The organism is Paraburkholderia sp. RL17-380-BIE-A (genome assembly GCF_046028085.1).
Taxonomy (GTDB): domain Bacteria; phylum Pseudomonadota; class Gammaproteobacteria; order Burkholderiales; family Burkholderiaceae; genus Paraburkholderia.
Map to the genome: position 1 here is coordinate 1 of NZ_JARESQ010000027.1, position 56,963 is coordinate 56,963.

Consider the following 56,963-nt stretch of genomic DNA (forward strand, 5'->3'; position numbering starts at 1 on the left):
GTTCGAGACCGGCCAGTTCTTTCATCACGAACAGCATGTCCTTGATGGGTGCCGTATAGCTCATTTTCGTCTCCTCCCGCCGTTGATATAAAAAAAGGGCGCCGGACTTGATCGGTCCCGCGCCCTTCGCGTGTTGCCAGACGCCTTTTACAAGGCGCTTCGGCGCTTAGCCCAGCTCGCTAACGAGTTCCGGCACGACCGTGAACAGATCACCCACCAGACCGTAATCGGCGACGCTGAAAATCGGCGCTTCCGGGTCTTTGTTGATCGCGACGATCACTTTGCTGTCTTTCATGCCGGCCAGGTGCTGGATCGCTCCCGAGATGCCGACCGCGACATACAGTTGCGGCGCGACGATCTTGCCGGTTTGTCCCACCTGGTAGTCGTTCGGCACAAAGCCCGCATCCACTGCTGCACGCGATGCACCCAGCGCTGCGTTCAGCTTGTCTGCCAGCGGTTCGAGAACCTTCGTGTAGTTCTCGCCGTTGCCCAAACCGCGGCCGCCCGAAACGATGATCTTCGCCGACGTCAGTTCCGGACGGTCCAGCTTCGTCACTTCACGGCTCACGAAGGACGAAATGCCGCTGTCTGCTGCCGCTTCGATCTTCTCGACCGTTGCGCTGCCGCCTTCCGCTGCCACAGCGTCGAAACCGGTCGAACGAACTGTGATGACCTTGATCGGGTCAGCCGATTGCACCGTTGCGATTGCGTTGCCTGCGTAGATCGGGCGCTCGAACGTATCGGCGCTGTCCACCGCCGTAATGTCGCTGATCTGCGCGACATCGAGCTTCGCGGCGATACGCGGCGCGATGTTCTTGCCGTATGCCGTTGCCGGCGCGAGGATGTGCGTGTAGTCCTTCGCGATGTTCAGCACCGTTGCTTCGACGTTTTCTGCCAGACCCGCTTCGAGTTGCGGCGCGTCGGCGAGCAGGACCTTCGAAACACCTGCAATCTTCGCTGCCGCATCCGCTGCGGCCTGCGCGTTGTGGCCCGCGACCAGCACGTGAATATCACCACCAATCTTCTGCGCCGCTGCGATCGTGTTCAGCGTCGCGGCCTTGATCGACGCGTTGTCGTGTTCTGCAATTACCAGATTTGTCATTTGCTCTGTCTCCCTCACAGCACCTTGGCTTCGGTCTTCAGCTTCTCGACCAGCGTCTTCACATCCGGCACCTTCACACCGGCGGAGCGCTTCGGCGGCTCGACAACCTTCAGCGTCTTCAGGCGCGGCGTGACGTCGACACCCAGGTCTTCCGGCTTGATCGTTTCCAGCGGCTTCTTCTTCGCCTTCATGATGTTCGGCAGCGTCACGTAGCGCGGCTCGTTCAGGCGCAGGTCCGTCGTGATGACAGCCGGCAGCGTCAGCGACAGCGTTTCAGCGCCACCGTCCACTTCACGCGACACCGTAGCCTTTCCGTCAGCGACGACAACCTTCGAGGCGAACGTCGCTTGCGGCAACCCGGCCAAAGCAGCCAGCATCTGGCCGGTCTGGTTCGAATCGTCGTCGATAGCCTGCTTGCCGAGAATGACAAGCTGCGGCTGTTCCTTATCGACCAGCGCCTTCAACAGCTTGGCCACGGCCAGCGGCTGCAGCTCTTCCGAAGATTCGATCAGGATCGCGCGATCCGCGCCGATCGCCAACGCCGTGCGCAGCGTTTCCTGCGACTGCGTCACACCCGCCGACACGGCGATCACTTCGGTCGCCACGCCCGCTTCACGCAGACGCACCGCTTCTTCAACCGCGATTTCGTCGAACGGATTCATCGACATCTTCACGTTCGCGATGTCGACGCCCGTGCCGTCCGATTTGACTCGAACTTTCACGTTGTAATCGACCACTCTCTTGACTGGCACCAGGATTTTCATGCACACGCTCCAAAGTTACGAATACGTCAACCCAACGAACATTATAACGACTGCCCTCGCGGCAGCCCTGTCGCGGGCGCTTTAGCAGGAGGATATCGCTCCTCAGCGGCGTGACGGCAATATCGAACGGTCGTTCTATTTTAATCTCGAAAAAACCCGGGCGACAACCCCGGGTTCCGACTTACGACTCTAATTTTGCATTGCCGTCGTATCTTGCTTGCTCTGCAGGCCGCCGGCTCACCAGGCGGTGATCACGGCCCCGCCGAATTTGCTTTCAACAAACTGCTTCACTTCCGGCGAATGATACGCCGCGACCAGCTTGGCGACCCACGGCTTATTCTTGTCCGCCTCGCGGATCGCGATGATGTTCACGTAAGGCCCCTTCGGATCTTCAATCGCGATGGCATCCTGCTTGGGCTTCAGACCCGCTTCCATCGCGAAGTTCGTGTTGATCGCGGCCGCGTCCACGTCGTTCAGCGAACGCGGAATTTGCGCGGCGTCGAGTTCCACGATCTTCAGCTTCTTCGGGTTCTCGACGATATCGAGCGGCGTCGCCTTCAGGCCCGCGTCGGCACGCAGCTTCAGCAAGCCCTGCTTTTGCAGCAACAGCAGCGCGCGGCCGCCGTTGGTCGGATCGTTCGGCACAGCGATCTTCGCGCCCGGCTGCAGTTCGGCCAGCGTCTTCACTTTCTTCGAATAGATGCCCATCGGGTACGTCACCGTATCGGCGATGCGGATCAGCTTGTAGCCGCGATCCTTCACCTGCGCCTCCAGATACGGGTCGTGCTGGTAGCTGTTCGCGTCCAGATCGCCGCCTGCGAGCGCGGCGTTCGGCTGCACGTAATCCGAGAATTCGACGATCTTGATGTTCAGACCGTTCTTCGCCGCGACCGTCTTCACGACTTCCATGATCTGCGCGTGCGGGCCGCCGGTGACGCCGACCTTGATCGAATCTTCAGCGCGAGCCGCGCCGGCAGCGAACAGGGACGTGGCGCCGAGCACGGCAGCCAGTTTGAGAATGAAACGACGTTGCATGATGGACCTTTCCAAACCTATTCGAAATTGTTGTTTTACTTATGGCTCAAACGACGCACGAGCCAATCCCCGAACGACTGCACCAACTGCACGAAGACGATCAGAATCACCACGACCGTCAACATCACTTCCGGCAGGAAACGCTGATACCCGTAGCGAATGCCGAGATCGCCGAGACCGCCGCCGCCGATCGCGCCGGCCATCGCCGAATAGCCGACCAGCGAGACGAAAGTGATCGTCAAGCCGGCAACCACGCCCGGCAGCGATTCCGGCAACAACACTTTGAAGACGATCTGGCTGGTGGTCGCGCCCATCGCCTGCGCGGCTTCGATCAGCCCGCGATCCACTTCGCGCAACGCAGTCTCCACCAGACGCGCGATGAACGGCGCGGCGGCGATCGTCAGCGGCACGACGGCGGCCGCCGTGCCGATCGACGAACCCACCACGAGGCGCGTGAACGGAATCACGGCGACGAGCAGGATGATGAACGGCGTCGAGCGAACCGCATTCACGATCACGCCCATCACGCGATTTACCGCGATGTTCTGCAGCACGCCCTGGCGATCCGTCAGATACAGCAGCACGCCGAGCGGCAAGCCCACCAAAGCGCCGACCAGTCCGGAAATGCCCACCATGACGAGCGTTTCCCAGAACGACTGGACGAACATGTCCAACATTTCACTCAACATACGACAGCTCCTCCACCACCACACCCTGTTCACGCAGATATGTCAGCGCCTGCGCCACTTTCGCCGGTTCACCGCCCGCGAGCACCGCGAGCGAGCCGAACGCCTGCCCCTGGATCTCGTCGATCTGGCCGTGCAGGATGTTGAAGTCGAGTTCGTAACGGCGAATGGTTTCCGACAGGATCGGCTGATCGACGCCGGAGCCGGTGAACGCGAGTCGCAACAAGTGACCGCTGCCTGTCTTGAGACGCTCGGCGACACGCGCCTTCATGGCGGGCGGCAATTCCTGCGCGATCACGTCGCCGATCAATGCGCGCGTGACTTCGTGATGCGGTTGCAGGAACACGTCGATGACCTTGCCTTCTTCAACCACGCGGCCCGCATCCAGCACGGCGACGCGGTCGCAAACCTGCTTGATCACGTCCATCTGGTGGGTGATCAGTACGATCGTCAGGTTCAGTTCGCGGTTGATGCGCTTGAGCAGGTCGAGAATCGCGCGCGTGGTTTCGGGATCGAGCGCGGAAGTCGCCTCGTCGGAGAGCAGCACTTTCGGCTTGCTCGCCAGCGCCCGCGCGATGCCGACGCGCTGCTTCTGACCACCACTGATCTGCGCCGGATAACGATCCTTCTGCGCCGACAGGCCGACCAGGTCGAGTAGCGGCAACACGTTCGCTTCGATTTCATCGCGTTTCATGCCGGCGAGTTCGAGCGGCAGCGCGACGTTTTCGTACACGGTGCGCGACGACAGCAAATTGAAGTGCTGGAAGATCATGCCGATCTCGCGGCGCGCCTCGCGCAATTGCGCGGCGGGCAGCGTCGTCAGATCGCGGCCGTTGACGACGATATTGCCCTCGCTCGGGCGTGTCAGCAGGTTGAGCGTGCGCACGAGCGTACTCTTGCCCGCGCCGCTACGGCCGATGATGCCGAACACCTCACCCGCCGGAATCGACAGATTGACGTTGTGCAGCGCCTCGACCCAGCCCCGGGGCCCGGCGAACCGCTGGGAGATATTGCGTATTTCGATCATGGAAAAACGAAACGGCGGAGGTTGTCAGCGAGCGTGATGCGCTCCCGACAAGCGGCCGCCGTTGCTTTTATTGGGATTTGAGCCCGCAATTCTACCGCAGCGCTGACATTCCCTTTAATAATCAATTACGATCTTTTCATAACCTGTTGGAATTAGAGGCCCGCCCGGTGCGAGGTGCTCGCGTGCGCACGGCCGCTGCGACTATGATCGGGCGAAACAAAATCAGGATAAGCGGTAGCCATGGAAACATCTCCAAGCAACACGGTGCGGCCCATCGCGGGCAAACGGAACAGCGGCGAGCCGCTACGCTCGTCGGTCACGACGGGGGACGGCGTGGAACTACCGCTGTACCGCTGGCCGGCCGCCACGCCGACGCGCGCGACCGTGGTGCTGCTCCACGGGCTGGCCGAGCACGCCGGTCGTTACGCGGCGCTGGCCGCGCGCCTGAACGCAGCCGGCGTCGAACTGGTGGCGATCGATCTGCGTGGCCACGGCCACGCACCCGGCAAGCGGGCTTACGTGAAGCGCTTCGACGACTATCTGCTGGACGCGCAAGCTTTGCTCGACGCCGCCGCGCAAAGCTGCGCCCCGCTCTTCCTGATGGGCCACAGCATGGGCGGCGCCGTGGCTGCGCTCTACGCGATCGAGCGCCTCGAAGCGAGCGGCCGGCGCCTGAACGGGCTGATCCTGTCGAGCCCGGCGCTGGCGCCGGGCCGCGACGTGCCGCGCTGGATGCTCAAGCTGAGCCAGGTGATCAGCCGTCTCTATCCGAGCTTCCCGGCGATGAAGATCGACGCCGCGTTGTTATCCCGCCTTCAACCCGTGGTGAACGCCAATCGCAACGATCCGCTCGTGCATCACGGCGCGATTCCCGCGCGCACCGGCGCGGAGCTGTTACTGGCGATGGCGCGCATCGAACGCGGCCGGGCGGGCTTGCGAGTGCCGCTGCTGGTCTATCACGGCACCGCCGACAAGCTCACCGAACCCGAAGGCAGCCGCGAATTCGGTGAGCACGCGGGCTCGCCGGACAAGACGCTCACTCTGCACGAAGGCAGCTATCACGAGACGATGAACGACATCGACCGCGACCGGGTGATCGGGGCGTTGATCGAGTGGATCGAAAAACGGCTGGTGGCGAGAGCCTGATCGACGCGGCTAGCCCGCGTCACGCTTCCAGTCGGGCGGGCGTTTGTCGATGAACGCCTGCACGCCTTCCAGCGCCGACTCATCCATCATATTGCAGGCCATCGTCTGGCCGGCAAGCTGGTAAGCCGCTTCGATTCCCATTTCCAACTGGCGATAGAAGAGGCCTTTGCCGGCGCTCACGGCTTCGACGGGTTTCGCACAGATGCTGGTGGCAAGCCGTGCGATTTCCGCGTCCAGCGCATCCGCAGGGACGACGCGGTTCACGAGCCCTTCCCGCTTCGCGCCCACGGCGTCGATGAAATCGCCGGTGAGCAGCAATTCGAGCGCGGCCTTGCGCGACAGGTTGCGCGACAGCGGCACGGCAGGCGTCGCGCAGAAGAGCCCGAGGTTCACGCCCGAAACCGCAAAGCGGGCCGTGTCGGCGGCAACGGCCAGATCGCACATCGCGACGAGCTGGCAACCGGCCGCAGTCGCAATGCCTTGCACCCGCGCGATCACCGGTTGCGGCAAGCGCTGGATCGTCATCATGAGCTTCGTGCAGCGGGCGAACAGCGCCTGGTAGTACGCCAGCGAAGGCGCGGCGCGCATTTCCTTCAGATCGTGTCCCGCGCAGAACGCCCGGCCCGCGCCGGCGATCACGACCACGCGCGCGTCCGAGCGGCCGATCTCGCTCAATGCCGTCTGCAGGTCGTCGAGCAAGGCTTCGGAGAGCGCGTTAAAGGCATCGGGCCGGTTCATCGTCACACGCACCACGCCCGGCACGCCGTACGCGCCGTGTTCGATCTCGACCAGTGACGCGTCGCGCGCATCGGCGTTCATGGCTCGCTCCTCATAGAGTGGATGGCGCTGCGCGCCGCGCGACGGCTCAGATCCCGGCCAGCGAGCGCACGTGGGCGACCACGCTGCGACCCAGCGCGGACAGGTTGTAGCCGCCTTCGAGACAGCTCACGATGCGCCCGCGCGAATAGCGCTTCGCGATTTCGCGCATCTGATCGGTGATCCACGCGTAATCGTCTTCGACAAGGCCCATGTTGCCGAGGTCGTCCTCGCGATGCGCGTCGAAGCCAGCCGAGATGAACACCATCTCCGGTTTGAACTCGTGCAGGCGCGGCAGCCACAGCATGTCCACCGCCTCGCGCACCGCCATGCCTTTCGAGCGCGCCGGCATCGGCACGTTGCACATGTTGGGCGCCTGGTTGTCGGCGCCGGTGAACGGATAAAACGGATGCTGGAAGAAGCTGCACATCAGCACGCGCGAGTCGCCCGAAAAGGCCGCCTCGGTGCCGTTGCCGTGATGCACGTCGAAGTCGATGATCGCGACGCGCGAGAGGCCGTGCACTTCGAGCGCATGACGCGCGGCGATCGCGATATTGTTGAAGAAGCAGAAGCCCATGGCGCGCGCCGGTTCGGCGTGGTGGCCGGGCGGCCGGATGCTGCAGAAGGCATTGTCGTAGCGGCCTTCGATCACCGCGTCGGTCGCGGCTACCGCTGCGCCCGCCGCACGCAGCGCGGCTTTCAACGTGTGCGGGTTCATCGTCGTATCGGGATCGATTTCGGCGGTGCCTTCAGCGGGTGAGCGGCTGCGGATGTAATCGACGTGGGCTTGCGTATGCACGCGCAGCAGCGCGGCTTCGTCGGCAAGCGGCGCCATCTCGCGCTCGATCAGCGAATCGATGCGGCTTCCGATCAATTGGTCTTCAATTGCCTGCAGGCGCGCGGGGCATTCGGGATGCCATTGCCCCATATCGTGCAGCAGACAGTCGTGGTGGGAATAAAAGCCAGTTGCCATGATTCTTTTCTGCGGCGACGCGTTTCGAACGCGTGCGGCATGTCTCCATCCAGGGGCGCGCGCCCTCGGCGCGCCAACAGTCATCAAGTTACCACACGATGCGGCTGTGACGCGTCAGGCACAGTTTTGCGGGGAGGCGTCGGGTATACTGCCCCGATCGATTTTTCCCGTCTTCCCTCGTCTCCCGCGCACCGCGCCTTAGCTCACTATGACCGTCAAGCTTGCTCTGTCTGCACGAAACCGGCTACGCATCACGTCCATGGCCGCCGCACTGTCCGTCGCATCGTGCATGATCATGGCAACCAGTCCCGCGATCGCGCAAAGTGCCGGCAAGAAACCATCGGTGCTGCTCGCGCAAGGCCAGCCGCAACCCGCTGTACCTCAAGGGCAAACGTTTGAAGAAGAGATCATCCCGCAGCGCTACGCGAACAACCCCAATGTCGACGCGTTCATCAACGACATGGTCGCGCGCTACGACTTCGACGAGTCCGCGCTGCACGCACTCTTTGCCGGCGTGAGCTATTCGGCGACCGCGGTCAAGCTCGTGACGCCGTCGCCTTCGCCCGCGGTCAAGAACTGGCGCGTGTACCAGGCGCGCTTTCTCGACCAGGTCCGCATCAATGCCGGCGTGCGCTTCTGGCGCGCGAATCAGGCCACGCTGCAACGCGCCTATGAAGAGTTCGGGGTGCCGCCGGAAGTGATCGTCGGCATCATCGGCGTGGAGACGATTTATGGGCGCTTCATGGGCAACTTCCGCGTGCTCGACGCGCTGACCACGCTCAGCTTCGACTATCCGGGCACCGCTAATCGCGCGGACCGCCAGGCGACCTTCCGCAAGAATCTCGAAGACTACCTGGTATGGACGCGCGACTCGCAGATCGATCCGACCACGGTGCTGGGTTCCTACACCGGCGCGATCGGCATTCCGCAGTTCCTGCCGAGCAGCATCGTGCAATACGCGGTGAGCTACGACGGCAACAAGCAGATCGACTTGCGCACGAGTCAGGCGGATGCGATCGGCAGCGTGGCGAATTACCTGCGCCAGAACGGTTGGGAAAACGGCCGGCCAGTAGTGTGGAAGATCGGCTCGGACGCCGGCAGCCTGGGCGTCGCGCAAGCGGCCGCCGACGGCCAGCCGGAGCCGCACTGGCCGCTCGACCAATTGCTGCGCGCCGGCTTGCTGCTGAACGAACCGGGCGTGGACATCGCGTCGGAAGCCGGCACGCCGGTCACGGTGGTGGATCTGCCCTCGCCCGGACGCGGCACCGAGTTCATGCTGGGCTTGAAAAATTTCTACGTGCTGACGCGCTATAACCGCAGCTTCTTCTACGCGCTCGCGGTGTATCAGTTGGGCCAGCGGGTCAAGGCGCAGATGGAAGCAAGCGACGCGACCAACGCCGTCAACAACGCCGCGCCGCCGGTTGCGGCCTCGCAATAGCTGGCGGTGCGGGCGCCGGGTGCGTCCCGCAATGCCACAAGACGAAAAAAAGCGCCGGTCTTCTGAACCGGCGCTTTTTCATTGCGCGAGCGGCTTCAAGCTACGCGCTCACGCGGGAAACACACCCGTCGACAGATAGCGGTCGCCGCGGTCGCAAACAATGAACACGATCGTCGCGTTCTCGACCTGCCGTGCGACGCGCAGCGCCACTTCGCACGCGCCGCCCGACGAGATGCCGGCAAAGATGCCTTCCACCGACGCCATACGGCGCGCCATGGCTTCAGCCGCGGCCTGGCTCACATTCTCCACGCGGTCCACCCGGCTGCGATCGAAAATCTTCGGCAAATAGGCTTCCGGCCATTTGCGAATGCCCGGAATGCGCGAACCCTCTTCGGGTTGCGCACCGATGATCTCGATAGCCTGATTCTGCTCTTTCAGATAGGTGGACACGCCCATGATCGTGCCGGTCGTACCCATGGACGACACGAAGTGCGTAATGCGCCCTTCGGTGTCGCGCCAGATTTCCGGGCCGGTGCCTTCGACGTGCGCGGCCGGATTGTCCGGATTGGCGAACTGGTCGAGGATGATGCCCTTGCCTTCGCGCTGCATCTGCTCGGCCAGATCGCGTGCGTACTCCATGCCGCCCGTGACCGGCGTGAGAACGATCTGCGCGCCATACGCGGCCATGCTCTGACGGCGCTCCACCGACAGATCTTCCGGCATGATCAGGACCATTTTGTAGCCACGGATCGCGGCCGCCATGGCAAGCGCGATACCGGTGTTGCCGCTGGTCGATTCGATCAGCGTGTCGCCTGGCTTGATACGCCCGCGTGCTTCCGCTTTCGCGATCATCGACAACGCCGGACGGTCCTTCACCGACCCCGCGGGGTTGTTGCCCTCGAGCTTCGCAAGGATCACGTTATTGCGGCTGCGGATCTCGTCGTCGGGGAGCCGGACGAGTTGTACGAGCGGCGTATTGCCGATCGTGTCTTCAATCGTTTTGTAAGCCATATTGGTTCTGGTGCTGTCGCCGCGCAAAGTCTCAATCCATCGATTCTAAACCACCGTGCACACGACTGCCGTGCGGCCCTTCTGAGCGCATGGATGCAGGCTCCCCTGAGTGAGGGGACGCAGCACAAAAAGCCCGCGGCTGAGAACCGCGGGAGCCAGTCATCTGCATGACAGCTGAAGGAGCGTTCTTGACGACTCCGACCATGAAGGGAAAATCAGGGCGACGCAGCCGCCGCACGACCCAGCAGGCCCGCGCGCCAGCTGCGCGTGAGACTATTTCTTCACCGCCACCGTGGCGTTGTTCTTCGGCGTGTTGGCCGCAGCGGCCGCGCCTTTGGTCTGTGCAGACGCCGCAGCCTGCGGGTTAGCAGCCGCGCCAGCCGGACCGATAGCGAGACCCTCCGCCTGCAGGCGCTCGACGGTATGCCCGCCCATGCCTTTGACGCGCTTGCCGAGATCGGCCGGGTCCTTGAACGGACCATGCGCTGCACGCTCGTCGAGAATGGCTTTCGCTTTGGCAGGACCGATGCCCTTGATGCCGCGCAGCGCATCCTCATTAGCCGTGTTGACGTCGACCGCCGCATAAGCGTGGCCAAAAGCGGCGAGCATGGCCGCGGTAACCAGAATTTTTCGAAACATATGGAATCTCCCTCGTACAACCGGTTGGCGACCATCACCAACCGGGAGATTCCAGTTTAAAGAGGGATCCGAATTATTTACACCTGGCCGAACAGCCAACGTACGTAACGGTCGACACCTTCCTGCACGCTCAGGAACGGCGCGTCGTAGCCGGCCGCGCGCAGCTTCGATTGATCCGCTTGCGTGAAGCACTGGTACTTGCCGCGCAAGGCGTCTGGGAACGGAATGTATTCGATCAGCCCGCGCTGCACCTGATCCGCGAGCGACAGCGCCGGTTCGTTGTTGAGCGAGCGCAGCGTGTTGACCACCGTGCTGGCAATGTCGTTGAACGGTTGCGCACGGCCGCTGCCGAGATTGAAGATGCCCGACTTGTCCGGATTGTCGAAGAAGAACAGGTTGACCTTCACCACGTCTTCAACCGAAACGAAGTCGCGCGTCTGTTCGCCCGCGGCATAGCCGTTGTATTCGCCGAACAGCTTGACCTTGCCCTCGGCGCGGAACTGGTTGAAGTTGTGGAACGCCACCGACGCCATGCGCGCCTTATGCGTTTCGCGCGGCCCGTAGACGTTGAAATAACGGAAGCCGGCAATCTGGCTCTTCGCGGTGGGCAGCACGCGGCGGATCACCTGATCGAACAGGAACTTCGAGTAGCCGTATACGTTCAGCGGCTGTTCGACTTCGCGCTCTTCGACGAAGCGGCTCGAGCCGCCATACGTTGCCGCCGACGACGCATACAGGAACTGGATGTTCTGCGCGAGGCAGACGTCGAGCACGTCGCGGCTGTAGCGGAAGTTGTTGTCCATCATGTAGCGGCCGTCGGTTTCCATCGTGTCCGAGCAGGCGCCTTCGTGGAAAATCGCGCGCACCTTGCCGAAGTCGCCGCGCTTGAAGCGTTCGACGAACTCAGTCTTGTCGAGGTAGTCGTCGATCTCGCAGTCGACGAGGTTCTTGAACTTGTCCGCGCGCGTCAGATTGTCGACCGCGATGATGCGTTGTTCACCGCGCTCGTTGAGCGCCTTCACGAGATTGCTGCCGATAAAACCGGCCGCGCCGGTGACGATGAGGGTCATGATTGATGATCCTGCGATAGTGAGCTTGGCATGGGATCGGAGTCAGCGCCTGGCGCTCGCTCCGATCGACAGGTTCAGTCGACGCCGCGCGGGTTCCTGTTACACGCCGTTGATAAAAGCACGGCGAGGGACCCGGCGGGCCGCATCAATGAAAAAGTTCGTCGTAGTCGACGGTGGCGGTGCCGAGTTTGCCGACCACGATGCCGGCCGCGCGATTCGCGAGCCCGACCGCCTCGACCAGCGTGAGACCCGCGCCGAGCATCGCGGCAAGCGTGGCGATCACGGTGTCGCCCGCGCCCGAGACATCATACACTTCGCGTGCGACAGCCGATGCGTGCAGGACGCCGTCGTCCGAGAAGAGCGTCATGCCCTCTTCCGAGCGCGTCAGCAGCAACGCCTTGAACTGGAGATCGGTGCGCAGTTTCGTCACGCGCGCGAGCAGATCTTCTTCCGATTTCCACTGGCCAATCACCTCGCGCAATTCGGCGCGGTTCGGCGTGATCAGCGTCGCGCCACGATAGCGTTCCCAGTCGTCGCCCTTCGGATCGACCAGCACCGGCTTGCCCGCCGCATGCGCCTTCGCGATCATCTGCGTGACGTGGGTCAGGCCGCCCTTCGCGTAGTCGGACATCAGGATCACGTCGTGCGACGGCAGCAGTTCGTCGAATCGTGCGAGACCGGCGAGCAGCACTTCGTGCGCCGGCGAGTTTTCGAAGTCGACGCGCAGCAGCTGTTGCTGGCGCGACAGCACACGCAGCTTGATCGTGGTGAGAAGCGCCGGGTCACGCTCGAGATAGGGCTTCACGCCGCTTTCGTTCAGCAACTGCACGATGCGCTCGCCAGGTTCGTCATGGCCGACCACGCATAGCAAGCCTGCTTGAGCGCCGAGCGCAACCGCGTTGCGCGCGACGTTCGCCGCGCCGCCCAAGCGGTCTTCCTGACGCTGCACGTGCACGACCGGCACCGGCGCTTCCGGCGAAATGCGATTCACGTCGCCGAACCAGTAGCGATCGAGCATGACGTCGCCCACCACCAGCACGCGCGCCGCGGCGAGCTGTTCGCGCGGCACGACGGTGAGCTGCGGCGCGGGCGTGGACGGGATGGCGCCGGGCACGGTCTCAGGCATTGGCCGGAAGTTCAGAGGGTTGGGCATAAGGGCGTCCAATCGAGTGATAGTCGATGCCGAGTTCGGTCATCGCGTCCGGTTCGTACAGGTTGCGTCCGTCGAAAATCAGCGGCGACTTCAGCACCGATTTCAGATGCACGAAATCCGGGCTCTTGAATTCTTTCCATTCGGTCACGATCACGAGCGCGTCGGCGTCCGTCAACGTTTCGTCCTGCGTGCCCGCGAAGGTGAGTCGCGCGAACTGGTCCGGCACGTCATGCAGATCCATCGCGAACACGCGGCGCGCTTCGGTCACCGCAACCGGATCGTACGCCCGCACGTGGGCGCCGCGCGCGAGCAGTTCCGCGATCAGGCGACGGCTCGGCGCCTCGCGCATGTCGTCGGTATTAGGCTTGAACGCGAGCCCCCACACGGCGAACGTACGGCCGCTCAGATCGTCGCCGAGCTTGGCCGTGATCTTATGCACCAGCACGTCTTTCTGCTTGTCGTTCACTTCCTCGACCGCTTCGAGGATGCGCAGATTGTGGCCGCTCTCGCTAGCCGTGCGGATCAGCGCCTGGACGTCTTTCGGGAAACACGAGCCGCCGTAGCCGCAACCGGCATACAGGAAGTGATAGCCGATGCGCGGATCGGAGCCGATGCCGCGGCGCACCGCTTCGATATCCGCGCCGACGCGGTCCGCCAGATTCGACATTTCGTTCATGAACGAGATGCGCGTGGCGAGCATCGCATTGGCGGCGTATTTGGTGAATTCGGCCGAGCGCACGTCCATGTAGAGCGTGCGTTCGTGATTGCGGTTGAACGGCGCGTACAGACGCTTCATCAGTTCGCGCGCGCGCAGGCCGGCTTCGTCTTCATCCAGGCCGATCACGATGCGGTCGGGGCGCATGAAGTCGTCGACCGCCGCGCCTTCCTTCAGGAATTCGGGATTGGACACCACCGAGAAGCGATGTTGCGCGCTGCCCGCGAGTCCGCGTTTGGCCAGTTCTTCTTCGACCACCGCGCGTACACGCTGCGCGGTGCCGACCGGTACCGTCGATTTGTCGACGATCACCTTGAAGCCGTTCATCGTGCGGCCGATGTTGCGGGCCGCTTCGAGCACGTATTGCAGATCGGCCGAACCGTCTTCGTCCGGGGGCGTGCCGACGGCGATGAACTGCACGTCGCCGTGCGCGACGCTGGCTTCGACATCCGTGGAAAACGTGATGCGGCGCGCCGCGCGCGTGCGGGCGATCATCTCCTGCAAGCCGGGCTCGTGAATCGGCACGCCGCCGTTGTTGAGGATTTCGATCTTGCGCGGATCGACGTCCAGACAGAAAACGTCGTGGCCGATCTCGGCGAGGCACGCGCCGGTGACGAGACCCACATAGCCCGTGCCGATAATGGTGATTTTCATACGCTTTCCGGTAGAAGGTTCCGGTGATGATTCCCGACGATAAAGCCGGTCATGAACAGGTTGCGAGATCCGCCCGAGCGAGGACGCTTGCCACGCGCGGATTCGCGGCGCGAGCGCGTGGCTGGACCCGGCGTGACCACCCGCGTGTCAGTTCGACGCGGTGATCGGCTCGACCCGGCGCGGCGCATAGGTTTCCCAACCGCTGCAACCCGGGCACTGCCAGTAAAAAAGCCGCGCCCTGAAACCGCAATTCTGGCACGTATACCGTGGCAGATTTTTGGTGCGCTGGCGAATCAGCGTGCGCATCAGTTCGAGTTCGCTGCGGCGCGGTTCTTCCGCGACGGCTTCCTGCGCCTCGAGCAGCCGCGTCATGCCCGCCAGATTCGGCGACTTCTGCATTTGTGAGCGCGCCAGCGCATGCGCGGCCTCGGGTCCGCGCAGCGATGCGACGTGCTGGTAAGCCACGTCCAGCAGATCGTTGGTCGGATAGCGGTCCACCCACGTGGTGAGCAGATCGGCGCCATCTTGCGGACGGCCGAGCGCCTCGTAAGCCTTCATCAGCTTTTCCGCGACCAGCGGCAGATAAGCCGGATTCTGCTCCTCCACCCGCCGCCATTGGGCGATCGCCGCTTCCGGCGCGCCGCCGGCCGCGTCGACGTCGCCGAACAGGATCGTGGCGCGCACATTGGTCGGGTTCGCCTTCAACGCGAAACCGAGCTGACGGCGGGCCTCGTCGGGCTTCTTCTGTTGCAGCGCTTCCTGCGCGAGTTCGCAGTGGAACTGCGCGATTTCCTTGTCGAGCGACTCCGCACCCATCGTTTCCAGATGACGGGCCGTGTCGATCGACTTGACCCAGTCCTTCTCGATTTCGTAGATGGTGAGAAGCGCGCGCTGCGCGCCCAGCGCGTAGTCGCCGGTTTCGAGCGAGCGGAAGGTTTCTTCGGCGCGATCGAGCAAGCCCGCTTTCAGGAAATCCTGCCCCAACTCATAGAGCGCATGATCGCGCTCGCTGACCGGCAGGTCGGCACGGCTCAACAGATTCTGATGCACGCGAATCGCGCGATCCGTTTCACCGCGGCGACGGAACAGGTTGCCCAGCGCGAAGTGCAGTTCGACCGTTTCAGGATCGAGCTTGACCACTTCGATGAACGCGTCGATCGCCTGGTCCGGCTGCTCGTTGAGCAGGAAATTCAGGCCGCGAAAATACGAGCGCGGCAGGTTGGCGCTTTCAGACAGCAGCGTCTTGAGGTCGTAGCGCGCAGCCATCCAGCCAAACGCGAAAGCGACGGGTATGACAAGCAGCCACCAGAAGTCTAGATCCATGCGATAAATGCAAATGTGCGGGAAAGCGAAGACGGAAAGCCGCGCTCATGCGCGCGGCGAAGGGAATTCAGATCAGCGGCGGCATGGGCGGTTGCTCGACCACGACCGGGGTTTCGCGCGCCACGCGCAACTCGCGTTTGAGCCGGCCGTTTTCCATGCGCAAACGCACCATGGCCGGCATCGACGACACCAGCCCGGCCAGCAGCCCTACCACGAAGAAGGCGAGGCCGATCAGGATCAACGGCGCCGACCATGCGTAGCCGGCGAGGAAATTCAGCGTAGCAGGTTGTGTGTTGGAGAGCGCCAGCACCAGCAGCAGCACGAACACCAGCACACGGATCAGCCAGACGATAAATTTCATGTATAGGTCTCTTGACGGCAGTTGCGGGGTGACGCCGGCTTGATGACGCGTCGCGCCACGGTGTTGCCCGCGCCGAAGTGACCCGTATTGTAATTGAAGCCCTCGCGGCTGGGCAGGAACTGGCGGATTAGGGGCTTACGGGGCTTTATCGTGCTACATCTTGCCGCAAACGGCTACGCGCGCGGGCGAGTCGGTGATTGGGTGATTGGGTGATTGGGTGATTGGGTGATTGGGTGATTGGGTGATTGGGTGGTCAGGCGGTCACGCGGGTAGACGGCTCGGCGGGAGGCGCTACCAGCCAATCGCACGTCGATCCAAGTGAATGCGCACGCGCAAAACGTACAGACGAAAAAAAGCGCCCGAAGGCGCTTTTTCTGGTCTTTTGCCGACTGGCTTTGGCCGCTGACGCTACCCATGCCACGCTGCAAATAACACAGCGAAGCATTTACAGGTCGTCATCCGGCTCTTCGGCCTTCAGCGGCTCGCCCGCGCGACGATCTACCCGCTCGCGCAATTCCTTGCCCGGCTTGAAGTGCGGTACGTACTTCTCAGGTACCAACACCTTCTCGCCCGACTTCGGATTACGCCCGACGCGGGAGGGACGGCGGTTAAGGCCGAAGCTGCCGAAGCCACGAATTTCGATGCGATGACCGTTGGCAAGTGCCTCCGACATCGCATCAAGCATCGTCTTCACCGCGAAATCCGCATCTTTAAGAACAAGTTGCGGAAATCGCGTAGCCAGCTGGGCGACCAATTCCGATTTGGTCATACTGCAGCAGACCTCTCAGGCTTACTGGTTCTGGCCGTCGAGCTTGGCCTTCAGCAGCGCGCCGAGGTTCGTCGTGCCGGTAGCAGCCGAGCTCGAGTCCGACGAAGCCAGGCCGCGGATCGCTTCCTGTTGCTCAGCCGAATCCTTGGCCTTGATCGACAGGTTGATGCCACGCGACTTGCGATCGATGTTGATGATCATCGCGTTGACCTTGTCGCCGTCCTTCAGCACGTTGCGAGCATCTTCCACGCGGTCTTGTGCGATTTCCGAAGCGCGCAGGTAGCCTTCGACTTCAGCCGACAGCTGAACCACGGCACCCTTCGCGTCCACCGACTTGACCACGCCGTCGACGATCGAACCCTTGTCGTTCATGGCAACGAAGTTGCTGAACGGGTCGCCTTCGAGCTGCTTGATACCCAGCGAAATGCGTTCCTTCTCGACGTCGATGCCGAGAACGATCGCTTCCACTTCGTCGCCCTTCTTGTACTTGCGAACTGCTTCTTCGCCCGTTTCCGACCACGACAGGTCCGACAGGTGAACCAGACCGTCGATGCCGCCCGGCAGACCGATGAAGACGCCGAAGTCGGTGATCGACTTGATCGCGCCTTGCAGCTTGTCGCCCTTCTTGAAGTTGCGGCTGAAGTCGTCCCACGGGTTCGGCTTGCATTGCTTCATGCCGAGGCTGATACGGCGGCGGTCTTCGTCGATTTCGAGAACCATGACTTCGACTTCGTCGCCCAGTTGCACAACCTTCGACGGTGCAACGTTCTTGTTCGTCCAGTCCATTTCCGACACGTGAACCAGGCCTTCGATGCCCGATTCGACTTCGACGAATGCGCCGTAGTCGGTGATGTTGGTGACCTTACCGAACAGGCGCGTGCCCGACGGGTAGCGGCGCGAGATACCTTCCCACGGATCGTCGCCCAGTTGCTTGATGCCCAGCGAAACGCGGTTCTTCTCTTGGTCGAACTTGAGGATCTTCGCGGTGACTTCCTGGCCAACCGACAGCACTTCGCTCGGGTGACGCACACGACGCCATGCGATGTCGGTGATGTGCAGCAGGCCGTCGATGCCGCCGAGGTCCACGAACGCGCCGTAATCGGTGATGTTCTTCACCACGCCTTCCACGATCGCGCCTTCCTTCAGCGTTTCGAGCAGCTTTGCGCGCTCTTCGCCTTGGGTCGCTTCGATCACGGCACGACGCGACAGCACGACGTTGTTACGCTTGCGGTCGAGCTTGATGACGCGGAATTCCAGCGTCTTGCCTTCGTACGGGGTCGTGTCCTTGACCGGACGCGTGTCAACCAGCGAACCCGGCAGGAACGCGCGGATGCCGTTGACCATGACGGTCATGCCGCCCTTGACCTTGCCCGTGATCGTGCCGGTCACGAGTTCGTTGTTGTCGAGAGCCTTTTCCAGCGACAGCCACGAAGCCAGGCGCTTCGCCTTGTCGCGCGACAGGATCGTGTCGCCATAGCCGTTTTCCAGCGCGTCGATCGCGACGGAAACGAAGTCGCCCGCCTGCACTTCTACCTCGCCCGCGTCGTTCAGGAACTCTTCGAGCGGGATGTAGGCTTCGGACTTGAGACCAGCGTTGACGACCACGAAGTTGTGGTCAACACGCACGACTTCGGCGGAGATCACTTCGCCGGCGCGCATGTCTTGCTTGGTCAGCGACTCTTCGAACAGAGCCGCAAAAGATTCGGTATTCGGGGTAGAGGTTTGCAGGTCGGACATAAAAATCAAAATTTGCATGGTTCTCGCGGTGCCCGGCTGGCCGGATGGTCAGCAATAACGGCTAGTGTGCGAATGCCACGCGGGGTTAAAGGGTTAATACAAGCTTCGCGACGATCGCGAAACACCTACTGACAACGGACTTCTACTGCGCCCACACCCGAAGCACAACTCGTACTTTCATCAAGCATGCGGGACTAAAGCTTCATACCATTGCACCACCTGCTCGACCGCCTGGTCGACCGACAATGCGGAGGTATCAAGCAGCTTTGCATCCGCTGCAGGCTTGAGTGGCGCGGCTACGCGCTGACTGTCACGCTCGTCGCGCTCACGCAAATCCCGGAGCAAGTCATCTATATTAGCAGAAAATCCTTTTTGGATCAATTGCTTATGCCGGCGCGCCGCGCGGGCCTCCACGCTGGCGGTCATGAACACCTTCAGCACGGCGTCCTGGAAGATCACGGTGCCCATGTCGCGGCCGTCGGCAACCAGCCCCGGTTCCTTACGAAAAGCCCGCTGGCGCGCCACCAGCGCGGTACGCACCGGCGCGTGCACAGCGATCGCGGAGGCGCGGCTGCCGACTTCCTCGGCGCGAATCTCTGCCGATACATCGACACCGTCGAGCTGCGCCAGCCCTTCGCGAAAAGTGATATGCAGATCGTCAATCAGCTTCGTCAGCGCATCGGCATCGTGCGCCGCAATGTTGTAGCGCAGGCTGGCGAGCGCGGCGAGACGGTACAGCGCGCCGCTGTCCAGCAAGTGGAAGCCGAGGCTCGCGGCAACCAGCGCGGCCACGGTGCCTTTGCCGGAGGCACTCGGGCCGTCGATCGTAATGACGGGCGTCTGGTGAAAGGGACGGGTCGGTTTCATCGAAAAAGTCGCACGTCGGTCGATTTGGGGTCGAATCAGGGTTGAGCAAGCGCAATGAAGCGCTCGAAATAATCGGGAAAGGTCTTGCCGACGCAGTTCGGATCGTTGATCCGCACCGGCACGCCGCCGAGACTCACCAGCGAAAAGCACATGGCCATGCGGTGGTCGTCGTAGGTATCGATGGCGGCGTTCGGAATCAGCTTTTCAGGCGGTTCGATGACGATGAAGTCCTCGCCCTCCTGCACCTTGGCGCCGACCTTGCGCAGTTCTGTCGCCATCGCGGCGAGCCGGTCGGTTTCCTTCACGCGCCAGCTGGCGATATTGCGCAGAGTGGTTGCGCCGTCGGCGAACAGGGCCGCGACGGCGATCGTCATGGCAGCGTCGGGAATCAGATTGCAGTCCATGTCGATCGGCTCGAGCTTGCCGTTGTCGTGACCGACGCCGCGCACTTCGATCCAGTCGTCGCCCATCTGCAGGTTCGCGCCCATCTTGATCAGCGCATCGGCAAAGCCGACGTCGCCCTGAATGCTCGCGCGGCCAACGCCCTCCACTCTCAACGGCCCGCCGCCGAGGGCGCCGGCCGCGAGAAAGTACGAAGCGGACGACGCATCGCCCTCCACCATGATCGTGCCCGGCGACTGATACCGCTGCCCCGCCGGCACGATGAACTGATGCCAGCCGTTGCGCTCGACCTTGATGCCGAAGCGCTCCATCAGCTTGATGGTGATCTCGATGTACGGCTTCGAGATCAGTTCGCCGTCCACCTGCACGGTGCTCACGCCGCTTTCGGTGCGCAGCAGCGGCAGCGTCATGAGAAGCGAGGTCAGGAACTGGCTCGACACGTCGCCACGCACGGTGATCGGCGCGTCGGCGTTGATCTGCCCGGGGCGAATCCGCAGCGGCGGATAGCCTTCGTTCTCTTCGTAATCGATCTTCGCGCCGAGCTGGCGCAGGCCGTCGACCAGATCGCCGATCGGCCGTTCGTGCATGCGCGGCACGCCGTGAATTCGATAGTCGCCACCATTGACCGCCAGCGCCGCCGTCAGCGGACGCACTGCCGTGCCGGCGTTGCCGAGAAACAGGTCGGCCGTGCGCGCCGTGAATGCGCCGCGCGTGCCCGCCACGACGCAGGTGTCGCCGTCGCGCTTCAGACGCACGCCGAGTTTTTCGAGCGCGTCGAGCATCACGCGGGTGTCGTCGGAGTCGAGCAGGTTCGTGATCGTCGTTTCGCCTTCGGCGAGCGCCGCGAGCAGCAGCACCCGGTTCGAGATGCTCTTCGAACCTGGCAGACGAATCGTGCCGGACGCGCGGGAGAACGGTCCGAGATCGAGGAATTCCATGATTGAGTCCAGTTTCCGGTTATTTCGACGCGTCGCTATTGGCGACGCCGGCAGCGCGCTGTTCCTGCCATTCGGTACGCGCCACGCGCGAGCGCGCGAACACGGTTTCGAGGGCGGCGCCGTCAGCGGCTTCGATCGCCGCGCGCAGGCGCGCGAGCACGGCCGTATAGGCGTCGAGTTCGTCGAGCAGCGCAACGCGATTGGCCACGCACACGTCGCGCCACATTTCCGGGCTCGACGCGGCAATCCGCGTGAAGTCGCGGAAACCGCCCGCCGCGAACGAGAATTTCAGCGCGGCATCGGGCGAATTGAGAATCTGCTCGACCAGCGCGAACGAGAGCACGTGCGGCAAATGGCTGACCGACGCGAACACGCGGTCGTGCTGCTCAGGTGTCATATTGCGCACCAGCGCGCCGGTGGCCCGCCACATGGCCGCGACGCGCTCCACGTCTGCCGACGCATTCTCAGGCAGCGGGCACAACACGACATTGCGGCCCACATACAAGTCAGGCAACGCGGCATCCACGCCGCTTGCCTCGCGGCCGGCAATCGGATGCCCCGGCACGAACTGGCCGATACGCGCGCCGAGCGCAGCACGGGCAGCAGCGACCACGTCCGACTTGGTGCTGCCGGCGTCGGTGATGATCGTGGCCGCATCGAGAAACGGGGCGATGCGTTCGAGCAGCGGCTGCGTTTGCGCGACCGGCGCGGCCAGCAGCACGAAGTCGGCGCCGGACAACGCTTCTCGCAGTGAAGTGTCGTCATTTAGCGCCGCCGAGCCGTCGATCACGCCCAGTTCCAGCGCACGCTCGGTCGACGCAGACGAACGTCCGACGCCAATCACCTTGCGCGCGCCCTCGGTCTCGCGCCGCTCGCGCAACGCGCGCGCGAGCGATCCGCCGATCAGGCCGACACCGAAAATTACCAGCTTGTTAAAAGAAAACGCGGCCACGTCGGTCACAAATTGAGCGCGCCTTTCATGCCGACGAGGCGCGCGGGTCAAGGGTTACCGCTTACGCGGTGGCGAGCGTTTTTTCGAGCGCCGCGATGAATGCTTCGTTCTCTTCCGGCAGGCCGATCGTGATGCGCAGCCATTGCGGCAAACCGTAGTTGCCGACCGGACGCACGATCACACCCTGCTTCAGCAACGCCAGGTTGACGCGATTGCCGGCTGCGTCGTCGTTGCCGACACGCACCAGCACGAAGTTGCCATCCGACGGCACATATTCCAGACCGAGCTTGTCGAACGCTTCGGTCAGACGGCGATAGCCTTGCGCGTTCAACGCGGCGCTCTTTTCCAGAAACGCCTTGTCATTCAATGCAGCGATCGCCGCGGCTTGCGCCAGCGTGTTCACATTGAACGGCTGACGCAGACGATTCAGCAGGTCGGTCAACTCGGGCTGTGCGATCGCGAAACCCACGCGCAAACCCGCCAGGCCGAACGCCTTCGAAAACGTGCGCGACACCAGCAGATTCGGATAGCGGCGCACCCACGCGATCGAGTCGTAGCGCTTCTCTTCCGGCAGATACTCCGTGTACGCCTCGTCGAGCACCACGACCACGTTGCGCGGCACCTTGTCGAGAAACGCCTCGAGCTTCGCGCCTTCGATGAACGTGCCGGTCGGGTTGTTCGGGTTGGCGACGAAGATCAGGCGCGTGTCGTCGGTGATCGCGGCGAGCATCGCGTCGAGATCGTGACCGTATTTGACGGCCGGCACGACGATCGCACGAGCACCCAGGCCCTGTGTCGCCAACGCGTAAACCGCGAACGAGTACTGTGCATAGACGATCGACTGGCCCTTTTCCACAAAGGCATGCGCCGCGATTTCGAGGATGTCGTTACTGCCGTTGCCAAGCGTGATCCAGTCGGCCGGCACGCCGTAGCGCTCGCTCAGCGCAGTTTTCAGCTCGAACGCATTGGCATCCGGGTAGCGGCCCAGTTCGCTGGCGGCCTGCGCCATGGCACGCTGCGCCGACTCCGGCATGCCGAGCGGATTCTCGTTCGACGCGAGTTTCACGATGGTCGCTTCGTCCAGACCGAACTCGCGGGCCACTTCCGAAATCGGTTTGCCCGCAATGTAAGGCGCAATAGCGCGAACGTAGGAAGGACCGAAAGACGCTGTCATGAGACTCTCCGAACGACTATGAGTAATTGAATGTGCGGCTGGCGCGCCCGGATGCTGCGGACCGCCGCTTGAGTAGCTTCAGCGGGCGCGCGGATACGAGCCCAGAATTTTCAGGAATGCAGCCTTCTCGCCGAGTTCGGCGAGCGCGGCAGCAACCGCCGGATCGTCGCGATGACCTTCGACGTCGATATAGAAGTAGTACTCCCACGTGCCGACGCGCGCCGGTCGCGATTCGAAGCGCGTCATCGATACGCTGTGACGCGCCAGCGGCTCCAGCAGCTTGAACACGGCGCCGGGCTCGTTCTGCACGGAAACGATCAGCGAAGTCTGGTCGTGTCCGCTCGGGCCAGCGGGCTGCTTGCCGATCATCACGAAACGCGTGCGGTTGTGCGGATCGTCCTGGATCAGCGCATACGCTACCTGCAGGCCGTAGTGAGTCGCAGCGCGATCGCCGGCGATCGCCGCCACGGTCGGATCTTCAGCGGCCATGCGTGCCGCTTCCGCGTTGCTCGACACCGCCTTGCGCTCCAGATGCGGCGCGTTGGTCGACAGCCAACGCTGGCATTGGGCGAGCGCCTGCGCGTGCGCGCAAACACGCGTCACGCCGGTGAGGTCGCCGTTTAGCGTCAACAAATTATGATGAATCGGCAAAGCCAGTTCGCCGCCGATCGTGAGTTGCGTTTGCAGCAGCAGATCGAGCGTGCGCGACACCGCGCCTTCGGTCGAATTCTCGACCGGCACGACGCCGAATTCCGCGGCGCCCGCTTCGACCGAGCGAAACACTTCGTCGATCGACGGACACGGCAAGCCTTCGATCGACTGACCGAAGTACTCGTGCATCGCCTGCTCGCTGTAGGTGCCGACCGGGCCGAGGTAGGCGGCCTTGATGGTCTTCTCGAGCGCGCGGCTCGCGGCCATGATCTCGCGCCAGATCGCACTGATATGCTCGCTCGCGAGTGGCCCTTCGCTCATGTCCTGCAGACGCGCGATCACCTGCTGTTCGCGCTCCGGCCTGAACACCGGCGCGTTGAAATGCTTCTTGACTTCGCCCACCTCGAGCGCCACCGCGGCGCGTTGATTGAGGAGCGCGATCAACTGCGCGTCGAGGGCGTCGATGCGTTCGCGAAGAGGCTTGAGTCGGGTATTGAGTTCGTCGTCCATGCGTGAAAACGGCCCTGCCGGTAGCTGCTGCACAAATGCGTGCTGGAAAGGATGCGCGCGCCCTGATGACTCAGGCGCTGCGCTGTTCGAATTCCTTCATGTATTCGACAAGCGCTTTGACGCCCTCGAGCGGGACGGCGTTATAAATCGACGCCCGCATGCCGCCGACGGACTTGTGGCCCTTTAGCTGCACCATTCCCCGCGCTTTCGCGCCGGCCAGGAAATCTTCGTTGCGGGACTCGTCGGCGAGGAAGAACGGGACGTTCATCCGCGAGCGCGAGCCGTGTTCGACCTTGTTCAGATAGAAGCTGCTCGAGTCGATCGCGTCGTACAGCAGCTTCGACTTTTCGAGATTACGTGCTTCCATCGCGGCAAGGCCGCCCTGCTTCTTCAACCACTTGAACACCAGCCCGGCGATGTAGATCGCGTAAGTGGGCGGTGTGTTGTACATCGAATTGTTCTCGGCGACGGTCTTCCATTCGAACGCCGACGGGCAGATCGGCAGCGCACGATCCAGCATGTCTTCGCGCACGACCACCACCGTCACGCCGGCCATACCGATGTTCTTCTGCGCGCCGCCAAACAGCACGCCGTATTTGGCGATGTCCATGGGACGCGACAGGATATGCGACGAGGCGTCCGCCACCAGCGGAATATCGCCGAGATCGGGAATCTCGAACGTCTCGACGCCGTGGATCGTCTCGTTCGTGCATAGATGCACGTAAGCCGGGTCGTCCGACAGTTGCCATTCGGAGCGCGCGGGTGCGCGGGTAAAACCCTCAGCCGTCTGGCCGCTCGCCGCCAGATGCACGGTGCCGTACTTCTGCGCTTCCTTGAACGACTTCTGCGACCAGGAACCCGTCACGACGAAATCCGCGCGCGGCTTCGCGCCCATCAGATTCATCGGCACGATTGCGTTCTCGCCGAGACCGCCGCCTTGCAGGAACAGAATGCGATGGCTCGCCGGCACCTCGAGCAGGTCGCGCAGATCGACGAGCGCTTCCTCGTGGATCGACATGAACTCTTTCCCGCGATGGCTCATTTCCATCACGCTCATGCCGCTGCCTTGCCAATCGAGCATTTCGTCGGCGGCTTGACGCAGCACTTCTTCGGGCATGGCCGCAGGGCCGGCGGAGAAATTAAAGACGCGCATCGTGAGATCCTGGAAGCAGGCGCGAAAAACGAAGATCGCGCAAAAATCGGCGACGTTGGCAGCCGGGCCGGCAATGACCGTCAACTGACAACGTGATTTTGCCGGCGCAATTTTCTGACGCGGGTTTCAGGCCGCGGGTTGCAGACCGCGGGCTTCAGACCATTTCGCGCCAAAAAAGAAAATGGCCGTCTGCGCGTGTGCGCAAACGGCCATTATCGCATTGTCACAGCCAAGCCGCCAAACCCCATGCGCCATCCAGCCTATGAGGCGGCCCCACCGGGAGGCGGCTGGCGCGATATCAGCGCAGCCTTTCGACCTTGAGCTTACTTGGCCGGCTTGACCGACGCGACTTCCTTGTCGGCCTGGTCACGCGTTGCCTTGATCGATTGCGGCATGTACTTTTGCATCAAGCCGTTCACGACGTCGCGGCCAACCTGGTCTTGCACCTGGATGAACTTGCGGCCGGTCGGGCTCTTGTAGAACGTCGTCAGATCCTTGATTTCCGACGTGCTGTAGTACTTCGCGTACGCGTCGTACTGAGCTTGCATGGCGTCCTGACGGAACGAGTCCGTTGCGAACACCTGGCCTGCGCCGTCAACCAGCTTCGGCACTGCGTTCTTTTGCAGCGTCGGGACGGAAGCCTGCTTCTGCTTGTCCGTCATCGTCTTGTTTTCGCTCAGTGCGTCCGACAGGATTGCCGGAACCAGCTGCTTGGCTTGCATCTGGGCGCTGTTGCCGATCGCGCCGACGAGCTTTTGCGCGTCGATGGCGTCCAACAGGTCCTTGATTGCAGCCTGCTTGGCCGGATCAACCGGTGCCGCGGCAGCAGCCGGAGCCGCCGGAGCCGGGCTCTGAAGCGCTTGAGCCATAGCGAAGGTCGGCACGAGGGCAGCCAGCAACATCAGTTGTTTGAATCGTTTTTGCATCATTACTCCCTAATAGAAATGAACTTGAACAGCAAGCTGCGCAGGACACGTATCAGCCCGACACGCCATTATTCCCGGCGCAGCTTTCAACCAATCACTGAGACTGTAAGACGCAGACACGAATCAGGCAGCACCGCCCGGTTCGCCGCCGTTGTCACCCGCGCTGTCACCTTCGGCGGGACCTTCGACGTCGCCTTCCGCATCACCCTCTGCTTCCGCCTCAGCAACCTGTTGCAGACCTGAAAGCTTGGTCCCTTCGTCAAGGCTGATGAGTGTAACACCTTGGGTTGCACGTCCCATTTCCCGAATTTCCGACACTCGCGTACGGATTAGCACCCCGGTATTGGTGATCAGCATGATCTGCGCTTCCTGATCCACCAGCGTGGCGGCGACGACCTTGCCGTTGCGCTCCGAGGTCTGGATCGCGATCATGCCCTTCGTACCGCGGCCATGACGGGTGTATTCGATGATCGGCGTACGCTTGCCGAAACCGTTTTCCGTAGCGGTAAGCACCGACTGCTGCTCGTCGCCCGCCACCAGCAACGCGATCACGCTCTGACCGTCTTCGAGCTGCATGCCGCGCACGCCGCGCGCTTCGCGGCCCATCGGACGCACGTCGTTCTCGTCGAAGCGAACTGCCTTGCCCGAATCCGAGAACAGCATGACATCGTGCTGGCCGTCGGTAATGGCGGCGCCGATCAGGTAATCGCCGTCATCCAGACCGACCGCAATAATACCTTTGCGCAACACACGCCCAAAGGCTTCCAGCGGCGTCTTTTTTACCGTTCCTAACGCGGTGCCCATGAAGACGAATTTGTCAGCCGAGAATTCCTTGACCGGCAAGACAACCGTAATCTTTTCGCCTTCCTGAAGCGGGAAGATATTGATAATCGGACGGCCCCGCGAGTTCCGCGAACCTTGCGGCACTTCGTAGACCTTCACGCTGTAGACGCGACCGCGATTCGAGAAGCACAGAATGTGATCGTGCGTGTTCGCGATGAACAGCGTGTCGATCCAGTCGTCTTCTTTCATCGCCGTGGCCTGTTTGCCGCGACCACCGCGTTTCTGCGCGCTGTATTCGGACAACGGCTGCGATTTCACGTAGCCGGCGTGCGACATGGTCACGACCATTTCTTGCGGCGTGATCAGATCTTCCGTATTCAGTTCGGTTGCGTTCAGCTCGATCTTCGAGCGGCGCGCGTCGCCGAATTCGGCTTTGATCGACGTGAGTTCGTCGACGATGATGGCCGTAATGCGTTCCGGACGAGCCAGAATGTCCAGCAGGTCGGCGATTTGCGCCATGACTTCGCGGTACTCGCCGATGATCTTGTCCTGCTCCAGGCCGGTCAGGCGCTGCAGACGCATCTGCAGAATTTCCTGAGCCTGAGTGTCGGACAGACGGTAGAGGCCGTCGGATTGCATGCCGAACGACGGATTCAAACCGTCAGGACGGTAGGCTTCGCGACCACCCGCCGTCGCATTTTCCGTTTCGGCGCGGGACAACATTTCGCGCACCAGCGAGGAATCCCACGGACGCGCCATCAATTCCTGCTTGGCGATCGGCGGAGTCGGCGCGGCTTTGATGATCGCGATGAACTCGTCGATGTTGGCGAGTGCAACCGCCAGACCTTCGAGCACGTGGCCGCGTTCACGCGCCTTGCGCAGTTCGTATACAGTGCGCCGCGTCAGCACTTCCCGGCGATGCGACAGGAAGCACGACAGCATTTCCTTCAGGTTCAGCAGCTTCGGCTGGCCGTCGACCAGCGCGACCATGTTCATGCCGAAGGTGTCCTGAAGCTGGGTCGCCTTGTACAGATTGTTCAGAACGACTTCCGGCACTTCGCCGCGCTTGAGTTCGATCACGACGCGCATGCCGCTCTTGTCGGACTCGTCGCGAATGTCGGAAATGCCCTCGAGCTTTTTCTCGTTGACCAGTTCGGCGATGCGCTCCAGAAGTGAGCGCTTGTTCACCTGATACGGCAATTCGTCGACGATGATCGACATGCGCTGACCGCGGTCGATTTCCTCGAAGTGCGTGAGCGCGCGCATCACCACGCGGCCGCGGCCGGTGCGATAGCCGTCGCGCACGCCGGCCACACCGTAGATGATGCCGGCGGTCGGGAAGTCGGGCGCCGGAATGATCTCGATCAGCTCGTCGATCGTGGATTCCGGGTTCTTGAGCAGATGCTGGCACGCGTCGACAACCTCATTGAGGTTGTGCGGCGGGATGTTGGTCGCCATGCCGACCGCGATGCCGGACGAACCATTGATCAGCAGATTGGGAATACGCGCCGGCAGGATGGCCGGTTCGTTTTCGCTGCCGTCGTAGTTCGGCGTGAAGTCGACCGTTTCCTTGTCGATGTCGGCCAGCAGTTCGTGGCCGATCTTCGCCATGCGGATTTCGGTGTACCGCATGGCCGCGGCATTGTCGCCGTCGACCGAACCGAAGTTGCCCTGGCCGTCGACCAGCATGTAGCGCAGGGAGAAGTCCTGCGCCATCCGGACGATGGTGTCGTATACAGCCGTGTCGCCGTGCGGGTGATATTTACCGATAACGTCGCCGACGATACGCGCGGACTTCTTGTAAGCCCGGTTCCAGTCGTTGTTCAGTTCGTGCATCGCGTACAGCACGCGCCGGTGCACCGGCTTCAGGCCATCGCGAACATCGGGAAGCGCACGCCCTACGATCACGCTCATCGCGTAATCGAGATACGAACGGCGCATTTCCTCCTCTAGGGAGATTGGCAGAGTCTCTTTGGCGAATTGATCCATTATCCGTATCTTTTACGTGCCAAGACGACGGCTTAACTGCAATTCGCCGCGTCTTCGCGTAAGCATTGCAGACGCAACGCATCACGCGATTCTAACATGCCGCGAATCCGCTCCCGACGAAGGTACGTATACCTATTAGGCAGTGAATGCGAAGCCCTCCTCGGCGCTCCATTTTTCAGAGAGAGCAGGCTCGATTCGTGCGTGGGGCAATTCGCCGCTGAGCCATGACTGGCGGCCCCTCCGGGCGATTGCTTCTGTTGCGCATGCACCACAATTGGAGGGTGATTTGATGGGGGGCAGATTTTTTTATCGTTGGAAGGGAACGATATGGCAAAATGCCAACGCACAAAGAGTTAGACACTGCTCGAAGTCTACACAGCACGTTTTTTGTTCTACACCGATGTTATACTTCGAGCAATGTATGACTTGTCTTCGTCAACAGGCTCGCAGTAAACCTGCGGTAATCTCAATTTCGAGAGGAGAAATATGAATAAACTTTCAAAGCTCGCGTTCATTGCAGCTACCGCAGTTATGGCTGCATCCGCCATGGCGCAATCGGTGCCGGCGTCGCGACAAGCCACGAACGACAACTGGGTGAATGGTACCGGCGAATACGTGTGGATGAACGGCACGAACGAGCTTTGCTGGCGCGATGCATTCTGGACGCCGGCAACGGCCAACGCAAAGTGCGATGGCGCCCTGGTTGCCCAGGCTCCGACCCCGCCGGCTCCGGTCGCACCTGCACCGGCTATCACGAGCCAAAAGATTACGTATCAAGCTGACGCTCTGTTCGACTTCGACAAGGCAATCCTGAAGCCGGCCGGCAAGGAAAAGCTGGACGATCTGGCATCGAAGATCGGCGCGCTGAACCTGGAAGTCGTCGTCGCAACGGGTTACACGGACCGCATCGGTTCGGACAAGTACAACGACCGTCTGTCGCTGCGCCGCGCTCAAGCTGTGAAGGCATACCTGGTCAGCAAGGGCATCGAATCCAACCGTATCTATACGGAAGGCAAGGGCAAGCGCAACCCGGTCACGACCGGTTGCAACCAGAAGAACCACAAGCAACTCATCGCCTGCCTCGCACCGGATCGTCGCGTGGAAGTCGAAGTTGTCGGTACTTCGAAGCAATAAGCTGCGCGTTACCGCAGTATCAAAGCCCCGCTTCGGCGGGGCTTTTTTTATGTCCGGCCGCCTGCTCGCCTCCGTCTGCGCGCACCCGGCCGAACCTCGACGGGGCGGCATTTTGCCGCCTCGTCCCTCGACCTATATACTCCGGGTTTATCCTCGAGCGCCCGCTCACCGCTTTCTTCGAGGCAGCTTCCGCCATGACCAACGCCGATCCCCACGAACTGCAGAAATTTAGCGACCTTGCACATCGTTGGTGGGACCCCAATGCCGAATTCAAGCCGCTGCACGAGCTCAATCCGATCCGCCTGAACTGGATCGATGCGCACGCGCATCTTGCCGGCAAAACCGTACTCGATATCGGCTGTGGCGGCGGCATTTTGTCCGAGTCGATGGCCGGCCTGGGCGCGCACGTCAAGGGAATCGACCTGTCGACCCAGGCGTTGGGCGTGGCAGACCTTCACAGCCTTGAAAGCGGTGTAACCGTCGATTACGAAGAAATCGCCGCTGAGGCGCTCGCCGCCCGCGAACCGGGCAAGTACGACGTCGTCACCTGCATGGAAATGCTGGAGCACGTGCCTCAGCCCGCCGCCATCGTCGAAGCGTGCAAGACGCTAGTGAAACCGGGCGGCTGGGTGTTCTTTTCCACACTGAACCGCAACGTGAAGTCATACCTGTTCGCCGTGATCGGCGCCGAGTACATCGCGCGCATGCTGCCCAAGGGCACGCACGACTACGCGCGCTTCATTCGCCCTTCGGAGTTGGCGAGCTTCGTGCGCGCTGCCAACCTGCGCACGGCCGATATCAAAGGCATCGTCTATAACCCGCTCAGCAAGCATTTCACGCTGTCCGCCGACACGAGTGTGAACTACATGCTCGCCTGCCGGCGCGACGTCTGATCCGCCCCGACCTGCCGGACCTACGAATCAATGAGCGATCCCACACCCCTGCCCCAACGCGAAGACAACGAAGACGCACTTGGTCTTTGCATGGCTGTGCTGTTCGACCTCGACGGCACGCTAGCCGACACGGCGCCCGACCTCGCGGCTGCCGTCAACAAGATGCGCCACGATCGCGGGCTCGAGATGGTACCGCTCGAAGATCTGCGCCCACTGGCGTCTGCGGGCGCGCGCGGGCTGATCGGTGGGGCGTTCGGGATCGGCCCCGAACATCATGAGTTCGCGTCGCTGCGCGAGGAATTCCTCGCCAACTACGAAGCGGACCTGTGTATCGAGACCACGCTGTTTCCGGGCATTCCGGAAATTCTCGACGAACTCGACGCCCGTGGCGTGCTCTGGGGCATCGTCACCAACAAGGTTGCGAGGCTCACCGAACCGCTGATCGCGCAACTGGGACTGGAAGAGCGCGCCGGCTGCATCGTCAGCGGCGACACGACTCCCCATTCGAAACCGCACCCGGCGCCTTTGCTGCACGCTGCGCGGGAACTGGACGTGGTGCCCGAACGCGTCGTCTACGTTGGCGACGATCTGCGCGACGTGCAGGCGGGTTTCGCCGCCGGCATGAGGACCATCGCGGCGGCGTACGGCTACTGTGGCAACGATATTCCGCCGACACAATGGCACGCGCAGCACGTTGTCCAATCGCCGGCTGAATTGCAGAGACTATTGCGTGACCTCGGCTGAAGCATGGCCTCCCGGCCCGATCAAGCCCGGCCGCCATCGCGCCCGCCACGTCAATGAGTCAGGACGTGGCCGTCAATCTATTGTAAAATCTACGCTGGCTCATATATTTTGAGCAACGAACCGCGGGGGCGACCTGGTTTCGACAGGGGTTGCGAAGCGGCTAGGGCATGTCGAGGACCCGTCACCTCGTTAATCAATGGGAAAAACGTAACTGCAAACGACGATACGTTCGCACTGGCAGCCTAAGGGCCGCCGTCCTCTGCCTAGTTTACTGACGGGCTAGAGTCGCAAGACCGGTAGCAATACCGACAGAGGTCATATACGTCAGTTAAGCCTTGGTGGTGTCACGACATCCGGGTCGAAAATCTAGTGAATCGCCGTAGTGCAGCGTGTTCGTCCGCGTCGCTGCGGTTAAATCAAATGACAGAACTAAACATGTAGAACTGGTCGTAGAGTGCTTCTGGACGCGGGTTCGATTCCCGCCGCCTCCACCAGAACACGTTTCAGGCAGTACATTCAAGTCTCACCGAAAACCCGTAAGCGGCCTGCTGCTTGCGGGTTTTTTGTTGCCTGCCGCGTCCGTCCTGCTCGACTGGTTCGCCCCCCCTTGCCGCTCCCGCTCCCCATGCGAAGAAACGTTTGGAATAAACGCATCGGCTCGATCGTTTATTCCTCACGCGCGCGCACGCCGCGTTTCGCGCGAAACCAACACCAAGATCAGGAGCCGACATCATGCGCAAAACCCTTTTCTGCCTCACCCTCCTCGCACTGCAACAAAGCGCTTTCGCCGAAGCGCCAAAAGTCGTCGACGGGCGTTTCGTCACGGCGGACGGCATGACGCTCTACACCTTCGACAAAGACACCACGCCCGGCGTGAGCACCTGCACTGGCGGCTGCCTGAACAATTGGCCGGCAGCCACGGCCAGCGCGTCGGACAAACCGTCCGGCGAGTGGACGCTAATTGCCGCCGCCGACGGCAAACACCAATGGGCGTACAAAGGCCACCCGCTCTATCGCTTCGCGGCGGACAAGCAGGCGGGAGATATGAAGGGAGACGGCTTCAAGGACATGTGGCACACGGCCAAACCCTGAACATCCGCCACAGGGTGAAGGCAAAGGCAACGGCAACCGCAACGCCGGGCTAAACCTGAACCTGGAGACCCATCGAAAGACGCCGGCAGAACGCCGGCGTTGCATAACCAACGGACTCGCGTATCCGCTTATTCGTCTTTAGGACACTGCAGATTGCAGCCATTCGGATCACCCATATCGCCGCGCTTGCGCATCGCCGATTTTTTACTGCTCTGATATTTGTCCGAGGGCGCCGACGCGGCAAACGGCATTTGCGGATGCTCGGCAAGACGAAACTGGTCTTGCAGGATACCGCCTGGAACACCCGGCGAATTCTGCGCAACAGCAACCGAAGCGGTGGCGAGCAGCGCACCAGCCGTTGCCACGGCAGCACATGCGTGAAAAATAACTTTCATAGAGATCGGCGCGACATAACGCGCGGTTAAGGCGGAAGCGGAAGCTTAAAGAGTATCCCAAACGGACGCCATACGCAGCGCCGAACACAGCCCGATGTTTACGGCGGCTTACGCCACGGCTTCGCCGAGACCCTCTTCCAGTTCCACCACCCTGCCGCAGTCTTGCGGGTCATAGCCTTCGAGCTGATCGACGCTATGACGAAACGCGCTGCCGCGCAGCAGACCGATCACGGTCGCAAGCGGCGCACGCTCGAGGCGCGCGCGGTCGCAGGCAAAGTAATAGTCTTCGTCGACGACCGGGATGAAGTCGAGGCCGAAGTGATGCGCTGCGGGCTCCACGCCAAAGCCCACATCCGCCATGCCGCTCGCAACGAACGCCGCAATCGCCGAATGCGTGAGTTCGGCCGACGCATAACCATTCACCCGATCCGGATCCACCCCGACGTTGCGTAGTGCGAGATCCAGCAGCATGCGCGTGCCGGAGCCGGGCTGCCGGTTGACGAAGCGAATGTCGTCGCGCGCCAGATCGCCCAGGCCCGTGATTGCGCGCGGATTGCCCTTGCTCAAAAAGAGCCCCTGCTTGCGTCGCGTGAGATGCACGAGCACGTGACGCTGCGGATCGAGCCAGCGCCGGTACGCATCGGCACATGCCGCGCGAAACTCACCGCGCGGCACATGGAAGCCGGCCAGATCGCATTCGCCGCGCGCAAGCGCGCTCACCGCATCCGCGCTGTCGCGATACTTGATGTCGACCGGAAGATCGTTCGCGACCAGCGCCGTGACGAGTGCGGCCACGGCATAACCATGCGACGCGAAGATGCGCACGTCGTCGGCGGGCGGCGCGAGCCAGCGGTTCAGATCGCTCGCCACTTCGCTCGCGAGCGCCTGCATGTTGCTATCGAGCCTTTCGCCGCACAGACGCTGCGCACGCAATACGGCTTGCCCGAGTTCGGATAGCACCGAGCCGCGGCCGCGCTCCTTGGCGATCAGCGGACCGCCCAAACGCTCCTCGATGCTGCGCAGCAAACCCCACGCATGACGGTAGGACAAACCCTTAAGCGTCGCCGCCTGCGCGATGCTGCCGGACTCATCCACCAGCGCGAGCAACGGCACGACGTCCGACAGGCTTGCCTCGCGGCCATCCGGGCCCTTCACCACCAACTGCGCCTGGCACTCGATTCTGATCATATATGTTCAACTCTTTCCTATTGCGCCAGCCGAATCAGCCGCCTATTGTTCGGCTATCCCATATCGAATATACGAAGCATAAGTGCACGCATTATGAATGACAAGTGCATATATGCCTTTGGAGGAGCCACCACTTGGACGATTCCATCGCCATCGCGCCGGATCAGCTCGTGCAGCGTCACGCGCAGTCGGGCAGATCGCTGCTAGCCGTCTTGCACGCGATTCAGGACGAACTCGGTTATGTGCCGCCCGCGGCGGTCGCGCCGCTCGCGCTCGCCATGAACCTGTCGCGTGCGGAAGTGCACGGCGTCATCACCTACTACCACCATTTCCGCACGCAGCCGGCCGCACAGGTTACGGTGCAACTGTGCCGCGCGGAAGCCTGCCGCAGCATGGGCACCGAAGCGCTGGCCCGGCATATCGAATCGCACACCGGCTGCCGCTTCGACGCCGAACATGAGCACGGCGCGACGGTGGAGCTGGAATCGGTGTACTGCCTCGGGCAATGCGCACTGTCGCCGGCACTCATGCTCAACGGCACCTTGCACGCCAAGGTCACGCCGCAAAAGTTCGACGCGATATTCGCGGCCGCCAACAAGTGCGTGGAGGTGACGGCATGACGCGCATCTACGTTCCCCGTGATTCGTCGGCACTGGCGCTCGGCGCCGACGTGCTCGCTCAGGCGATCGAAGCCGAAGCCGCGCGCCGCGGCGTCGAAGTCGAAATGGTTCGCAACGGTTCGCGCGGCCTGCTGTGGCTCGAACCGCTCGTCGAAGTTCAAACACCGGAAGGCCGCATCGGCTACGCGAATGTCGAAGCAGGCGACGTCGCCGCGCTGTTCGATGCAGGCTTGCTCGATGGCGGAGCGCACGCAAAGCAAGTCGGCGTGGTCGACGAGATTCCGTATCTGAAGAAGCAGCAGCGCCTGACGTTCGCGCGCATCGGCATCACCGACCCGCTTTCCATCGACGACTACGTCGCCCACGGCGGCCTCGAAGGCTTGCGCCAGGCGCTGCAGACCGACGGCGACGCCGCCTGCGAAGCATTGATCGAATCCGGCCTGCGCGGCCGCGGCGGTGCAGCCTTCCCGGCCGGCATCAAATGGCGCACGGTGCGCGGCGCGAAAGCGGCGCAGAAGTACATCGTCTGCAATGCGGACGAAGGCGATTCCGGCACCTTCTCCGATCGCCTCGTGATGGAAAGCGATCCGTACGTGCTGATCGAAGGGATGATCATCGCCGGTGTCGTGACGGGCGCGACGGTGGGCCATATTTACGTGCGCAGCGAGTATCCGCATTCGATCGCGACGCTCGAAGCCGCTATCGCCAAAGCACGCGCCGCCGGCTGGCTCGGCGATAGCGTGCTCGGCTCGACGGCGCATCGCTTCGAGCTGTTCGTCGCGAAAGGCGCCGGCGCATACGTATGCGGCGAGGAAACGGCGCTGCTCGAATCGCTCGAAGGCAAGCGCGGCATCGTGCGCGCCAAGCCGCCAGTGCCGGCGCTCGTCGGCCTTTTCGGCCAACCGACCGTGATCAACAACGTGATCACGCTCGCCACGGTGCCGATCATCTTCGCGCGCGGCGCGGCGTTCTACAAAGACTTCGGCATGGGCCGTTCGCGCGGCACGCTGCCGTTCCAGCTCGCGGGCAACGTCAAGCAAGGCGGCCTCGTCGAACTCGCGTTCGGCGTGACGCTGCGCGAATTGCTCTATGACTTCGGCGGCGGCACGGCGAGCGGCCGGCCCGCTCGCGCGGTGCAGGTGGGCGGCCCGCTCGGCACGTATCTGCCGGAAAGCCAGTGGGACATTCCCATGGACTACGAAGCGTATGCGGCAGTCGGCGCGGTCGTGGGCCACGGCGGCCTCGTCGTGCATGACGACACGTCGAATCTGGCCGAACTCGCGCAGTACGCCATGCACTTCTGCGCCCTCGAATCATGCGGCAAATGCACACCGTGCCGGATCGGCTCGACGCGCGGCGTCGAAGTCATAGGCCGGATTCGCAACGGCGATACGTCCACCCGGCAAGTGCAGTTGCTGCGCGATCTGTGCGACACGATGGTGTCCGGTTCGCTCTGCGCGATGGGCGGCATGACGCCGTTCCCGGTGCTGTCCGCGCTCGATCATTTCCCCGAAGACTTCGGTCTCGCCAACGTGTCTGAACACGCGCCGAAAGCGGCCTGACCCAGGAGCCAAACCATGTCCGACGTGCTCAACTCTCCCACTGGCGGCTGCGGCTCAGGCAACTGCGCGTGTAAATCGCAAGCCCTGCAGCAGCGTGCGCCCCGTTCGTTCTTCGACGACACCGATTTCGGCACGCCCGAGCGGCACGCCGACATCGACGTCACGCTGGAAATCGACGGCCAGTCCGTCACCGTTCCCGCCGGCACCTCTGTGATGCGCGCCGCCGTCGAAGCGGGAGTCAACGTGCCGAAGCTCTGCGCGACCGATTCGCTGGAGCCGTTCGGCTCGTGCCGTTTGTGTCTCGTGGAAATCGAAGGCAAGCGCGGTTATCCCGCTTCATGCACGACGCCGGTCGAAGCCGGCATGAAGGTCCGCACGCAAACCGATCGTTTGCAGTCGCTGCGCCGCAACGTGATGGAGTTGTACATCTCCGATCACCCGCTCGACTGCCTCACCTGCCCCGCCAACGGCGACTGCGAACTGCAGGACATGGCGGGCGTCACGGGCCTGCGCGAAGTGCGCTACGGCTTCGACGGCGCGAATCACCTGAAGGACAAGAAAGACGAGTCGAACCCCTACTTCACCTACGACCCGTCGAAATGCATCGTCTGTAATCGCTGCGTGCGCGCGTGCGAAGAAACGCAAGGCACGTTCGCGCTGACCATCGCCGGACGCGGTTTCGAGTCGCGCGTGGCCGCCAGCGAAGACGTGCCGTTCATGGAATCGGAATGCGTGTCGTGCGGCGCGTGCGTGGCCGCGTGCCCGACCGCGACCTTGCAGGAAAAGACCGTGATCATGCTGGGCCAGGCCGAACACTCGGTCGTCACCACGTGCGCGTATTGCGGCGTCGGCTGCTCGTTCAAGGCCGAGATGAAGGGCAACCAGGTCGTGCGGATGGTGCCGCACAAGAACGGCCAGGCCAACGAAGGCCACGCTTGCGTGAAGGGCCGTTTCGCGTGGGGCTACGCTACGCACAAGGACCGCATCACCAAGCCGATGATCCGCGCGAAGATCACCGATCCGTGGCGCGAAGTGAGTTGGGAAGAAGCGCTTACGTATGCGGCGTCGGAATTCCGCCGCATTCAGGCGAAGCACGGCCGCGATTCGATCGGCGGCATTACGTCGTCGCGTTGCACGAACGAAGAAACGTATCTGGTGCAAAAGCTCGTGCGCGCCGCGTTCGGCAACAACAACGTCGACACCTGCGCGCGGGTGTGTCATTCGCCGACTGGCTACGGGCTGAAAGCCACGCTCGGTGAATCGGCGGGCACGCAGACTTTTGCCTCCGTCGATAAAGCCGACGTGATCATGGTGATCGGCGCGAATCCGACCGACGGCCATCCGGTGTTCGGCTCGCGTCTGAAGCGCCGTGTGCGCGAAGGCGCGAAGCTGATCGTGGTGGACCCGCGCCGCATCGATATCGTTGACACGGCGCACGTGAAGGCGTCGCATCATCTGCAATTGCGGCCCGGCACCAACGTGGCCATCGTGAATGCGCTGGCGCATGTGATCGTCACCGAAGGCCTGCTCAACGATGCATTCGTTGCCGAGCGTTGTGAGACGCGCGCGTTCGAGCAATGGCGCGATTTCGTCGCGCTGCCGGAAAACGCGCCGGAAGCGACCGAAGCGGTGACCGGCGTACCGGCCCAATCCGTGCGCGAAGCCGCCCGCATCTATGCGACCGGCGGCAACGCCGCGATCTATTACGGCTTGGGTGTCACCGAACACGCGCAAGGCTCGACGATGGTGATGGGCATCGCCAACCTCGCCATGGCAACGGGCAACATCGGCCGCGAAGGTGTGGGCGTGAACCCGCTGCGCGGCCAGAACAACGTGCAGGGTTCCTGCGACATGGGTTCGTTCCCGCACGAACTGCCGGGCTATCGCCATATCAGCGACACGGTCACGCGCACGCTGTTCGAAGAGGCCTGGAACGTCACGCTGCAACCGGAACCCGGCCTGCGCATTCCGAACATGTTCGACGCTGCCGTGCACGGCAGCTTCAAGGGTCTGTATTGCCAGGGTGAAGACATCGTCCAGTCGGACCCGAATACGCATCACGTATCCGCAGCGCTGACGGCGATGGAATGCATCGTCGTGCAGGACATCTTCCTGAACGAGACCGCCAAGTATGCGCACGTGCTGCTGCCCGGTTCGTCGTTCCTCGAAAAGGATGGCACGTTCACCAACGCGGAGCGGCGCATCTCGCGCGTGCGCAAGGTCATGCCGCCGGTGCCGGGTTACGCCGACTGGGAAGTCACGGTCATGCTCGCGCGCGCGCTCGGCTATGAAATGGACTACGCGCATCCGTCGCAGATCATGGACGAGATCGCGCGTCTCACGCCGACTTTCCACGGCGTGTCGTACAAAAAGCTCGACGAACTCGGCAGCATTCAGTGGCCGTGCAACGAGAATGCGCCGGACGGTACGCCGACCATGCACATCGACACCTTCGTGCGCGGCAAGGGCAAGTTCGTGATTACGAAGTTCATCGCGACGCCCGAGAAAGTCACGCGCAAATTCCCGCTGCTGCTCACTACGGGCCGCATCCTGTCGCAGTACAACGTTGGCGCGCAAACGCGCCGCACCGAGAACTCGCGCTGGCACGACGAGGACCGACTGGAACTGCATCCGCACGACGCGGAAGAGCGCGGCATCAAAACCGGCGACTGGGTGGGCATCGAATCGCGCGCGGGGCAAACCGTGCTGCGCGCGAAGATAACCGAGCGCATGCAGCCGGGCGTCGTGTATACGACGTTCCACTTCCCCGAATCAGGCGCGAACGTGATCACCACCGATAGCTCGGACTGGGCGACCAACTGTCCGGAATACAAGGTGACCGCGGTGCAGGTGATGCCGGTCGAACAGCCGTCGCAATGGCAGAAAGACTACTCGCGCTTCAACACCGAACAGCTCGATCTGCTGAAGCAGCGTGAGTTGGCCAACGCGACATCGGGCAAGTGAGGACGGCCATGGACAATCAGAACCTGATCGACATGGCCAACCGGATCGGCGACTTTTTCGATTCGATGCCGGACCGCGAGGAAGCGCTCGCCGGCATCGCCGACCATATTCGCCGTTTCTGGGAGCCGCGCATGCGCCGCGCACTACTCGCGGAGCTCGATGAACCGGATGCGAGCGGTATCCCGATGTCGGGCATCGTCAGGGAAGCGCTCGTCAAACATCGCGCGCAACTGACGCCCGCCGCACCCGCGACGGTGTAAGCCGCGCCGCGCTCGCGGCGCTCAACGTCCGTGCGAGTCGCGCGACTCAGGCGGCCCGGCTCACAGGGCCGCCTGCTCCGGTATTTCCCCGCTCACCGCGAACCAGGCTTCGCAATGCCGCAGCAAACCGTGCAGATCGGAACCGGTGCGCCCGCGCGCGCTGATGTAGCCGTCCGGCCGCACCAGATAGAACGACGGCCGCGTTCGGCCATACGATTCGGACAGCGACGGGCCGCCGTCGCCAGTGGTATCCGTGATGCGCCAGATGCGCACTCCGCCCGGCAGCAATCTCTCGACTTCCGCCGCCACGCGCTCCAGTTCCGGGTCGGGCGGCGGCGCATGCTTCGCCGCGGGATCGAGCGGTTTTTCGTCGACGGGCAACGGCGGCACCAGCAGAAACAGCGAGAAGAACGCCGGATCGTGCAGATCGAAAATGCAGCCCACGCCGGGCGCACGCCCCAGCGGTCCATCCACCACATGCACCAGCGCGTCCGGTGCGCGCTCGCCGGCACGTGGTCCACCGTCGAGCACACGTTCGAGCGTCAGCGGACTGCGCCGGTACTGGATCGACAACTCGCTGATGGTGAGGCGCGCGGCGTCGCGCAGCGGACCTAGCGCGGCAAGGACCGGCATCACCCGTTCGCGCAGCAGCTTCAGCGGTCCGTGATCGGCCTCCGCCATCTGAGTGATGAAACCGGTTTGCCGCAGCACGTCACGTTCGATCGGGTGACGTTCGAGGTGATAGGTATTGAGCAGGCGGTCCGGCGCCGCGCCTTTCAATACGCGCGCAAGTTTCCAGCCGAGGTTGAACGCTTCCTGAATGCCGGTGTTCATGCCCTGCGCGCCGGCCGGGCTATGCACGTGCGCGGCGTCGCCCGCGAGGAAGATGCGGCCGACGCGCAGCCGATCCACCATGCGGCTATTCACATGGAAATACGAAGACCACGCCAGATCCGACACGTCGACCCGCTCGCGCACGCGCCGGGCGATCAACGCCTTGCATGCTGCGAGCGACGGCGACGGCACGCTGTTCAGCGGCGGCTCGCCCAACACCGCGGGCGTCTCGGTCGGGGCGACGGCGGCAGGCTCGATCGCATGATCCGCGATCAGACGATGCCGGCCGTGGCCCATCGGAAACAGCGCGACCAGGCCTTCGCCTGACGCGAAGATATGAAACTCGTCTTCGGGCCAATCGGTTTCGGCGTGCAGGTCGGCGAGCAGGAAAGTCTGCTCCAGCGTCTTGCCCTCGAAACTCAAACCCAGCCGGTGACGGATCGCGCTATGCGCGCCGTCGGCGGCGATCATGTACGACGGGCGCATCGTCTCCGTGTGACCGTCCGCGCGGCGCAATGTCGCCTGAAGGCTGGCGGCGCCCTGCGCGAACATCGTCAGTTCGACGCCGCGCTCGACCGTCACGCCGAATGTGGCGAGATGCTCAGTCAGCAGACGCTCGGTCACGGACTGATCGAGAAACAGCAGATACGGATAACGTGTATGCAGCGGATCGAAATCGAGCTGCGCGAGACGCATGCCGTTCGAAAACAGATTGGCGATGCGCGCGCGATGGCCGAGCTCGAGAAACGGCTCGACCAGCCGATGCTGCTCGAGCAATTCGAGCGTGCGCGCCTGAATGCCGATGGCCCGCGAATACGGGTTCGGTTGCATGGCCTTGTCGATCACACGCACGGGGATGTGGGCACGCGCCAGACTCATCGCTGCGGCGAGTCCAGTCGGACCCGCCCCGACGATCAGCACTGGCGACGCATCGTTTGCGGCAGCGTCCATGCGGAACTCCGGAGACAACAATGCGTTCTAGTGTACGCCGCCAAGAAGTCCGCTAGGGGCGCGACGATCGCCTGCTCAACGACGGTTGCAGTGCATCAGGCGCGCAGCGAGCATGGGTTCGGCGTGGCTGCTTCTTGCTTTCAGCGCTCTGCCCGTGCCGTGACCTCGCAACGCGTTCCTGTCCGCCTCAATGCGCGTGCGGCGCATGATCCATCGCGCAGCGATGCTGCGTCGTACCAAGATCCACTTGCAGCGTCGCATGGTGCATCGAAAAACGTTCGCGCAGCGTGAGAACGATGCCGTCGAGCGATTCGTCGCCCGGATGGCCCGCCGGCATCACCAAGTGCGCGCTGAGCGCGTTGCCGGTCGTGGACAGCGCCCACACGTGCAGATCGTGAACGTCGACGACGCCCGGCTGCCCCGCCAGATAGTCGCGGATGCCTTGCAGATCGACGCCGGGCGGCACGGCGTCGAGCGCAAGGCGCACCGAATCGCGCAGCAGGCTCCAGGTGCCGGCCACCACGACCGCCACCACTAGCAGGCTCATCACCGGGTCGAGCCACGTCCAGTTGGTATAGAGAATCACGAGGCCGCTCACCGCGACCGCCGCCGAGATACCGGCATCCGCCGCCATGTGCAGGAACGCGCCGCGGATGTTCAGGTCATCCTGCTGCCCGCGCATGAAAAGCCACGCGGATATTCCGTTGATGACCACGCCGCCCATCGCCACGACGAACACGGCGAGCCCCGCCACCGGCGCCGGATTGATCAGACGCCCGATGGCTTCCGCGACGATCAAGCCGCACGCGAACAGCAGCAGCCCGGCGTTGACGAGCGAGGCCAGGATCGACGAGCTGCCATAACCGAACGTGTAGCGCGCCGACGGCCTGCGCGTAGCGAGCCAGGCGGCGCCCCACGCGAGCAGCAGGCCGAGGACATCGGAGAGGTTGTGGCCGGCGTCGGCGAGCAGCGCGGTGGAATGGGCGAGCACGCCATAGACCGTCTGGGCCACCACGATCGCGATGTTGAGCACGACCGCCAGGGCGAACGCGCGGCCGTGACCGGCAACCGGAGCGTGAGCGTGGTGGTGGCCGGCGTGGCCGTGACTGTGGGAATGGCTGGCGGGACCGTGGTTGCCGTGGTTGCCGTGGTTGCCGTGGTTGCCGTGGTTGCCGTGGCTATCGTGGCTATCGTGGCTACCGTGCTCGCCACGCTCATGCGCTTCGCTCCCTTGCCCGCTTCCCGCCCAGTCAAGTTCTGACCTGGTGTGCGCGGCGCGCGGCGCTCCGCCATCAGACTGAACGCCCTTGCTGTCGCTCACATCGAGCGGCGTGGACGCGTGCGCGTCCTCTTGATCCGCCGCAGTTCCGTTCGGGGTTTCGGGTTTCTTCATGACTGATCCAGAGAATCATTGCCGGCCGGTTCGGCCACGTGTTCGAGCATCCCGGCCAGCATCGCGCTGATATGGCGATCGGCGGCGAGGTAGAAGACCTGCTTACCCTGCCGCTGCGCACGCACGATTCGCGCCGCACGCAGCAACCGCAAATGATGGCTCACCAGCGAAGACGACAAACCCAGCGCCTCGGCGATCGCCCCGACGGCGCGCCGCTCGTCGAGACACGCCAGCACGATGCGCAACCGCGTGGGGTCGCCGAGCAGGCGAAACAGGTCGGCCAGCGGCACGATGGTATCGGCCGGGCGATCGTCGATGGCGGTAAGCGAAGTGGATGCAGCGAGGGAAGAAGCCATGATGGACGGCGGCTCGGCAGCACATATGAACATGTGCTCACACATTATAGATATCGGGACAACCGGTCAAATCGGAGCGCGCTCTGGCGAGTGTGGGAAAATGCGGCCTCTGCCTCACCCGAATGCCATCCCCCGTCATGCAACCTGTATTTGACCGCGCTTTCGCGGCGCATCGTGACGGCCGCCTCGAAGACGCCGAACGCGGCTACCGCGCGACGCTCGACGGCAACCCCGCGCACGTCGATGCGTTGCACCTGCTGGGCGTTCTACGCCACCAGCAGGGTCAGCACGCCGAAGCCGCCGAGCTCGTCCGGCGCGCCGTGAACCTGCGCCCGGAAGACGCCGCGCTGCAGTTGAACCTCGGCAACGCGCTAAAGGCGCTCGGCCAGATCGACGACGCGATCGAACAGTTCCGCAACGCGCTGACGCTCGCGCCGTCGTTCCCCATGGCGCACTACAACCTGGGCAACGCCTACGCCGCGGCGGGCCGTCACGAAGACGCCGCCGACGCGTTCGAAAAATCGTTGCGCCTGCAACCGAACGACGCCTCGTCGCACAACAACCTCGGCAACGCGCTGCACGCGCTCGGGCGTCACACGGAAGCCATCGCCGCGTTCAGGCGCACGCTGGAGCTGCGTCCTGGCCACGCCGGCGCGCTCAACAACATGGGCATGTCGCTGAACGCGCTCGGACGCGCGGCAGAGGCGATCCCGTGTTTCCAGACGGCGCTGACGGCCGAGCCGCGCTTCGTCGCCGCGCACTTCAACCTCGCCAATACGTTCGACGCCACCGGCCGCCATGCGGAAGCGGTCGAATCGTTCCGCGCGGCGCTGACCTTGCAGCCGAACCTGCCGCCGGCCATTTTCGGCATGGGCAATGCGCTCGCGGCATTGGGACGCCATGCGCAGGCGCTGCCCTATCTCGAGCGCGCGGTCGGTCTCGATCCGCAATTCGCGCTAGCGTGGCTGAGTCTCGGCACCGCGCACCAGGCGCTGGGCGCGCATGGTCCCGCCGTGCGCGCTTTCGATCAGGCGCTGCGCCTGCGCCCCGACCTCGCCTCCGCGCACATGAACCGCGCGCTCGCATGGCTCGCGATGCGCGATTTCGCGCGCGGACTGCCGGAATACGAGTGGCGTCTGCAAACCATGGCGCAGCCGGATATCCAGACGCTGCCGCGCTGGCACGGCGAGCCGATCGCGCAGCATACGTTGCTGGTCCATGCCGAGCAGGGGTTCGGCGACACGCTGCAATTCGTGCGCTTCGTCCCGCTCGCCACGCAGCGCGCGGCGCGCGTCGTACTAGAAGTGCAACCGCAACTGCTGCCGTTGCTGGCGCCTGCCGCGCAAGCCTGGCGCGTGACGCTGATCGCTCAAGGCACGCCACGACCCGCCGCCGATCTGCAATGTCCGCTGCTGAGCCTGCCGCTCGCACTCGGCACCACCTACGATTCTATTCCCGCCCGCACGCCTTACCTCAGCGTGCCGCCCGCCTACAGCCGCAAATGGCGCGGCTCGCTCGGCGGTCAGGCAAAACGCAAGATCGGCATCGTGTGGTCGGGCCGCATCCAGCAGAATGAAACACGTTCGATGCCGCTCGCCGCGCTCGATCCGCTGTTCGCGCTCGAAGGCATCGACTGGATCGTGCTGCAACCGGAGTTGAGCGCCGACGAGCGCGTGGCGCTCGACGCGCATCCGCGAGCGGCGTCGATTCATCGCTTCGACAAGCGTATCGGCGACTTCGCGGATACCGCTGCGATCATCGAACGGCTCGACGCGGTGGTGTCGATCGATACCTCTATCGCGCATCTGGCCGGTGCGCTGCGCAAGCCGCTCTGGTTGATGCTGCCGTTCGCGGCAGACTGGCGCTGGTTCGCCGGCGAGGCGCGCAGCCCCTGGTATCCCGGCGCGACACTGGTGCGTCAGCCGCAACCTGGTGCGTGGAGCGAAGTTGTCGAAACCGTGGCGAACGAATTGCGCAAGCAGTAACGGGACGCCGTGCGGTGAACACGGCGTAGCCGCTGTGCCAAAAACAAAAACCCCGCGTTCTCACGAACGCGGGGTTTTTTTTGACCCATGAACGGTGACCGCCGAAGCTCAGGCCGTCCGATACTGATCGCGCGATTCCGGCGTGCGGTACAGCACCAGCGTCGCAATCAAGCCGCAAATCGCCGCCAGACCCAGGAACAGTCCCGGCGCAGCCTTGTTGCCGGTGGTGTGAATCAGCAGCGTCGAGATAGCCGGCGTGAAGCCGCCGATCGTCGTGGCGAGGCTGTAGGCGAGCGAGAAACCGGCCGTCCGCACTTCGACCGGCATCACTTCGGTCAGCGCCACGACCATCGCGCCGTTGTAGCTGCCGTACAGGAACGACAGCCACAATTCGACCGCCAGCAAACGCGCGAACGAAGGATCCGCCACCAGCCATTGCAGCGCCGGATACGCGGTAATGATGGTCAGAATCGTGAAGGCCAGCAGCACCGGACGGCGGCCGATACGGTCCGACAGCGCACCCGCGAGCGGCAGCCAGATCAGATTCGACAGACCGATACAGACCGTGACGATCAGCGTGTCGATCGAGGACAGTTTCAGCACTTCCTTGCCGAAAGTCGGCGTGTACGCCGTGATCATGTAGAACGACACGGTGGTCATGATCACCATGCCCATGCCGCCCAACACGATGCCCCAGTTCGCGGCCATCGTCTTCATGATCTCGCCCATCTTCGGGTGATGCTTGCGTGCCTTGAATTCCTCGGTTTCCTGCAGCGAACGGCGGATCAGGAACAGGAACGGCACGATCAGGCAGCCGATCAGGAACGGCACGCGCCATCCCCAGGCGCTCATCTGGTCGGCCGGCAGCATCTTGTTCAGGAACACGCCAATCAGCGCGGCGAACACCACGGCAACCTGCTGGCTGCCCGACTGCCACGCGCAATAGAAGCCCTTGTTGCCCTTGGTGGCGATCTCCGACAGATACACGGACACGCCGCCGAGTTCGACCCCGGCGGAAAAGCCTTGCAACAGTCGGCCTAACAGAACGAGCACCGGCGCCAGCACGCCGATCGTCGCGTAACCTGGAATCGACGCCACCGTGAGCGTGCCGAGCGCCATCAGGCCGAGCGTGAGGATCAGGCCTTTGCGCCGGCCGTGATGGTCGATGTAGGCGCCGAGGACGATCGCACCGAGCGGCCGCATCAGGAAGCCCGCGCCGAACACCGACAGCGACAGCATCAACGAGGCGAATTCGTTGCCGCTCGGGAAATAGGTCTTGGCGATCGCCGAAGCGTAATAGCCGTAGACCATGAAATCGTACATCTCAAGAAAGTTACCGCTGACCACGCGGAATACTGTCTTGACTTTGGATTCTTCCGATGAGGAAGTAGCGTGTGACGCAGTAGACATGACATTCTCTGATGAGCCTGCTGCCACGAAAGAGACAGTGGCGGCCAGGCAGTTGAAACGATCCACTTCGCTCGGCAAGCGGATGCCGCGCACGGATAGAAAGAACGCGCCGGGGGCGCTGCATTTTCATGCGGGACGGATTCCCATGGTATCCGGGTAAACGTTGTGAATCATGCAGCGCTCGCTCCACGTAATGTTACCGTTGATAAAGCTGTCGCGTAATGCATACAGTTTCATTACACATGGTGTCACCTGTGGTCGCGGTAACATTTTTGCAGTCAGGCATTTCCGTTGAGCACTACCGATGCGAACCACCCCCGCTCTTTCACTGCGCCCCGCGACGCTCGCGGATGCCGCGCTCATTGCTTCGATCCACAGCAGCAGTTGGCAGGCCACTTATCGCGGCCTGCTGCCCGAAGCCTTTCTCGACGGCGAAGTCACGCAGGAGCGCGCCGCGTACTGGGAGGCTCGTCTCAGCGCGCCCGGCGGCGAACGGCGCATCGTGCTGATCGCCGAACTCGCTGGCGAGGCGGCCGGGTTTGTGTGCGTTGAACGTCAACCGGAGTCCAGTTGGGGCGTGCTGCTCGATAACCTGCACGCGCGGCCGGCCTACCAGGGTATCGGAGTCGGCAAGCTGCTGATGCGAGCCGCCGAAGACTGGGCTCGCGCGCAAGGCGAGGCGCAACTCTATCTGTACGTGCTTCAGGGGAATACGCCGGCGATCGGTTTCTACGAACGGCAAGGCTGGCAATTTGCCGGCGCCGAACCGGATCATATGGGCGGCGTGGACATTACCGCGTTGCGCTACATATACAGACTCGACCGCAGACTCGACCGGTAGAGGCGCTGCGGCGCACTTGTTCGTTATCCCAGGTTTTCCCGATCATGGAGGTACCGGCACCTCATTTCGGAACCGTCCGATCGCCAGGTCGGCTGCTTCCTGGCATCATCCTCCGCACTCCGATGGCTTCATAGCGACACGTCCCTGTGCCCCGTTTGCTCGTCGCGAGCACGGCGCCGGCGCCTCGCGTCGACGCACGCCGTGCCGTGTAGGGATGGCGTTCACGCGCATCGCACCGAGGCCCGAGTCCCCGCAGACCACGGGATCGCCGATCGGCGCTCCCCTTACGAGGCGCAGGAAAGATCGATGTCCACCATTCCGTTCACCCCGATCGAAGGCTATCTGGCGCTACCGCGCGTTCGCCCGCTGGTTCATGTGCCAGCGCCGTTCGGCCGGGACTGGGCGCTGCTTCCGCCGGGCTACAGTCTGCGGGCTGAACTCAAGGCGCTCTACGCGGCCATGCTGCGCACGTTCTGCCTGAGCGATCAGGCTATTCGTTCGCTTTGCCGATGGTCGCCGCTGGGTGAACAACGCGTGATCGCACCTGCGCATGAGCCTCGGTCTGCCGCGATAGCGGCACAGGCACCGAGCTTTGACGCATCGCCCGAGACAGCCATGCACGCGGCCGATGCAACGCCCGCCGTCGCGTCCATTGTCGGGCCCGCGTATGGAACCAGGGCGCGTGGGTATGGCAACCCTTGGGGCGCTTTAGCGGGCGGCGCCTGCGTGATCGGCGGCGCTGCGGTGCTGGCGTGGGTCGGGTTCGATCATCTCGCGCATCGTCAAATGGCCCCTCCTGTCGCCGACAGGGCATCGGGTCATCGGGACTCGCAGTCAGCAGACCTTCAGACGCCCGCCACGGTTACTGGTCGCGCGGTCGATACCGGTGCGTTGCGCGCACCTGCCGCACTTGCGGCGTCTGCGCCAGAGCGCTCACGCGTACAGCCAACATTCGCGCCTGCGTCCAGCCTTTCGGCGGCAACGGTGTCTACAACGGCTTCGGCCCAGATTCAGACTCGGGCACTGCCTTCCGCTCAGACGCGTATCTCCGCGGATAAAACAGGATCACCTCGTCACAACCGCCTTCGCGAGAAGGTCGTCACGCTGCAGAAACAAAACCGCCAGCACAGCGCACGGTTTGTCACCGCCAACCCAGCGCGACACGCGGCAGCAGTTGCCGCTAACCTGCCGCGCATCGCAGTCCCAAGGCTTGCGGCAAGCTTGCCGCCAAGTTCATCCGCTGCGGGGGCTTATTCGCCTCCAGCACCGACTCGACTCGGCGTCGACGAATACGCGGGCGTGATCATGTCCGCAGCGACGCATCCCCGCAAGATGGCGCCGCCGCACGCCGGCCCAGCGACCAATGCGTCCGGCACCAGTGAAACGGAGTGGATAACCCGCCTGTCGCAGCGGCGTGTGACCGAGGTTCCCGACCAATTCGCGAAATAGGCACGACACCAATCGCAGCAGCTTGAAACAAAAAAAAGCCCGGCCATTTCGCGAATGGCCGGGCTTACTTACATTCATGCGTCTACTTCTGAATCGGCAATCCCATCTCGGTTTGGTGCTGCAATTGCATCACTTCGCCTTGCACCTGACGCAACTGCGCCTGCGCCCTTTCCTTCTCCGCGTGCAGCGCGGCCGCTTCGCCTTGCGTCTGACGCTGATAGTCGTTGACCTTGGCCTGCTGTGTGCGAGCCACGTCGAGATCGGCTTGCAGACGTTTGGCGCGATCTTCCGATAACGCAATGATGTCTTCGATATACGCCTTCTGCGCCTGCAACTGCGTGCGACGAATCTCGACATCGGCGAGTTGCGCGGTCTGCTGGGCAAAGCCCGCATAGACCGCTTCCGCGCGCGCGGCGTCTTCGGACTTGAGCACGCGCCAGAAATGTTTGTCCTGGAACAACGCGACGTAGTACGTCATTTCCTGCGGATAGAAAAACAGACTGGCGCCGTAACTGCCGTTATACGTGGTGCGCAGTTCGCTTAGCTTTGCGTCGTGAATCATCTGCATGAGCTCGGCGACATTGCCTTGCGCAACGCCCGCCGCAGCCGGTGAGGCTGACGCCGTGTTGCGCAGCGCGTCAGCCGCGGGCTGCGGCGTCAGGGTGTTGATGGCGGGCCTCGTGCCGGCCATCGGCGCGGCCTCGCCGCCTTGCGCTGCCAGTACGAGACCGCCCTGCTGCAACAGCGCACACGAAGTCGCGAGCAGCATGGCGCGCCGTACAATTAAGGGGTACTTCATACGTGCATGCTCCATGCGAATCCAAATCAGCCGCAGATTATCGCGCGGATTGGCCCGTAAACGAAGCATTCAAATGTCGCGCGGACCGACTTTAAATCGAGATAAATGGCTGCCGAAGAATTTAGCCAAATCGCTTCAGCAATCTCGAAACAAACAAATTCGGATAAGCCGAAAATGCAACGTTCGACCTCGTTTGGATAAGCCTGAACTTATGCTGGATTGGTGCAAATCCAGCCGCGAACGGACTCGAAACAGGCGGATAGAGTGCCGGCCATGAGAAACACGCACTCCTGATTATCTGTCTCGACAACGAGACACCCGCAATTCAAAACATGCCGTTGATCTCGACGGACCACGCGACGCCCAACGCACAACGCGAGGCGACACGCCAGTCGTCGATCAATAACGCACCATGAGAACGGCACCACGAAATTCGCAAGGCGCACCATCGCAAAAAAACGGTGGTGCGCCTCGAACGAATCAGCCTCTGCAACTTAACCTTTGAACCGCGCGCCCAAGGCGCGGACTCGATATGGAGCGAGCCGCCTTAAAAACGCGTTTCGCGCGCCACTCGCAGGAAGGTATCGAGCAACGGCGTGCAGTCGAGCAACTCCGCGCCGCCCGCACGATGAAACTCCGGATGCCATTGCACGCCCATCACGAACGGCGCACGCCGGTAGCGCACGGCCTCGATGATGCCGTCCGACGCCGACACGGCTTCGATATTGAGATCGCGGCCGAGTGTCTTCACCGCCTGATGGTGAATCGAGTTGACGATCGCATCGCGTTGGCCAGGAAACATATTCGCGAGCGTCGAGCCGTCGGGGAAGTGAATTCCGTGCCGATGCTGATCGTAGTCCTCGTTGACGTGGGCGCCGGCGGTCGGCACATCGGTGGCGATGTCCTGATACAAGGTGCCGCCAAACGCCACGTTGATCAGTTGACAGCCCCGGCACACGCCGAGCACCGGCTTGCCCGACTCGATGAACTCGTGCAGCAGTTCGAGTTCGTACATGTCGCGCACGCGGTCGCCAGGCCACTCGTGGCTGATTGCCTGTTCCGCGTAAGACTGCGGCGAGACGTCGGCGCCGCCTTGCAACAGCAGGCCGTCGAGATGCTTCGCGTAATCACGCAAACGGATATTGCTCGGATGCAGCATGCCTTGATGACCGACCGTCGGAATCATGAACACCAGCACGTCGCGCGACATGACCCAATGCGCAATCGATTCCTCGAGATACTGCAAGGTTTTTCCGCGCAATCCCTTCGCACCCGGCTCCGGATGGAAGATGCGCGCCGACACGCCGATGCGCAGCGTGCGCTGCGTGATCCGTTGGCCCGCGCGATCGAACAATTGCCGCGCGCGCGCGGCGACGATGCGCCCGAACACGGTCCACGCCGAATCGTTGTGCTTCAGATAGCGCGGCGGCGACGGCGGCAATGCATTGGGCGGCGGTGGATTGGACGCGGTGAAGTCAGGCGCCGCGCCGAAACCGGGCGGCGGCGAGCCGGCCTTCTGCTCGGCGGGGCGCGGGACCTCTTCGATAACGGTGGCGTCTTCCACCGAGGTAATCAGCTCGCCGTCGACAGCTTCGCTGCTCGCGAAGGTCGGCGCGGGTTTCGGAGCAGGTTTCGCGGCGAATGTTCCAGCGCGCCGGGCTTCCTTTTCATGAACCTCGGCTTCCTGCTGCGCGGTGGATGCGGCGGCCGAACTGCGTGCTTCGGCTGCGTCGCGTTGCCGCGCCGCGTGCGGATCAGTAGGCGTGACGGCCGACGCGCTGTCGGGATCGTCGGTCGACGATCGCACGGCTGCCTGCTCCGCCGCCGGCGTGGTAGCAGACGCGGTGCCGGCATGGGTCGGCGACGTCACTGCGTCCTTGATCGGAGACTGGATGGCATCTTCGTGCGAGAGAGGCAGCGAGGCCGCCGGTTCTTCCGGCGTCAAGCCAGTTGTCGGCGTGCCGGACGGCGCTGGCGACGCCGAAGGCCGCGTCAGATCGCCGGGCTTGCCGGCGTTTTCAGGTTTGTTTTCGCTCATGACAGTCAGACAGGCGCCTTCCACGCGAACGAATGAATATGCCCTGATTATCCGCTAGCGAAGCAAGCCCCGCAAACCCGCACACAATTGCTCACATTGTTGCGACGCGCCGCAACGATTCCCGTTAAAGGGCCGCGGCGAAAGTCTGTCTGACTTTTAAGGATCCGGCTGTTCGTTGAAAGTCTCGCGCAAGGCGATTTGCATCGCCGCGTGGATCTTCACGCACCAGCGCCACAGCAGCGCGAGCAGCAACGCGGCGCAGATGAGCACCGCGGCAAGCAGGCCTGTCGGCGGCAAAATGCCGCCTGAAAGCGCCGCGACCAGCAGAAACACGCCGACCATCGAGACCACCGGCACCAGATCGGAGATCGCGTAACGGATCGCGCTCGTGAAGCGCCCCGCTGTAGCCGGTTGCACGCTGACCTCGGCGAGTAGCAAGGCCAGCGACTTGGTCTTGCGATACACGGCGACCAGGAACGGCATCGACACGACCAGTGCGGCGCTCCATAGCACGACGCGCTGCATCGGTTCGGAACTGAGCCAGTGCGCGAGCAGCGAACTGGTATAAGGCGCGCTATACGACACGCCCAGAAAAATCGCGGCGACGAGCGCCAGATTGACGGCGATCTGCAGAATGATCCGCCGCGTCATGCTGAACAGCGTCGGCTCGCCGCTCGTCGTGCTCAGGCTGCCGAGCCATTGCCCGTACATGCCGAACACGTTCGCGAGCGTGCGCGGCATGGCGTGACCGAGGCGCTGGGTCAGCGGGTCGGCCGCGCGGATCAGGTATGGCGTAAACAGCGTGGTCAACGCGGACACCGCCACCGCGATCGGATACAGAAACGCGCTCGTCACCTTCAGCGTCAAACCGAGCGACGCGATGATGAACGAGAACTCGCCGATCTGCGAGACGGTCATGCCGACCCGCATCGCCGTGCGCCCGTCCTTGCCGGCGAGAAAGGTCCCGAGCCCGCACGACACGATCTTGCCGACGATCACCGCCACCGTGATCACCGCGATCGGCCAGGCGTAGTCGACCAGCACGGCCGGGTTCAGCATCAAACCGATCGTCACGAAGAAGATCGCGGAAAAGGCGTCGCGCAGCGGCGCGATCAGATGCTCGATCCGATGCAGATGGCGCGATTCGGCCATGATCGCGCCAATCAGGAACGCGCCGAGCGCGATGCTGTAGTCGAGCTTCACGACCAGCAGACAGAAGCCGAAGCAGAAGCCCAGCACGGAGACGAGCAGCATCTCGTCGCTCTTCGCGCGCGCCACATAGTTCAGGGCGCGCGGCACCACCAGAATGCCGACCACCAGCGACACGGTCATGAACAGCAGCAGCTTGCCGAGCGTGACCACGGCGACGCCCGCGCTCAACTGCCCGGTCTGCGCAATGCCCGAGAGCAGGACCAGCATCGCGATGGCGAGAATGTCCTCGACGATCAGAATGCCGAACACCAGTTGCGCGAAGCTCTCGCGCTTCAGGCCCAGTTCGGAGAGCGCCTTGACGATGATCGTGGTCGACGAGATGGCGAGGATCGCGCCGAGGAACAGCGAATCCATCGAACTCCAGCCGAACGCGCTGCCGATTTCGTAACCGAGCCACAACATCAGCACGATCTCGGAGAGCGCCGCGACGATTGCCGTGGCGCCGACCTTGAAAAGCTTGCGCAGACTGAATTCGAGGCCGAGCGAAAACATCAGGAACACCACGCCGAGTTCGCCGAGCGTCTGGATGGTCTGCTCGTCGTGGATCAGCTGGAACGGCGGCGTGTACGGCCCGATGATCACGCCGGCGGCAATGTAGCCCAGCACCACCGGCTGTTTCAGGCGATGGAACAGCACGGTGACGACGCCGGCGAGCGCCATCACGACCGCCAGGTCCTGAATGAAGCCGATGCCATGATGCATGAGCGCGTTCCTTACAAAAAGTAAAGTTGCAAAGGCGCAGTGTAACAAAGGAACGCGAGGCGCCGAATCGCCCGAACGGCCAAACGGCGCTGGATTGCCGACGGGACGCCCGCCGCAGCGGCATCGTGCCGGCACCTCGCCGACGCCGCGCTGCGGAATGTTTTTGACACGCTGGACTCCTGTGAAATATCACAATAATATTTGACGCATATTTTTAGCGGAGTCGAATCATGCAGCAGGTGTCTTTCAACGTGGCAGAACGTGCTGGCGACAGCCGCGCGGAGTCCGCCGAGGTCAATCGTCTAACTATCGCTGGCTGGGCCGGGCGCGATCAGGCCGCGATCGAGCATCACATTGCCGAACTGGCCGAACTCGGCGTGAAGCGGCCCTCCACCACACCGTGCTTCTATCGCCTCGGCGCCGAACTGCTGACGCAGGCCGAGCAGATCGACGTGGTCGGCACGAAGTCCAGCGGCGAAGCCGAATGCGTGCTGGTGCATGCGAAGACGGGCGTGCTCGTCACCGTCGGTTCGGACCACACCGACCGCGAAGTCGAGGCCTATGGCGTCACCGTCTCCAAACAGGTTTGCCCGAAACCGGTCGCGCGCGACGCCTGGCGTTTCGACGATGTATCCGCCCACTGGGATCAACTGGAATTGCGTGCTTATGCCGTGACCAACGGCGAGCGGCGCGTCTATCAGAAAGGCAGCGTGTCATCGCTGCTGCCGGCCGCCGATCTGCTCACGCGCGCGCCACTCGCGCCCGGCGCGGCGATGTTCTGCGGCACGCTGGCGGTACAGGGCGGCATCGTCGGCATGGCCGACGGCGACGCGCTCGAACTCGAATTGCACGATCCCGTTCTGAACCGCACGCTGCGCCACGCCTATCGCGTGCGCGCGCTCCCTATCGTCGAATGAGGCACCCATGAGCTCCCCTTCGCTATCCGCCGCCGACGCGTCTTCCGACGCGTGGCTCGAAGCCGCCGCCCTGCGCAAGATCACGTGGCGCATCATGCCGTTCCTGTTTCTCGTCTACGTGCTGTCGTATCTGGACCGCGTCAACATCGGTTACGCGAAGCTGCAGTTCACCGGCGACCTCGGCCTGTCGAACGCGGCGTACGGACTCGGCGCGGGGATCTTTTTCTTCGGCTACTTCGTGTTCGAGGTGCCGAGCAATCTGCTGCTGAAGAAGTTCGGCGCGCGCGCCACGATCGCCCGCATCACGATGCTGTGGGGTCTGCTGTCGTGTCTGATGATGTTCGTGCACTCGGAAACGATGTTCTACGTGCTGCGCTTTTTCCTCGGCGTCGCCGAAGCTGGTCTGGTGCCGGGCGTGGTGCTCTACCTGACTTTCTGGTTTCCGTCCGACCGGCGCGCCCGCATGGTCGCCGTGTTCATGGCGGCGATTCCGGTGGCAGGCATTATCGGCGCGCCGTTGTCGGGTTTTCTGATGTCGGCGCTGCATGAAGCGCACGGTTTGCGCGGCTGGCAGTGGATGTTCCTGATCGAAGGCATTCCGTCGATTCTCGCCGGCTTCTGGGCGCTCGCCGTGCTGCGCAACACGCCCGCCGAAGCAGCGTGGCTCAGCGACGACGAAAAGCGCGTGATTCTCGGCCGTCTGGCGCGGGAAAACAGCGCGGCCGCGGCGGCCGGCGCGCAACACAGCCTGGCGGTCGCGTTGCGCTCGGGCCGTTTCTGGCTGCTCACGCTGATCTATTTCTGCCTCGTCACCGGCAATGCGGGCTTCTCGTTCTGGCTGCCGCAGATCGTCAAGGATCTCGGCGTGACGAACCTCGTCACCAACGGTTTTGTGACCGCGATTCCGTATCTGGCGGCGGGCATCGGCATGATCCTGATCGGGCGCTCCTCGGACATCACGGGCGAGCGGCGCTGGCACTACGCGGTGTGCTGCTTCATCGGCGCGGCGGGGCTGCTCGGCAGCGCCTCGGTGACCAACTCGATTCCGCTTGCGGTGACGGGTTTGTCGATCGCGTATATCGGCATCCTCGCGGGCTTCGGCATTTTCTGGTCGATGTCGACGACGTTCCTGCAAGGCACGGCCGCCGTCGCCGGCATTGCCGTAATCAACTCGATCGCGAACCTCGCCGGCTATGTGAGCCCGTATGTGCTCGGCATCGTCAAGGACGCGACGCACAGCGTGACATTCGGCCTCGTGCTGATCGCGGGGGCGCTGATCGTCGGCGGGCTGGTCACGTTGATGATGCCGCGCGTCAAGGTGCAGCATGCTGCGGCGGTTTCGCCGAGCCGCGCCTGACAGGCGGTGATGGACGCGATCTGGCGCGGCGGCCGCAGAGAATACGGGGGTCGCGCGAAACAGCACGGGCGGCGTGCAAAACGCACGCAAGCGCAGAACGCAAGCGCGGGACTGCGATTCATGTGCGCCGCGTCTGGAAGCGCAGCCTGATCGCCCACCAGCCGCGGTGCGCGCCCGGCGCGCGTCGCGTGCGCAAAACCTTGCTCTACAATGCGGACGACATCGCCCGCTTCCTCTTCACATGACGCTTTTGCAGACCGCCCGCCCTTCCAGACCCACCCGAGCGACCGCCGCCGCGAGTCTCGCCGAGCAGGCCTATGCGTTCGTCAAGCGCGAGATCATCACCATGCGCCTGCGGCCGAGCGAGGTGCTCAACGAAGCGGAACTGATGGCGCTGACCGGCATCGGCAGGACACCGGTTCATCAGGCGCTGCACCGGCTGGTGCACGAAGGCATGCTGACCATCATGCCGCGCAAGGGCATCATGGTCCGCCCGGTTTCGCTCGACGACGTGCTGGCGATCATCGACGTGCGCCTCGTCAACGAAAGCTACTGCGTCGAGCTGGCCGCGCGCCACGCGCAACAGCACGATTACGACACGATGCAGGCGCTGCTGGACCGCTCGGCCGTGTGCGTGGCCGCGCACGATATCGAAGGCATGATGGATATCGACCGCGAGTTTCATCTGGCGATCTCGGCCGCCTCGCGCAATCCCGTGCTGGCCGACATTCTGCGTGGGTTGCACGAGCGCTCGCTGCGCTTCTGGTTCATTTCGCTGTCCGAGCCGCATCATCTGGAAGACGTGCACGAGGAACATCTCGAACTGTTTCGCCTGCTGCGTGAACGCGATGCCGAAGGCGCGCGTCAATCGGTGCAAAAACATATCGAAGCGTTCCGCGCGACCCTCTTCAATCGCATTTAAGCCACCGCGTGTGAGCCCTCCCACCGGCTTCGCGCGCTTCAACCGGATTTCCATCGACATCATGGCTACTGAATTCACGCCCTTTGCGCCGCTTGCCCAGCTTGCCGCCGACCTCGGCGCCGGACACACCACCAGTCGCGCGCTCGTCGAGACGGCGCTCGAGCGGATCGCCGATCCGGCC

Annotated in this window: 51 protein-coding genes and 1 other RNA gene (1 of these 52 running past the window's edge); 18 read left to right on the forward strand and 34 right to left on the reverse strand. The window is 63.1% G+C overall.

Going from position 1 to position 56,963, the window contains the following annotated elements; translation table 11 throughout:
• The 6 genes from P0D68_RS32560 to P0D68_RS32585 all read right to left on the reverse strand — a co-directional run.
• Positions 1-64: acyl-CoA dehydrogenase N-terminal domain-containing protein (locus tag P0D68_RS32560; RefSeq protein ID WP_408296495.1), on the reverse strand; the 64-nt coding region annotated here is incomplete at its 3' end.
• A 102-nt stretch (positions 65-166) separates the two neighbouring features.
• Entirely contained in the window at positions 167-1,102 is a 936-nt protein-coding gene (locus P0D68_RS32565) for an electron transfer flavoprotein subunit alpha/FixB family protein (protein WP_408296466.1), read from the reverse strand.
• A gap of 14 nt (positions 1,103-1,116) precedes the next feature.
• Positions 1,117-1,866, reverse strand: a complete 750-nt coding sequence (locus P0D68_RS32570) for an electron transfer flavoprotein subunit beta/FixA family protein (protein WP_091800131.1) — start codon at positions 1,864-1,866, stop codon at positions 1,117-1,119.
• 237 nt (positions 1,867-2,103) lie between these two features.
• Positions 2,104-2,901: a MetQ/NlpA family ABC transporter substrate-binding protein gene (locus P0D68_RS32575; RefSeq protein WP_091800127.1), complete on the reverse strand. Its 798-nt coding sequence runs from the start codon at positions 2,899-2,901 to the stop codon at positions 2,104-2,106.
• 35 nt (positions 2,902-2,936) lie between these two features.
• Positions 2,937-3,590 carry a methionine ABC transporter permease gene (locus P0D68_RS32580; protein ID WP_091800124.1) on the reverse strand — a complete coding sequence of 218 codons (654 nt, stop codon included), beginning with the start codon at positions 3,588-3,590 and terminating at the stop codon, positions 2,937-2,939.
• Positions 3,580-4,614: a methionine ABC transporter ATP-binding protein gene (locus tag P0D68_RS32585; protein ID WP_091800121.1), complete on the reverse strand. Its 1,035-nt coding sequence runs from the start codon at positions 4,612-4,614 to the stop codon at positions 3,580-3,582. Before P0D68_RS32585 ends, P0D68_RS32580 begins: the two co-directional genes overlap by 11 nt.
• 240 nt (positions 4,615-4,854) lie before the next feature.
• Between P0D68_RS32585 and P0D68_RS32590 the strand changes: the two genes are divergently transcribed.
• Positions 4,855-5,760, forward strand: a complete 906-nt coding sequence (locus tag P0D68_RS32590) for an alpha/beta hydrolase (protein ID WP_408296461.1) — start codon at positions 4,855-4,857, stop codon at positions 5,758-5,760.
• 9 nt (positions 5,761-5,769) lie between these two features.
• Here P0D68_RS32590 and P0D68_RS32595 read toward each other — a convergent pair whose 3' ends face one another.
• Together P0D68_RS32595 and P0D68_RS32600 are read right to left on the reverse strand one after the other, a co-directional pair.
• On the reverse strand, positions 5,770-6,579 hold the full coding sequence (locus P0D68_RS32595; protein ID WP_408296458.1) for an enoyl-CoA hydratase: 810 nt from the start codon (positions 6,577-6,579) through the stop codon (positions 5,770-5,772).
• A gap of 46 nt (positions 6,580-6,625) precedes the next feature.
• The gene (locus tag P0D68_RS32600; RefSeq protein WP_408296455.1) at positions 6,626-7,549 is read right to left on the reverse strand and encodes a histone deacetylase family protein; all 924 of its coding nucleotides are present in this window, start codon (positions 7,547-7,549) and stop codon (positions 6,626-6,628) included.
• 289 nt (positions 7,550-7,838) lie between these two features.
• Here P0D68_RS32600 and mltB point away from each other — a divergent pair, with 289 nt between their 5' ends.
• Positions 7,839-8,987, forward strand: coding sequence for a lytic murein transglycosylase B (mltB, locus tag P0D68_RS32605; RefSeq protein WP_091801093.1), 1,149 nt, complete (start codon positions 7,839-7,841; stop codon positions 8,985-8,987).
• A gap of 108 nt (positions 8,988-9,095) precedes the next feature.
• Here the strand turns inward: mltB and cysM are convergent, their stop codons facing one another.
• From cysM to gyrA, 17 genes are all read right to left on the reverse strand, one after another.
• Positions 9,096-9,998, reverse strand: a complete 903-nt coding sequence (cysM, locus tag P0D68_RS32610; RefSeq protein ID WP_091800109.1) for a cysteine synthase CysM — start codon at positions 9,996-9,998, stop codon at positions 9,096-9,098.
• A 273-nt stretch (positions 9,999-10,271) separates the two neighbouring features.
• Complete coding sequence (locus P0D68_RS32615; protein WP_091800106.1) at positions 10,272-10,637, reverse strand: ComEA family DNA-binding protein; 366 nt, start codon at positions 10,635-10,637, stop codon at positions 10,272-10,274.
• A gap of 77 nt (positions 10,638-10,714) precedes the next feature.
• Complete coding sequence (gene rfaD, locus P0D68_RS32620) at positions 10,715-11,707, reverse strand: ADP-glyceromanno-heptose 6-epimerase (protein ID WP_106283259.1); 993 nt, start codon at positions 11,705-11,707, stop codon at positions 10,715-10,717.
• Between the two features lie 145 nt (positions 11,708-11,852).
• Positions 11,853-12,860, reverse strand: a complete 1,008-nt coding sequence (rfaE1, locus tag P0D68_RS32625; protein ID WP_091801090.1) for a D-glycero-beta-D-manno-heptose-7-phosphate kinase — start codon at positions 12,858-12,860, stop codon at positions 11,853-11,855.
• Positions 12,826-14,229: a UDP-glucose dehydrogenase family protein gene (locus tag P0D68_RS32630; RefSeq protein ID WP_408296450.1), complete on the reverse strand. Its 1,404-nt coding sequence runs from the start codon at positions 14,227-14,229 to the stop codon at positions 12,826-12,828. The genes rfaE1 and P0D68_RS32630 overlap by 35 nt, the downstream gene beginning before the upstream one ends.
• A gap of 147 nt (positions 14,230-14,376) precedes the next feature.
• Positions 14,377-15,552 carry a lipopolysaccharide assembly protein LapB gene (gene lapB / locus P0D68_RS32635; protein WP_091800097.1) on the reverse strand — a complete coding sequence of 392 codons (1,176 nt, stop codon included), beginning with the start codon at positions 15,550-15,552 and terminating at the stop codon, positions 14,377-14,379.
• A gap of 67 nt (positions 15,553-15,619) precedes the next feature.
• Entirely contained in the window at positions 15,620-15,913 is a 294-nt protein-coding gene (locus P0D68_RS32640; RefSeq protein ID WP_091800094.1) for a LapA family protein, read from the reverse strand.
• Positions 15,914-16,358: 445 nt separating this feature from the next.
• Positions 16,359-16,682, reverse strand: coding sequence for an integration host factor subunit beta (locus tag P0D68_RS32645; RefSeq protein ID WP_007180889.1), 324 nt, complete (start codon positions 16,680-16,682; stop codon positions 16,359-16,361).
• 21 nt (positions 16,683-16,703) lie between these two features.
• Positions 16,704-18,437 (reverse strand): 30S ribosomal protein S1, encoded by a 1,734-nt coding sequence (gene rpsA, locus P0D68_RS32650; RefSeq protein WP_091800091.1) that lies wholly within the window; start codon positions 18,435-18,437, stop codon positions 16,704-16,706.
• 162 nt (positions 18,438-18,599) lie between these two features.
• Positions 18,600-19,286, reverse strand: coding sequence for a (d)CMP kinase (cmk, locus tag P0D68_RS32655; protein WP_408185319.1), 687 nt, complete (start codon positions 19,284-19,286; stop codon positions 18,600-18,602).
• Between the two features lie 35 nt (positions 19,287-19,321).
• Entirely contained in the window at positions 19,322-20,626 is a 1,305-nt protein-coding gene (gene aroA / locus P0D68_RS32660) for a 3-phosphoshikimate 1-carboxyvinyltransferase (RefSeq protein ID WP_408296445.1), read from the reverse strand.
• 19 nt (positions 20,627-20,645) lie between these two features.
• Positions 20,646-21,587 carry a prephenate dehydrogenase gene (locus P0D68_RS32665; RefSeq protein ID WP_408296442.1) on the reverse strand — a complete coding sequence of 314 codons (942 nt, stop codon included), beginning with the start codon at positions 21,585-21,587 and terminating at the stop codon, positions 20,646-20,648.
• Positions 21,588-21,639: 52 nt separating this feature from the next.
• Positions 21,640-22,752, reverse strand: a complete 1,113-nt coding sequence (gene hisC / locus P0D68_RS32670; protein ID WP_091800077.1) for a histidinol-phosphate transaminase — start codon at positions 22,750-22,752, stop codon at positions 21,640-21,642.
• A gap of 78 nt (positions 22,753-22,830) precedes the next feature.
• Positions 22,831-23,913, reverse strand: coding sequence for a prephenate dehydratase (gene pheA, locus P0D68_RS32675; protein ID WP_408296438.1), 1,083 nt, complete (start codon positions 23,911-23,913; stop codon positions 22,831-22,833).
• Between the two features lie 70 nt (positions 23,914-23,983).
• Positions 23,984-25,066 carry a 3-phosphoserine/phosphohydroxythreonine transaminase gene (gene serC, locus P0D68_RS32680; RefSeq protein WP_091801087.1) on the reverse strand — a complete coding sequence of 361 codons (1,083 nt, stop codon included), beginning with the start codon at positions 25,064-25,066 and terminating at the stop codon, positions 23,984-23,986.
• 323 nt (positions 25,067-25,389) lie between these two features.
• Positions 25,390-25,992 (reverse strand): DUF2059 domain-containing protein, encoded by a 603-nt coding sequence (locus P0D68_RS32685; RefSeq protein ID WP_007180881.1) that lies wholly within the window; start codon positions 25,990-25,992, stop codon positions 25,390-25,392.
• Positions 25,993-26,115: 123 nt separating this feature from the next.
• Positions 26,116-28,764, reverse strand: coding sequence for a DNA gyrase subunit A (gyrA, locus tag P0D68_RS32690; protein ID WP_408185325.1), 2,649 nt, complete (start codon positions 28,762-28,764; stop codon positions 26,116-26,118).
• A gap of 486 nt (positions 28,765-29,250) precedes the next feature.
• On the opposite strand from gyrA, the gene ompA reads away from it, so the two are divergent.
• The 5 genes from ompA to P0D68_RS32715 all read left to right on the forward strand — a co-directional run bounded on the left by ompA (position 29,251) and on the right by P0D68_RS32715 (position 32,627).
• On the forward strand, positions 29,251-29,898 hold the full coding sequence (ompA, locus tag P0D68_RS32695; protein WP_028200089.1) for an outer membrane protein OmpA: 648 nt from the start codon (positions 29,251-29,253) through the stop codon (positions 29,896-29,898).
• Positions 29,899-30,092: 194 nt separating this feature from the next.
• On the forward strand, positions 30,093-30,791 hold the full coding sequence (ubiG, locus tag P0D68_RS32700) for a bifunctional 2-polyprenyl-6-hydroxyphenol methylase/3-demethylubiquinol 3-O-methyltransferase UbiG (RefSeq protein ID WP_408296433.1): 699 nt from the start codon (positions 30,093-30,095) through the stop codon (positions 30,789-30,791).
• A gap of 30 nt (positions 30,792-30,821) precedes the next feature.
• Positions 30,822-31,535, forward strand: a complete 714-nt coding sequence (gph, locus tag P0D68_RS32705; RefSeq protein WP_091800066.1) for a phosphoglycolate phosphatase — start codon at positions 30,822-30,824, stop codon at positions 31,533-31,535.
• A 124-nt stretch (positions 31,536-31,659) separates the two neighbouring features.
• Positions 31,660-32,029, forward strand: a transfer-messenger RNA (tmRNA) gene (gene ssrA, locus P0D68_RS32710).
• Between the two features lie 238 nt (positions 32,030-32,267).
• Positions 32,268-32,627: a COG4315 family predicted lipoprotein gene (locus tag P0D68_RS32715; RefSeq protein ID WP_408296430.1), complete on the forward strand. Its 360-nt coding sequence runs from the start codon at positions 32,268-32,270 to the stop codon at positions 32,625-32,627.
• A gap of 128 nt (positions 32,628-32,755) precedes the next feature.
• Here P0D68_RS32715 and P0D68_RS32720 read toward each other — a convergent pair whose 3' ends face one another.
• A complete protein-coding gene (locus P0D68_RS32720) occupies positions 32,756-33,022 on the reverse strand; it encodes a hypothetical protein (protein WP_408296427.1) in 267 nt (88 codons plus the stop codon).
• 108 nt (positions 33,023-33,130) lie between these two features.
• Positions 33,131-34,210 (reverse strand): substrate-binding domain-containing protein, encoded by a 1,080-nt coding sequence (locus tag P0D68_RS32725; protein WP_408468806.1) that lies wholly within the window; start codon positions 34,208-34,210, stop codon positions 33,131-33,133.
• 134 nt (positions 34,211-34,344) lie between these two features.
• On the opposite strand from P0D68_RS32725, the gene P0D68_RS32730 reads away from it, so the two are divergent.
• Genes P0D68_RS32730 through P0D68_RS32745 form a run of 4 tightly spaced genes read left to right on the forward strand, consistent with a single transcriptional unit; the run spans position 34,345 to position 39,616 of the window.
• Positions 34,345-34,830 (forward strand): NAD(P)H-dependent oxidoreductase subunit E, encoded by a 486-nt coding sequence (locus P0D68_RS32730; RefSeq protein ID WP_408296424.1) that lies wholly within the window; start codon positions 34,345-34,347, stop codon positions 34,828-34,830.
• Positions 34,827-36,392 (forward strand): formate dehydrogenase beta subunit, encoded by a 1,566-nt coding sequence (locus P0D68_RS32735; protein ID WP_408296421.1) that lies wholly within the window; start codon positions 34,827-34,829, stop codon positions 36,390-36,392. The genes P0D68_RS32730 and P0D68_RS32735 overlap by 4 nt, the downstream gene beginning before the upstream one ends.
• Before the next feature lie 15 nt (positions 36,393-36,407).
• Positions 36,408-39,356 (forward strand): formate dehydrogenase subunit alpha, encoded by a 2,949-nt coding sequence (gene fdhF / locus P0D68_RS32740; protein ID WP_408185331.1) that lies wholly within the window; start codon positions 36,408-36,410, stop codon positions 39,354-39,356.
• 8 nt (positions 39,357-39,364) lie between these two features.
• Positions 39,365-39,616 carry a formate dehydrogenase subunit delta gene (locus tag P0D68_RS32745; RefSeq protein WP_091800010.1) on the forward strand — a complete coding sequence of 84 codons (252 nt, stop codon included), beginning with the start codon at positions 39,365-39,367 and terminating at the stop codon, positions 39,614-39,616.
• Positions 39,617-39,676: 60 nt separating this feature from the next.
• Here P0D68_RS32745 and P0D68_RS32750 read toward each other — a convergent pair whose 3' ends face one another.
• The 3 genes from P0D68_RS32750 to P0D68_RS32760 all read right to left on the reverse strand — a co-directional run bounded on the left by P0D68_RS32750 (position 39,677) and on the right by P0D68_RS32760 (position 43,150).
• Positions 39,677-41,401, reverse strand: a complete 1,725-nt coding sequence (locus P0D68_RS32750; RefSeq protein WP_408296417.1) for an FAD-dependent monooxygenase — start codon at positions 41,399-41,401, stop codon at positions 39,677-39,679.
• 187 nt (positions 41,402-41,588) lie between these two features.
• On the reverse strand, positions 41,589-42,794 hold the full coding sequence (locus P0D68_RS32755) for a cation diffusion facilitator family transporter (protein WP_408296414.1): 1,206 nt from the start codon (positions 42,792-42,794) through the stop codon (positions 41,589-41,591).
• On the reverse strand, positions 42,791-43,150 hold the full coding sequence (locus P0D68_RS32760; RefSeq protein WP_408185334.1) for an ArsR/SmtB family transcription factor: 360 nt from the start codon (positions 43,148-43,150) through the stop codon (positions 42,791-42,793). Before P0D68_RS32760 ends, P0D68_RS32755 begins: the two co-directional genes overlap by 4 nt.
• Positions 43,151-43,287: 137 nt before the next feature.
• Here P0D68_RS32760 and P0D68_RS32765 point away from each other — a divergent pair, with 137 nt between their 5' ends.
• On the forward strand, positions 43,288-45,135 hold the full coding sequence (locus P0D68_RS32765; RefSeq protein ID WP_408296411.1) for a tetratricopeptide repeat protein: 1,848 nt from the start codon (positions 43,288-43,290) through the stop codon (positions 45,133-45,135).
• A 108-nt stretch (positions 45,136-45,243) separates the two neighbouring features.
• Here P0D68_RS32765 and P0D68_RS32770 read toward each other — a convergent pair whose 3' ends face one another.
• Complete coding sequence (locus P0D68_RS32770; RefSeq protein ID WP_091799995.1) at positions 45,244-46,545, reverse strand: MFS transporter; 1,302 nt, start codon at positions 46,543-46,545, stop codon at positions 45,244-45,246.
• Positions 46,546-46,849: 304 nt separating this feature from the next.
• On the opposite strand from P0D68_RS32770, the gene P0D68_RS32775 reads away from it, so the two are divergent.
• A complete protein-coding gene (locus P0D68_RS32775; protein WP_408296408.1) occupies positions 46,850-47,386 on the forward strand; it encodes a GNAT family N-acetyltransferase in 537 nt (178 codons plus the stop codon).
• A 306-nt stretch (positions 47,387-47,692) separates the two neighbouring features.
• Positions 47,693-48,835 carry a hypothetical protein gene (locus P0D68_RS32780; RefSeq protein WP_408296405.1) on the forward strand — a complete coding sequence of 381 codons (1,143 nt, stop codon included), beginning with the start codon at positions 47,693-47,695 and terminating at the stop codon, positions 48,833-48,835.
• An 82-nt stretch (positions 48,836-48,917) separates the two neighbouring features.
• Here P0D68_RS32780 and P0D68_RS32785 read toward each other — a convergent pair whose 3' ends face one another.
• The 3 genes from P0D68_RS32785 to P0D68_RS32795 all read right to left on the reverse strand — a co-directional run bounded on the left by P0D68_RS32785 (position 48,918) and on the right by P0D68_RS32795 (position 53,586).
• On the reverse strand, positions 48,918-49,634 hold the full coding sequence (locus P0D68_RS32785) for a DUF2968 domain-containing protein (protein WP_408296402.1): 717 nt from the start codon (positions 49,632-49,634) through the stop codon (positions 48,918-48,920).
• Positions 49,635-50,181: 547 nt separating this feature from the next.
• Positions 50,182-51,672 (reverse strand): gamma-glutamyl-gamma-aminobutyrate hydrolase family protein, encoded by a 1,491-nt coding sequence (locus tag P0D68_RS32790; RefSeq protein WP_091799982.1) that lies wholly within the window; start codon positions 51,670-51,672, stop codon positions 50,182-50,184.
• A gap of 156 nt (positions 51,673-51,828) precedes the next feature.
• The gene (locus P0D68_RS32795; RefSeq protein WP_408296399.1) at positions 51,829-53,586 is read right to left on the reverse strand and encodes a cation:proton antiporter; all 1,758 of its coding nucleotides are present in this window, start codon (positions 53,584-53,586) and stop codon (positions 51,829-51,831) included.
• Positions 53,587-53,816: 230 nt separating this feature from the next.
• On the opposite strand from P0D68_RS32795, the gene P0D68_RS32800 reads away from it, so the two are divergent.
• From P0D68_RS32800 to P0D68_RS32815, 4 genes are all read left to right on the forward strand, one after another.
• Complete coding sequence (locus tag P0D68_RS32800; protein ID WP_408296396.1) at positions 53,817-54,503, forward strand: DUF2848 domain-containing protein; 687 nt, start codon at positions 53,817-53,819, stop codon at positions 54,501-54,503.
• A gap of 7 nt (positions 54,504-54,510) precedes the next feature.
• Positions 54,511-55,860, forward strand: coding sequence for an MFS transporter (locus P0D68_RS32805; RefSeq protein ID WP_091799971.1), 1,350 nt, complete (start codon positions 54,511-54,513; stop codon positions 55,858-55,860).
• A 241-nt stretch (positions 55,861-56,101) separates the two neighbouring features.
• Positions 56,102-56,782 (forward strand): GntR family transcriptional regulator, encoded by a 681-nt coding sequence (locus P0D68_RS32810; protein WP_091799965.1) that lies wholly within the window; start codon positions 56,102-56,104, stop codon positions 56,780-56,782.
• A 61-nt stretch (positions 56,783-56,843) separates the two neighbouring features.
• Positions 56,844-56,963 carry the beginning of an amidase gene (locus P0D68_RS32815; protein ID WP_408296490.1) on the forward strand. It continues 1,260 nt past the right edge of the window, so 120 of the gene's 1,380 nt are visible here — the first part of the coding sequence; the start codon lies at positions 56,844-56,846; its stop codon lies off the right edge, out of view.

What these genes read in the sequence shown, in the direction of transcription:
- P0D68_RS32565 (WP_408296466.1), bottom strand. Translation starts at nt 1,102, where the DNA reads ATGACAAATCTGGTAATTGCAGAACACGACAACGCGTCGATCAAGGCC.
- P0D68_RS32570 (WP_091800131.1), bottom strand. Translation starts at nt 1,866, where the DNA reads ATGAAAATCCTGGTGCCAGTCAAGAGAGTGGTCGATTACAACGTGAAA.
- P0D68_RS32575 (WP_091800127.1), bottom strand. Translation starts at nt 2,901, where the DNA reads ATGCAACGTCGTTTCATTCTCAAACTGGCTGCCGTGCTCGGCGCCACG.
- P0D68_RS32580 (WP_091800124.1), bottom strand. Translation starts at nt 3,590, where the DNA reads ATGTTGAGTGAAATGTTGGACATGTTCGTCCAGTCGTTCTGGGAAACG.
- P0D68_RS32585 (WP_091800121.1), bottom strand. Translation starts at nt 4,614, where the DNA reads ATGATCGAAATACGCAATATCTCCCAGCGGTTCGCCGGGCCCCGGGGC.
- P0D68_RS32590 (WP_408296461.1), top strand. Translation starts at nt 4,855, where the DNA reads ATGGAAACATCTCCAAGCAACACGGTGCGGCCCATCGCGGGCAAACGG.
- P0D68_RS32595 (WP_408296458.1), bottom strand. Translation starts at nt 6,579, where the DNA reads ATGAACGCCGATGCGCGCGACGCGTCACTGGTCGAGATCGAACACGGC.
- P0D68_RS32600 (WP_408296455.1), bottom strand. Translation starts at nt 7,549, where the DNA reads ATGGCAACTGGCTTTTATTCCCACCACGACTGTCTGCTGCACGATATG.
- mltB (WP_091801093.1), top strand. Translation starts at nt 7,839, where the DNA reads ATGATCATGGCAACCAGTCCCGCGATCGCGCAAAGTGCCGGCAAGAAA.
- cysM (WP_091800109.1), bottom strand. Translation starts at nt 9,998, where the DNA reads ATGGCTTACAAAACGATTGAAGACACGATCGGCAATACGCCGCTCGTA.
- P0D68_RS32615 (WP_091800106.1), bottom strand. Translation starts at nt 10,637, where the DNA reads ATGTTTCGAAAAATTCTGGTTACCGCGGCCATGCTCGCCGCTTTTGGC.
- rfaD (WP_106283259.1), bottom strand. Translation starts at nt 11,707, where the DNA reads ATGACCCTCATCGTCACCGGCGCGGCCGGTTTTATCGGCAGCAATCTC.
- rfaE1 (WP_091801090.1), bottom strand. Translation starts at nt 12,860, where the DNA reads ATGCCCAACCCTCTGAACTTCCGGCCAATGCCTGAGACCGTGCCCGGC.
- P0D68_RS32630 (WP_408296450.1), bottom strand. Translation starts at nt 14,229, where the DNA reads ATGAAAATCACCATTATCGGCACGGGCTATGTGGGTCTCGTCACCGGC.
- lapB (WP_091800097.1), bottom strand. Translation starts at nt 15,552, where the DNA reads ATGGATCTAGACTTCTGGTGGCTGCTTGTCATACCCGTCGCTTTCGCG.
- P0D68_RS32640 (WP_091800094.1), bottom strand. Translation starts at nt 15,913, where the DNA reads ATGAAATTTATCGTCTGGCTGATCCGTGTGCTGGTGTTCGTGCTGCTG.
- P0D68_RS32645 (WP_007180889.1), bottom strand. Translation starts at nt 16,682, where the DNA reads ATGACCAAATCGGAATTGGTCGCCCAGCTGGCTACGCGATTTCCGCAA.
- rpsA (WP_091800091.1), bottom strand. Translation starts at nt 18,437, where the DNA reads ATGCAAATTTTGATTTTTATGTCCGACCTGCAAACCTCTACCCCGAAT.
- cmk (WP_408185319.1), bottom strand. Translation starts at nt 19,286, where the DNA reads ATGAAACCGACCCGTCCCTTTCACCAGACGCCCGTCATTACGATCGAC.
- aroA (WP_408296445.1), bottom strand. Translation starts at nt 20,626, where the DNA reads ATGGAATTCCTCGATCTCGGACCGTTCTCCCGCGCGTCCGGCACGATT.
- hisC (WP_091800077.1), bottom strand. Translation starts at nt 22,752, where the DNA reads ATGACAGCGTCTTTCGGTCCTTCCTACGTTCGCGCTATTGCGCCTTAC.
- pheA (WP_408296438.1), bottom strand. Translation starts at nt 23,913, where the DNA reads ATGGACGACGAACTCAATACCCGACTCAAGCCTCTTCGCGAACGCATC.
- serC (WP_091801087.1), bottom strand. Translation starts at nt 25,066, where the DNA reads ATGCGCGTCTTTAATTTCTCCGCCGGCCCTGCGGCCATGCCCGAAGAA.
- P0D68_RS32685 (WP_007180881.1), bottom strand. Translation starts at nt 25,992, where the DNA reads ATGCAAAAACGATTCAAACAACTGATGTTGCTGGCTGCCCTCGTGCCG.
- gyrA (WP_408185325.1), bottom strand. Translation starts at nt 28,764, where the DNA reads ATGGATCAATTCGCCAAAGAGACTCTGCCAATCTCCCTAGAGGAGGAA.
- ompA (WP_028200089.1), top strand. Translation starts at nt 29,251, where the DNA reads ATGAATAAACTTTCAAAGCTCGCGTTCATTGCAGCTACCGCAGTTATG.
- ubiG (WP_408296433.1), top strand. Translation starts at nt 30,093, where the DNA reads ATGACCAACGCCGATCCCCACGAACTGCAGAAATTTAGCGACCTTGCA.
- gph (WP_091800066.1), top strand. Translation starts at nt 30,822, where the DNA reads ATGAGCGATCCCACACCCCTGCCCCAACGCGAAGACAACGAAGACGCA.
- P0D68_RS32715 (WP_408296430.1), top strand. Translation starts at nt 32,268, where the DNA reads ATGCGCAAAACCCTTTTCTGCCTCACCCTCCTCGCACTGCAACAAAGC.
- P0D68_RS32720 (WP_408296427.1), bottom strand. Translation starts at nt 33,022, where the DNA reads ATGAAAGTTATTTTTCACGCATGTGCTGCCGTGGCAACGGCTGGTGCG.
- P0D68_RS32725 (WP_408468806.1), bottom strand. Translation starts at nt 34,210, where the DNA reads ATGATCAGAATCGAGTGCCAGGCGCAGTTGGTGGTGAAGGGCCCGGAT.
- P0D68_RS32735 (WP_408296421.1), top strand. Translation starts at nt 34,827, where the DNA reads ATGACGCGCATCTACGTTCCCCGTGATTCGTCGGCACTGGCGCTCGGC.
- fdhF (WP_408185331.1), top strand. Translation starts at nt 36,408, where the DNA reads ATGTCCGACGTGCTCAACTCTCCCACTGGCGGCTGCGGCTCAGGCAAC.
- P0D68_RS32745 (WP_091800010.1), top strand. Translation starts at nt 39,365, where the DNA reads ATGGACAATCAGAACCTGATCGACATGGCCAACCGGATCGGCGACTTT.
- P0D68_RS32750 (WP_408296417.1), bottom strand. Translation starts at nt 41,401, where the DNA reads ATGGACGCTGCCGCAAACGATGCGTCGCCAGTGCTGATCGTCGGGGCG.
- P0D68_RS32755 (WP_408296414.1), bottom strand. Translation starts at nt 42,794, where the DNA reads ATGAAGAAACCCGAAACCCCGAACGGAACTGCGGCGGATCAAGAGGAC.
- P0D68_RS32760 (WP_408185334.1), bottom strand. Translation starts at nt 43,150, where the DNA reads ATGGCTTCTTCCCTCGCTGCATCCACTTCGCTTACCGCCATCGACGAT.
- P0D68_RS32765 (WP_408296411.1), top strand. Translation starts at nt 43,288, where the DNA reads ATGCAACCTGTATTTGACCGCGCTTTCGCGGCGCATCGTGACGGCCGC.
- P0D68_RS32770 (WP_091799995.1), bottom strand. Translation starts at nt 46,545, where the DNA reads ATGTCTACTGCGTCACACGCTACTTCCTCATCGGAAGAATCCAAAGTC.
- P0D68_RS32775 (WP_408296408.1), top strand. Translation starts at nt 46,850, where the DNA reads ATGCGAACCACCCCCGCTCTTTCACTGCGCCCCGCGACGCTCGCGGAT.
- P0D68_RS32780 (WP_408296405.1), top strand. Translation starts at nt 47,693, where the DNA reads ATGTCCACCATTCCGTTCACCCCGATCGAAGGCTATCTGGCGCTACCG.
- P0D68_RS32785 (WP_408296402.1), bottom strand. Translation starts at nt 49,634, where the DNA reads ATGAAGTACCCCTTAATTGTACGGCGCGCCATGCTGCTCGCGACTTCG.
- P0D68_RS32790 (WP_091799982.1), bottom strand. Translation starts at nt 51,672, where the DNA reads ATGAGCGAAAACAAACCTGAAAACGCCGGCAAGCCCGGCGATCTGACG.
- P0D68_RS32795 (WP_408296399.1), bottom strand. Translation starts at nt 53,586, where the DNA reads ATGCATCATGGCATCGGCTTCATTCAGGACCTGGCGGTCGTGATGGCG.
- P0D68_RS32800 (WP_408296396.1), top strand. Translation starts at nt 53,817, where the DNA reads ATGCAGCAGGTGTCTTTCAACGTGGCAGAACGTGCTGGCGACAGCCGC.
- P0D68_RS32805 (WP_091799971.1), top strand. Translation starts at nt 54,511, where the DNA reads ATGAGCTCCCCTTCGCTATCCGCCGCCGACGCGTCTTCCGACGCGTGG.
- P0D68_RS32810 (WP_091799965.1), top strand. Translation starts at nt 56,102, where the DNA reads ATGACGCTTTTGCAGACCGCCCGCCCTTCCAGACCCACCCGAGCGACC.